This window comes from Agrobacterium larrymoorei, assembly GCF_013322225.1.
Lineage (GTDB): Bacteria > Pseudomonadota > Alphaproteobacteria > Rhizobiales > Rhizobiaceae > Agrobacterium > Agrobacterium larrymoorei_A.
Window position 1 is genome coordinate 171877 of record NZ_JAAMFB010000031.1, and the last position, 56832, is coordinate 228708.

Annotated in this window: 54 protein-coding genes and 1 pseudogene (1 of these 55 only partly in view); 32 read left to right on the forward strand and 23 right to left on the reverse strand. The window is 56.2% G+C overall.

All coding sequences use genetic code 11. The annotated features are described in order from the left end of the window. Position 1: 1 nt before the first annotated feature. The 4 genes from G6L28_RS19540 to mmsB are packed head-to-tail and all read left to right on the forward strand — an operon-like array spanning position 2 to position 4572. Entirely contained in the window at positions 2 to 1015 is a 1014-nt protein-coding gene (locus tag G6L28_RS19540; RefSeq protein ID WP_174065686.1) for an alpha-ketoacid dehydrogenase subunit beta, read from the forward strand. A 3-nt stretch (positions 1016 to 1018) separates the two neighbouring features. After that, positions 1019 to 2272, forward strand: a complete 1254-nt coding sequence (locus G6L28_RS19545) for a dihydrolipoamide acetyltransferase family protein (protein WP_174065687.1) — start codon at positions 1019 to 1021, stop codon at positions 2270 to 2272. A gap of 7 nt (positions 2273 to 2279) precedes the next feature. After that, complete coding sequence (gene lpdA / locus G6L28_RS19550; protein WP_174065690.1) at positions 2280 to 3674, forward strand: dihydrolipoyl dehydrogenase; 1395 nt, start codon at positions 2280 to 2282, stop codon at positions 3672 to 3674. Positions 3675 to 3690: 16 nt separating this feature from the next. Continuing rightward, positions 3691 to 4572 carry a 3-hydroxyisobutyrate dehydrogenase gene (gene mmsB, locus G6L28_RS19555; RefSeq protein WP_174065692.1) on the forward strand — a complete coding sequence of 294 codons (882 nt, stop codon included), beginning with the start codon at positions 3691 to 3693 and terminating at the stop codon, positions 4570 to 4572. Between the two features lie 3 nt (positions 4573 to 4575). Here mmsB and G6L28_RS19560 read toward each other — a convergent pair whose 3' ends face one another. From G6L28_RS19560 to secA, 6 genes are all read right to left on the reverse strand, one after another. Then, the gene (locus G6L28_RS19560) at positions 4576 to 5616 is read right to left on the reverse strand and encodes a sn-glycerol-3-phosphate import ATP-binding protein UgpC (RefSeq protein ID WP_174065694.1); all 1041 of its coding nucleotides are present in this window, start codon (positions 5614 to 5616) and stop codon (positions 4576 to 4578) included. Continuing rightward, entirely contained in the window at positions 5616 to 6464 is an 849-nt protein-coding gene (gene ugpE, locus G6L28_RS19565) for a sn-glycerol-3-phosphate ABC transporter permease UgpE (RefSeq protein WP_174065696.1), read from the reverse strand. The genes G6L28_RS19560 and ugpE overlap by 1 nt, the downstream gene beginning before the upstream one ends. An 11-nt stretch (positions 6465 to 6475) precedes the next feature. Further along, the gene (gene ugpA, locus G6L28_RS19570; protein WP_174065842.1) at positions 6476 to 7357 is read right to left on the reverse strand and encodes a sn-glycerol-3-phosphate ABC transporter permease UgpA; all 882 of its coding nucleotides are present in this window, start codon (positions 7355 to 7357) and stop codon (positions 6476 to 6478) included. Between the two features lie 65 nt (positions 7358 to 7422). Continuing rightward, positions 7423 to 8727 (reverse strand): sn-glycerol-3-phosphate ABC transporter substrate-binding protein UgpB, encoded by a 1305-nt coding sequence (gene ugpB, locus G6L28_RS19575; RefSeq protein WP_174065698.1) that lies wholly within the window; start codon positions 8725 to 8727, stop codon positions 7423 to 7425. A gap of 193 nt (positions 8728 to 8920) precedes the next feature. Then, positions 8921 to 9808, reverse strand: coding sequence for a glycosyltransferase family 8 protein (locus G6L28_RS19580; RefSeq protein ID WP_174065700.1), 888 nt, complete (start codon positions 9806 to 9808; stop codon positions 8921 to 8923). A gap of 46 nt (positions 9809 to 9854) precedes the next feature. Then, positions 9855 to 12572, reverse strand: coding sequence for a preprotein translocase subunit SecA (gene secA, locus G6L28_RS19585; RefSeq protein WP_174065708.1), 2718 nt, complete (start codon positions 12570 to 12572; stop codon positions 9855 to 9857). Between the two features lie 241 nt (positions 12573 to 12813). Between secA and G6L28_RS19590 the strand changes: the two genes are divergently transcribed. The 5 genes from G6L28_RS19590 (at position 12814) to G6L28_RS19610 (ending at position 16661) form a co-directional block, all read left to right on the forward strand. Further along, entirely contained in the window at positions 12814 to 13683 is an 870-nt protein-coding gene (locus tag G6L28_RS19590) for a peptidylprolyl isomerase (protein WP_174065710.1), read from the forward strand. Positions 13684 to 13760: 77 nt separating this feature from the next. Next, positions 13761 to 15002: a bifunctional glutamate N-acetyltransferase/amino-acid acetyltransferase ArgJ gene (argJ, locus tag G6L28_RS19595; protein WP_174065712.1), complete on the forward strand. Its 1242-nt coding sequence runs from the start codon at positions 13761 to 13763 to the stop codon at positions 15000 to 15002. A gap of 18 nt (positions 15003 to 15020) precedes the next feature. Beyond that, positions 15021 to 15791, forward strand: a complete 771-nt coding sequence (locus tag G6L28_RS19600) for a GNAT family N-acetyltransferase (protein WP_174065714.1) — start codon at positions 15021 to 15023, stop codon at positions 15789 to 15791. Next, on the forward strand, positions 15791 to 16204 hold the full coding sequence (mutT, locus tag G6L28_RS19605) for an 8-oxo-dGTP diphosphatase MutT (RefSeq protein ID WP_174065717.1): 414 nt from the start codon (positions 15791 to 15793) through the stop codon (positions 16202 to 16204). The genes G6L28_RS19600 and mutT overlap by 1 nt, the downstream gene beginning before the upstream one ends. A gap of 142 nt (positions 16205 to 16346) precedes the next feature. Beyond that, entirely contained in the window at positions 16347 to 16661 is a 315-nt protein-coding gene (locus G6L28_RS19610; RefSeq protein ID WP_174065720.1) for a hypothetical protein, read from the forward strand. A gap of 99 nt (positions 16662 to 16760) precedes the next feature. Here the strand turns inward: G6L28_RS19610 and G6L28_RS19615 are convergent. Further along, positions 16761 to 16913 (reverse strand): annotated as a pseudogene (locus G6L28_RS19615) (TauD/TfdA family dioxygenase); the annotation flags it as partial. A 199-nt stretch (positions 16914 to 17112) separates the two neighbouring features. Here G6L28_RS19615 and G6L28_RS19620 point away from each other — a divergent pair. Continuing rightward, positions 17113 to 17310 (forward strand): Flp family type IVb pilin, encoded by a 198-nt coding sequence (locus G6L28_RS19620; protein ID WP_174065722.1) that lies wholly within the window; start codon positions 17113 to 17115, stop codon positions 17308 to 17310. A gap of 32 nt (positions 17311 to 17342) precedes the next feature. On the opposite strand, the gene G6L28_RS19625 is transcribed toward G6L28_RS19620, so the two are convergent. After that, positions 17343 to 18212 (reverse strand): methyltransferase domain-containing protein, encoded by an 870-nt coding sequence (locus tag G6L28_RS19625; RefSeq protein WP_174065724.1) that lies wholly within the window; start codon positions 18210 to 18212, stop codon positions 17343 to 17345. Between the two features lie 78 nt (positions 18213 to 18290). Here G6L28_RS19625 and G6L28_RS19630 point away from each other — a divergent pair, with 78 nt between their 5' ends. From G6L28_RS19630 to G6L28_RS19650, 5 genes are all read left to right on the forward strand, one after another. Then, entirely contained in the window at positions 18291 to 19049 is a 759-nt protein-coding gene (locus G6L28_RS19630) for a ComF family protein (RefSeq protein WP_174065726.1), read from the forward strand. Positions 19050 to 19094: 45 nt separating this feature from the next. Next, the gene (gene grxC / locus G6L28_RS19635; protein ID WP_174065728.1) at positions 19095 to 19349 is read left to right on the forward strand and encodes a glutaredoxin 3; all 255 of its coding nucleotides are present in this window, start codon (positions 19095 to 19097) and stop codon (positions 19347 to 19349) included. 37 nt (positions 19350 to 19386) lie between these two features. Then, positions 19387 to 20247, forward strand: coding sequence for a carbon-nitrogen hydrolase family protein (locus tag G6L28_RS19640; RefSeq protein WP_174065730.1), 861 nt, complete (start codon positions 19387 to 19389; stop codon positions 20245 to 20247). Continuing rightward, positions 20244 to 20672, forward strand: coding sequence for a DUF1178 family protein (locus tag G6L28_RS19645; protein ID WP_174065732.1), 429 nt, complete (start codon positions 20244 to 20246; stop codon positions 20670 to 20672). The genes G6L28_RS19640 and G6L28_RS19645 overlap by 4 nt, the downstream gene beginning before the upstream one ends. Positions 20673 to 20760: 88 nt before the next feature. Continuing rightward, on the forward strand, positions 20761 to 21204 hold the full coding sequence (locus G6L28_RS19650) for an SRPBCC family protein (protein WP_174065735.1): 444 nt from the start codon (positions 20761 to 20763) through the stop codon (positions 21202 to 21204). Positions 21205 to 21211: 7 nt separating this feature from the next. Here G6L28_RS19650 and ubiG read toward each other — a convergent pair whose 3' ends face one another. Continuing rightward, complete coding sequence (ubiG, locus tag G6L28_RS19655; RefSeq protein WP_174065737.1) at positions 21212 to 21958, reverse strand: bifunctional 2-polyprenyl-6-hydroxyphenol methylase/3-demethylubiquinol 3-O-methyltransferase UbiG; 747 nt, start codon at positions 21956 to 21958, stop codon at positions 21212 to 21214. Positions 21959 to 22179: 221 nt separating this feature from the next. Here ubiG and G6L28_RS19660 point away from each other — a divergent pair, with 221 nt between their 5' ends. Further along, positions 22180 to 22992, forward strand: a complete 813-nt coding sequence (locus tag G6L28_RS19660; RefSeq protein WP_174065739.1) for an SH3 domain-containing protein — start codon at positions 22180 to 22182, stop codon at positions 22990 to 22992. A gap of 56 nt (positions 22993 to 23048) precedes the next feature. Here the strand turns inward: G6L28_RS19660 and G6L28_RS19665 are convergent, their stop codons facing one another. Further along, the gene (locus G6L28_RS19665; protein WP_174065740.1) at positions 23049 to 24905 is read right to left on the reverse strand and encodes a DEAD/DEAH box helicase; all 1857 of its coding nucleotides are present in this window, start codon (positions 24903 to 24905) and stop codon (positions 23049 to 23051) included. 322 nt (positions 24906 to 25227) lie between these two features. On the opposite strand from G6L28_RS19665, the gene G6L28_RS19670 reads away from it, so the two are divergent. The 5 genes from G6L28_RS19670 (at position 25228) to G6L28_RS19690 (ending at position 32118) form a co-directional block, all read left to right on the forward strand. Next, positions 25228 to 26508 (forward strand): aspartate kinase, encoded by a 1281-nt coding sequence (locus G6L28_RS19670; RefSeq protein WP_174065741.1) that lies wholly within the window; start codon positions 25228 to 25230, stop codon positions 26506 to 26508. Between the two features lie 165 nt (positions 26509 to 26673). Continuing rightward, entirely contained in the window at positions 26674 to 28941 is a 2268-nt protein-coding gene (ptsP, locus tag G6L28_RS19675) for a phosphoenolpyruvate--protein phosphotransferase (RefSeq protein ID WP_174065742.1), read from the forward strand. Positions 28942 to 28976: 35 nt separating this feature from the next. Next, positions 28977 to 30056 (forward strand): peptide chain release factor 1, encoded by a 1080-nt coding sequence (prfA, locus tag G6L28_RS19680; protein ID WP_174065743.1) that lies wholly within the window; start codon positions 28977 to 28979, stop codon positions 30054 to 30056. Then, positions 30053 to 30928: a peptide chain release factor N(5)-glutamine methyltransferase gene (gene prmC, locus G6L28_RS19685; RefSeq protein ID WP_174065744.1), complete on the forward strand. Its 876-nt coding sequence runs from the start codon at positions 30053 to 30055 to the stop codon at positions 30926 to 30928. Before prfA ends, prmC begins: the two co-directional genes overlap by 4 nt. Positions 30929 to 31305: 377 nt before the next feature. Continuing rightward, on the forward strand, positions 31306 to 32118 hold the full coding sequence (locus G6L28_RS19690) for a DUF4167 domain-containing protein (protein WP_174065746.1): 813 nt from the start codon (positions 31306 to 31308) through the stop codon (positions 32116 to 32118). A 134-nt stretch (positions 32119 to 32252) separates the two neighbouring features. Here the strand turns inward: G6L28_RS19690 and G6L28_RS19695 are convergent, their stop codons facing one another. The 7 genes from G6L28_RS19695 to G6L28_RS19725 all read right to left on the reverse strand — a co-directional run bounded on the left by G6L28_RS19695 (position 32253) and on the right by G6L28_RS19725 (position 40122). Continuing rightward, positions 32253 to 33527, reverse strand: coding sequence for a GNAT family N-acetyltransferase (locus G6L28_RS19695; protein WP_174065748.1), 1275 nt, complete (start codon positions 33525 to 33527; stop codon positions 32253 to 32255). Between the two features lie 122 nt (positions 33528 to 33649). Further along, entirely contained in the window at positions 33650 to 34549 is a 900-nt protein-coding gene (locus tag G6L28_RS19700; protein ID WP_174065750.1) for a DMT family transporter, read from the reverse strand. Between the two features lie 196 nt (positions 34550 to 34745). Beyond that, positions 34746 to 35792 carry a glutathione synthase gene (locus G6L28_RS19705; RefSeq protein WP_174065752.1) on the reverse strand — a complete coding sequence of 349 codons (1047 nt, stop codon included), beginning with the start codon at positions 35790 to 35792 and terminating at the stop codon, positions 34746 to 34748. A 10-nt stretch (positions 35793 to 35802) separates the two neighbouring features. Continuing rightward, complete coding sequence (locus tag G6L28_RS19710) at positions 35803 to 37620, reverse strand: flavohemoglobin expression-modulating QEGLA motif protein (RefSeq protein ID WP_234902663.1); 1818 nt, start codon at positions 37618 to 37620, stop codon at positions 35803 to 35805. A gap of 53 nt (positions 37621 to 37673) precedes the next feature. Then, positions 37674 to 38492 (reverse strand): N-formylglutamate amidohydrolase, encoded by an 819-nt coding sequence (locus G6L28_RS19715; protein WP_174065756.1) that lies wholly within the window; start codon positions 38490 to 38492, stop codon positions 37674 to 37676. Between the two features lie 113 nt (positions 38493 to 38605). Further along, entirely contained in the window at positions 38606 to 38839 is a 234-nt protein-coding gene (locus G6L28_RS19720) for a sulfurtransferase TusA family protein (protein ID WP_174065758.1), read from the reverse strand. After that, positions 38836 to 40122 carry a L,D-transpeptidase family protein gene (locus G6L28_RS19725; protein WP_174065760.1) on the reverse strand — a complete coding sequence of 429 codons (1287 nt, stop codon included), beginning with the start codon at positions 40120 to 40122 and terminating at the stop codon, positions 38836 to 38838. Before G6L28_RS19725 ends, G6L28_RS19720 begins: the two co-directional genes overlap by 4 nt. A 125-nt stretch (positions 40123 to 40247) precedes the next feature. On the opposite strand from G6L28_RS19725, the gene cls reads away from it, so the two are divergent. From cls to G6L28_RS19745, 4 genes are all read left to right on the forward strand, one after another. Beyond that, positions 40248 to 41708 (forward strand): cardiolipin synthase, encoded by a 1461-nt coding sequence (gene cls, locus G6L28_RS19730; RefSeq protein WP_174065761.1) that lies wholly within the window; start codon positions 40248 to 40250, stop codon positions 41706 to 41708. Positions 41709 to 41756: 48 nt separating this feature from the next. Continuing rightward, positions 41757 to 42569: an endonuclease/exonuclease/phosphatase family protein gene (locus tag G6L28_RS19735; RefSeq protein ID WP_174065762.1), complete on the forward strand. Its 813-nt coding sequence runs from the start codon at positions 41757 to 41759 to the stop codon at positions 42567 to 42569. Positions 42570 to 42786: 217 nt separating this feature from the next. Then, positions 42787 to 43320 (forward strand): DUF992 domain-containing protein, encoded by a 534-nt coding sequence (locus G6L28_RS19740; RefSeq protein WP_174065763.1) that lies wholly within the window; start codon positions 42787 to 42789, stop codon positions 43318 to 43320. A gap of 132 nt (positions 43321 to 43452) precedes the next feature. Next, positions 43453 to 43836, forward strand: coding sequence for a c-type cytochrome (locus tag G6L28_RS19745; protein ID WP_234902654.1), 384 nt, complete (start codon positions 43453 to 43455; stop codon positions 43834 to 43836). Between the two features lie 15 nt (positions 43837 to 43851). Here G6L28_RS19745 and recX read toward each other — a convergent pair whose 3' ends face one another. The 4 genes from recX to G6L28_RS19765 all read right to left on the reverse strand — a co-directional run bounded on the left by recX (position 43852) and on the right by G6L28_RS19765 (position 46812). Further along, on the reverse strand, positions 43852 to 44400 hold the full coding sequence (gene recX, locus G6L28_RS19750) for a recombination regulator RecX (RefSeq protein ID WP_337795782.1): 549 nt from the start codon (positions 44398 to 44400) through the stop codon (positions 43852 to 43854). Beyond that, positions 44397 to 45020, reverse strand: a complete 624-nt coding sequence (locus G6L28_RS19755) for a TetR/AcrR family transcriptional regulator (RefSeq protein WP_234902655.1) — start codon at positions 45018 to 45020, stop codon at positions 44397 to 44399. Before G6L28_RS19755 ends, recX begins: the two co-directional genes overlap by 4 nt. A gap of 147 nt (positions 45021 to 45167) precedes the next feature. After that, positions 45168 to 46403, reverse strand: a complete 1236-nt coding sequence (locus tag G6L28_RS19760) for an adenylate/guanylate cyclase domain-containing protein (RefSeq protein WP_174065765.1) — start codon at positions 46401 to 46403, stop codon at positions 45168 to 45170. A 178-nt stretch (positions 46404 to 46581) separates the two neighbouring features. Then, a complete protein-coding gene (locus tag G6L28_RS19765; protein ID WP_174065767.1) occupies positions 46582 to 46812 on the reverse strand; it encodes a helix-turn-helix domain-containing protein in 231 nt (76 codons plus the stop codon). 454 nt (positions 46813 to 47266) lie between these two features. Here G6L28_RS19765 and minC point away from each other — a divergent pair, with 454 nt between their 5' ends. The 5 genes from minC to G6L28_RS19790 all read left to right on the forward strand — a co-directional run bounded on the left by minC (position 47267) and on the right by G6L28_RS19790 (position 51017). Then, complete coding sequence (gene minC / locus G6L28_RS19770) at positions 47267 to 47998, forward strand: septum site-determining protein MinC (protein ID WP_174065769.1); 732 nt, start codon at positions 47267 to 47269, stop codon at positions 47996 to 47998. A gap of 33 nt (positions 47999 to 48031) precedes the next feature. Then, positions 48032 to 48844 (forward strand): septum site-determining protein MinD, encoded by an 813-nt coding sequence (gene minD, locus G6L28_RS19775; protein ID WP_027674137.1) that lies wholly within the window; start codon positions 48032 to 48034, stop codon positions 48842 to 48844. Continuing rightward, entirely contained in the window at positions 48841 to 49101 is a 261-nt protein-coding gene (minE, locus tag G6L28_RS19780) for a cell division topological specificity factor MinE (RefSeq protein ID WP_174065771.1), read from the forward strand. Before minD ends, minE begins: the two co-directional genes overlap by 4 nt. A 115-nt stretch (positions 49102 to 49216) precedes the next feature. Further along, entirely contained in the window at positions 49217 to 49936 is a 720-nt protein-coding gene (locus G6L28_RS19785; protein ID WP_174065773.1) for a GntR family transcriptional regulator, read from the forward strand. Between the two features lie 145 nt (positions 49937 to 50081). After that, positions 50082 to 51017, forward strand: coding sequence for a dihydrodipicolinate synthase family protein (locus G6L28_RS19790; RefSeq protein ID WP_174065775.1), 936 nt, complete (start codon positions 50082 to 50084; stop codon positions 51015 to 51017). Positions 51018 to 51088: 71 nt separating this feature from the next. Here G6L28_RS19790 and G6L28_RS19795 read toward each other — a convergent pair whose 3' ends face one another. Both G6L28_RS19795 and G6L28_RS19800 read right to left on the reverse strand, forming a co-directional pair. After that, positions 51089 to 51925, reverse strand: coding sequence for an alpha/beta fold hydrolase (locus tag G6L28_RS19795; protein WP_234902664.1), 837 nt, complete (start codon positions 51923 to 51925; stop codon positions 51089 to 51091). 353 nt (positions 51926 to 52278) lie between these two features. Further along, entirely contained in the window at positions 52279 to 53448 is a 1170-nt protein-coding gene (locus G6L28_RS19800; RefSeq protein WP_174065845.1) for an AGE family epimerase/isomerase, read from the reverse strand. A gap of 189 nt (positions 53449 to 53637) precedes the next feature. Between G6L28_RS19800 and bcsN the strand changes: the two genes are divergently transcribed. Beyond that, positions 53638 to 54675, forward strand: a complete 1038-nt coding sequence (bcsN, locus tag G6L28_RS19805; RefSeq protein ID WP_425292695.1) for a cellulose biosynthesis protein BcsN — start codon at positions 53638 to 53640, stop codon at positions 54673 to 54675. Between the two features lie 112 nt (positions 54676 to 54787). Beyond that, on the forward strand, positions 54788 to 56832 hold the 5' portion of the coding sequence (gene bcsA, locus G6L28_RS19810; RefSeq protein ID WP_174065779.1) for a UDP-forming cellulose synthase catalytic subunit. It continues 151 nt past the right edge of the window; the window shows 2045 of its 2196 coding nt (coding positions 1-2045); its start codon is at positions 54788 to 54790; the stop codon falls past the right edge of the window.

The following is a 56832-nucleotide window of genomic DNA, read 5'->3' on the forward strand; positions in this document are numbered from 1 at the left end:
TATGACCAGAATGACGATGATCGAAGCCGTTCGTAGCGCCATGGATGTTTCCATGGGCAAAAACGAGGATGTGGTCGTATTCGGGGAGGATGTGGGGTACTTCGGCGGCGTGTTCCGTGCAACGCAGGGCTTGCAGGCCAAGTATGGCAAGACACGGTGTTTCGACGCGCCCATCAGCGAATCCGGCATCGTCGGAACAGCCATCGGCATGGCAGCCTATGGCCTGCGCCCCTGCATAGAAATTCAGTTTGCGGATTATATGTATCCCGCCTACGACCAGATCACGCAGGAAGCGGCCCGCATTCGCTATCGCTCGAATGGCGATTTCACCTGCCCCATCGTCATCCGCATGCCGACGGGTGGCGGCATCTTCGGCGGCCAGACGCACAGTCAGAGCCCGGAGGCGTTATTCACCCATGTCTGCGGGCTGAAGGTCGTCGTTCCCTCCAATCCTTACGATGCTAAGGGCCTTTTGATCTCAGCCATCGAGGACCCGGACCCCGTGATGTTTCTGGAGCCGAAGCGGCTTTATAACGGCCCCTTCGATGGTCATCACGATATGCCGGTCATTCCGTGGTCGAAGCATGATCTGGGCGAGGTGCCGGAGGACCACTACACAATCCCGCTCGGCAAGGCGCAAATCCGCCGGGCAGGAGCGCAAGTGACTGTCATCGCCTACGGTACCATGGTGCATGTGGCGCTGGCTGCTGCTGCTGAAACCGGCATCGATGCGGAGGTTATCGATCTGCGCAGTCTGCTGCCGCTCGATCTCGATACCATCGTACAATCCGTTACCAAGACCGGGCGCTGCCTGATGGTACATGAGGCCACGCTCACTTCCGGCTTCGGCGCAGAGGTTGTGTCTCTGGTGCAGGAGCATTGCTTTTATCATCTTGAGGCTCCCATCGTTCGCGTCGCAGGCTGGGATACGCCTTATCCGCATGCGCAGGAGTGGGATTACTTTCCCGGCCCTGCGCGCGTGGGGCGCGCACTGACCGAAGTGATGGAGGCGTAAACCATGGCTGAATTCACCCTAAAAATGCCGGATGTCGGGGAAGGTGTTGCCGAAGCCGAGCTTGTGGAATGGCATGTGAAACCGGGCGATCCCGTGCGCGAAGACATGGTTCTCGCAGCCGTCATGACGGACAAGGCGACGGTGGAAATTCCGTCGCCGGTAGCGGGCGTCGTAATATGGGTCGCAGCAAATGTTGGAGATACGGTTGCCGTGAAATCTCCTCTGGTGAAAATCGAAACGGATATCGACGCGATACAGGCGGCAGTATTGCCGGAACCCTCAAACTCCGCTGAGGAAAAGCCGCAACCTACGTCCGCGGTACCGAAAACGCAGCCAGCAAAGGCCGAAAGCCATTCAGCACCGTCCTACAATACGGAGCCGCCACAAAAGCCGCTCGCTTCTCCCGCCGTGAGGCGGCAGGCGCAGGATGCAGGTATAGATCTGCGGCAGGTCAAGCCAAGCGGACCAGCGGGCAGAATTACGCACGATGATCTGGACGCGTTCAAGCCATCAGACGCTCAAAAGATCGCCTATCACTCTTCACTTGCAAAGAACACGTCGATTGAGGAGGTCAAGATGACTGGCCTTCGACGCAAAATTGCGGAGAGGATGGCGCTTTCCGTGTCTCGCATTCCCCACATCACCTATGTCGAGGAAGTGGACGTGAGCGATCTGGAAGATTTGCGGGCGACGATGAATGCCGGGCGAAAGCCGGATCAGCCGAAGCTAACCCTCCTGCCGTTTCTGATGCGTGCGCTCGTCAGGACGATTGCCGAGCAGCCTGCGATGAATGCCACTTTTGATGATGAGGCGAGCGTCATAAAACGCTATGGGGCGGTCCATATCGGCATTGCCGTGCAGGCCGCGGCAGGGCTGATGGTACCGGTGGTGCGCCATGCGGAAGCGCGTGGCATATGGGATTGCGCGACGGAGCTTGGCCGCGTGTCCGATGCGGCAAGAAATGGCAGTGCGCAAAGGGAAGAGCTATCGGGTTCCACCATCACCATCAGTTCGCTGGGCGCTCTGGGCGGCGTCGCTTCCACGCCGGTCATCAACCATCCGGAAGTCGCGATTATTGGCGTCAACAAAATCGCCACTCGTCCGGTGTGGGATGGCAGCCAGTTCATTCCGCGCAAGATGATGAACCTGTCATCGAGTTTCGATCATCGCGTGGTCGACGGTTTCGATGCTGCGACATTTATCCAGCGCATCAGGACGCTGCTTGAAACGCCAGCACTGATTTTCATCGAAGGCTGAGGCACCCATGAAAGAGATCGCTTGCAAACTTCTCGTCATCGGCGCTGGACCAGGCGGCTATGTCTGCGCCATTCGTGCAGGCCAACTGGGCATCGATACGGTGGTTGTCGATCAAGGCAAGCCCGGTGGCACCTGTCTGAATGTCGGCTGTATTCCCTCCAAAGCACTTATCCACGCAGCGGATGAGTTTCACAAGGTTCGGCAGATGAGCGAGCGTCGCTCGCCGCTGGGAATATCTGTCCAGAGTCCTTCAATCGATCTCGGTTCCACCGTCGATTGGAAAGACGGAATCGTCAGCCGTCTGGCCGGCGGCGTGACTAGCCTATTGCAGAAGGCGCACGTGAAAATCGTGCCTGGAACGGCGCGGTTTCGCGATGGCAAGACGGTGGAGGTCGAGACCGAAACCGGATTGCAGGTGATCCGCGCCGAGAACATTGTGATCGCCACTGGCTCCCGGCCTGTTGAACTGCTCATACTTCCTTTCGGTGGAAATGTCATTTCATCGACCGAAGCGCTGGCATTGCGAAAGGTTCCTCAAACAGTCGCCATCGTCGGCGGGGGCTATATTGGCATAGAGCTTGGCACTGCATTTGCGAAGATGGGAGCAAAGGTTTCGATTATCGAAGCAACGGACAAAATTCTGCCTCAGTACGACAGGGAACTTGTAAAGCCGGTAATGAGACGACTGTCCGAACTCGGCGTGCGTGTTTTGACAGATGCGAAGGCAGAAGGTGTCGACGGAGCGGGCGCATTGGCCATCCGCCTGGTGGGCGGCGAGCTTGAGACCTTAGCGGTCGACAAAATTCTAATCACCGTTGGGCGTAGGCCGAATACGGACTCGGTCGGCCTGGAAGAGCTCGATCTTGATATGGCCGGTCAGTTCATACGCATCGATGAGCGGTGCCGCACCTCCATGCGCGGCGTGTACGCCATTGGTGATCTCACAGGAGAGCCGATGCTTGCACATCGTGCCATGGCGCAGGGAGAGATGGTGGCAGAGGTGATCGCCGGAAAGAAGCGGATATGGGACAGGCGCTGCATTCCCGCCATCTGTTTCACCGATCCCGAAATCGTCAGCGCCGGGCTGTCCGCTGATGAGGCGAGAGCGCAGGGTATCGAGACGAAGATCGGCCAGTTTCCCTTCAGCGCCAATGGACGGGCTATGACAGTTGAGGATGAAAGCGGTTTCGTGCGGGTCGTTGCGCGGGCGGATAACCATCTCGTTTTAGGCATTCAGGCGGTTGGCGCGGGTATTTCCGAACTAGCGGCAAGTTTTGCATTGGCTATCGAGATGGGTGCGCGTCTGGAAGACGTTGCGGGTACGATCCACGCACATCCAACTCGTAGCGAAGCGTTTCAGGAAGCGGCGTTCAAAGTTCTGGGCTACGCGATCCATATGTAGAAAGCGGAGGAAAGACATGGCGACGATTGGGTTTATGGGCCTCGGGCACATGGGCGGACCTATGGCGGCAAATTTGGTCAAGGCGGGACATGCGGTCCAAGGCTTTGATCTCGTCGCGGAACTGCGGGAACGAGCGGCGCAAACCGGCGTCGATGTGCGCGCGTCGATAGAGGATGCAATAGGCGAGGCATCCATCGTCATCACCATGCTTCCCGCAGGCCAGCACGTCGTGACTGTATGGGAACAGCTCGTTTCGCTAGTGTCAGCGAACACGCTGCTCATCGATTGCTCTACTATCGATATCGAAAGCGCACAGCGTGCACATGACATGGCGCTGGCAAAGGGTTGCCCTTCTCTTGATGCGCCCGTGTCCGGTGGAACATCGGGCGCGGAAGCTGCCACTCTCACCTTCATGGTCGGTGGAGATGCTCAGGCTTTCACTGTTGCTGAACCAATCCTGCAAGTCATGGGCAAAAAGGTCATCCATTGCGGTGCAGCGTCGATGGGGCAAGCGGCCAAAATCTGCAACAACATGATCCTCGGCATTTCGATGATCGCTGTCTCTGAGGCCTTCGTTCTGGCGGAAAAGCTCGGTCTGTCCCAGCAGGCGTTATTCGATGTCGCATCCGTCTCTTCCGGCCAATGCTGGTCACTCACAACCTATTGTCCAGTTGCTGGCCCAGTACCAGCCTCTCCGGCGAACAAGGATTATCAGCCCGGCTTCGCCACTGCTTTGATGCTGAAGGATTTGGTGCTGTCGCAAGCCGCTGCGGATTACAGCGGTGCCGATACGCCGCTCGGCAAGGAGGCCGCTAAACTCTATCAACAATTCAACGATACGGGTGCATCGGGGAAGGATTTCTCAGCAATCATCGAAATGCTGAGAAATCCAGCCTGAAACTCAAATCCGTTTTCCATGCTTGTCGAACAGGTGGAAGCGGGAAGGGTCGGCGGTGATCGACACGGTTTCCGTGATCTCGATAGCTGAGCGTCCGGGAACGCGGAAAACGATGGTTTCGCCATTCGACATTTCGCCGTGAACATAGCTTTCCGCGCCGACAAGTTCTACGGCTGCAACATTGACCGCAAGCTTGAAAGGGCTCTGGATCGCGCCATTGTGGATGACGATATCCTCGGGCCGAATACCGATGGTCGCCGCATGTGCGGGAATAGTGCCATTCGCTGGCGCAGTCCAAACGGAATCGTTGAGCGGCAGCAGGTTCATCGATGGTGAGCCGATGAAGGTCGCGACGAAGCTGGTCGCGGGCTTTTCATATAGCTCGATAGGCGTGCCGACCTGTTCGATGCGCCCGGCATTCAGTACCACCAGCCGGTCGGCGAGCGTCATCGCTTCCATTTGATCATGCGTTACATAAATGCTGGTCGTAGCGAGCGAGCGTTGCAGGCGGCGGATTTCCACCCGCATCTGGACGCGAAGTTTTGCATCGAGATTGGAGAGCGGTTCATCGAAGAGGAACGCGGCAGGTTTGCGCACGATAGCGCGACCCATGGCAACACGCTGACGCTGACCGCCAGAAAGCTGGCGCGGCTTGCGCTCCAGAAACTGCTCTATTTCCAGCGCCCGCGCGGCTTCCGTAATACGGCGGTCTATTTCTTCTTTCGGTGTATTTCGGTTCTTCAGGCCATAGGCCAGATTTTGGCGTACCGTCATATGCGGGTAAAGTGCATAGTTCTGAAACACCATGGCGATGTCGCGCTCGGCAGGCTCCAGATCGTTCACACGTTTGCCTGCGATGTTCACGTCGCCGGAGGTGATACTTTCGAGACCAGCCACCATGCGAAGCAGGGTGGATTTGCCGCAGCCCGAAGGGCCGACGAGCACGATCATCTCTCCGTCCTTGATATCCAGAGACACGCCCTTGATCGCCTCGACATTGCCGCCATAGACCTTGCGGACGTCCTTGAGTTCGATAGTTGCCATTACTTTTCAGTCTCCACCAAGCCTTTGACGAACCAGCGCTGCATCAGGACAACGACGATGACGGGAGGAATGATCGCCAGGATCGCTGTGACCATGACGTAATTCCAGGGTGTCGAGGCGTCGGTAAAATCCACCATGCGGCGCAGGCCGATAATGATCGTGTTCATGTCGGCGCGATCCGTCACCAGCAGCGGCCACAGATATTGCGTCCAGCCGTAGATGAAGAGGATCACGAAAAGCGCCGCGATATTCGTGGTCGATAGCGGCAGAAGGATATCCTTCATGAAGCGGAACGGCCCGGCATTGTCTATGCGCGCCGCCTCCACCATCTCGCCCGGTATCGTCAGGAAGAATTGCCGAAACAGGAAGGTCGCCGTGGCGGATGCCATCAGCGGCAGCGTCAGTCCCGCATAGGTGTTCAGCAGGCCGAGATCGACGATGACCTTATATGTCGGCAGAATGCGGACCTCCACCGGCAGCATCAGCGTGACGAAGATCATCCAGAAAAAGCCCATGCGGAATGGAAAGCGGAAGAACACGATGGCGAAGGCCGACAGAAAGGAGATGATGATCTTTCCAACCGCGATCAGCAATGCCACGACAAAGCTGTTGAACAGCAATCGTTCGAGACTGACACCGACCACGCGCTCTACGCCGCCGGAGATGGCCTCGCTGTAATTTTCGGTGAAATGACCGCCGGGCAACAGCGAAATCGGTGGACGCAGGATGGCGTTCGATGTCGCGGTCGATGCAATGAACGTGTAGTAGATCGGGAAGGCGACGATTATGATGCCGATAACCAGCATCAGATGTGCCATGAGGGTCGCCAACGGGCGATTCTGAATCATTTTTCGCCCCTTTAACCGTAATGAACACGCCGCTCAACGAAGCGGAACTGGAAAGCGGTCAAGGCGATGACGATGACCATGAGAACGACGGATTGCGCTGCCGAAGAGCCAAGGTTCAGATTGACGAAGCCGTCATTATAAACCTTATAGACCAGCGTCTCAGTCGCTTTGGCAGGACCGCCGCCCGTGACGGCGTGAATGATGCCGAAGGTGTCAAAGAAGGCATAGACGGTGTTGACGACGAGAAGGAAGAAAGTCGTCGGCGCAAGCAATGGAAAGATGATAGTCCAGAACCGGCGTGCACCGCGCGCGCCATCGATGGCGGCGGCTTCCAGCAGCGACTTCGGGATCGCCTGTAATCCGGCAACGAAGAACAGAAAGTTGTAGCTGATCTGTTTCCATGCTGCTGCCGCTACAACAAGCGTCATCGCCTGATTTCCGTCGAGCAGTGGATCCCAGGCGATACCGTTGCGGCGCAGAATGTAGGAAAGCGTACCCATTGCCGGGTTGAACATGAAGAGCCACAGCATGCCCGCCACCGCTGGCGCAACGGCATAGGGAATGATCATCATCGTGCGGTAGAAGCCCTTGCCACGGACTACCAGATCGGCGGCCGTGGCAAGAAGCAGCGCGACGGCCATGGAAAGCAGCGCTGTTGCTATGCTGAATACCACCGTCACTTGGAGGGAATGCAGATAGCTTGAGTCAGACAGGATCGCTGAGAAGTTGGCGAAACCGACAAATGTGCTTTGCAGCCCAAATGGGTCTTCGCGCATAGCGGACTGATAGAGAGCCTGACTGGCTGGCCAGAAAAAGAAAATCACCGTGAGGATGATTTGCGGCGCAACCAGAAAATAGGGGAGAATCTTGTTTGGAAAGACGACGCTTTGCACCGCGTACTCCTCAGACATTGCGACTGCCCGCGACTCTTCTCGAGGCGCGGGCAGCGAATACTGTGTTAATTGCCGATTGCGGTTTGAATGGCCGTGTTGCCGCGTTCCACGGCTTTATCGAGAGCGGCCTTGGCATCCTGCTTGCCAGCCAGCATAGCTTCGAACTCTTCATTCATGATGTCGCGAACCTGGGGCAGGTTCGGAAGGCGAACACCCTTGGAATTTTCCGTCGGGGCCTTGCCCATCATTTGTAGCAGCGGCGTCTCACGAGCCGGGTTCTTCTCGTAGAAACCGGACTTCTTGGTTTCCTCATAAGCAGCCAAAGTTACAGGCATATAGCCCGATACCTGATGCAGGCGTGCCTGAATTTTCGTCTGCGAAAGGAAATGGAAGAACTCGGCCGTTCCCTTGTACTCGTCATCCGACTTGCCGCCGAAGACCCAGAGGCTGGCGCCGCCCGGAATAGTATTCTGTGGCCGACCTTCACCTTCATAGTAAGGCAGCTGGCCGATACCATAATTCATGCCGCTCTTGACGATATCGCCAAGACCACCAGACGATTCCGTCAGAATTCCGCACTCGCCTGATGTGAACAACTGCTTCGCCTCGGAGGTCCGACCGCCGTAACGGAACGTGCCATCTTTTGCCAGATCAGCAATCGACTGGAAATGCTTGACGAAAGGCTCTGCATTAAAGGCAAGCTTCACATCCGTGCCGCCAAGACCGTTTTCGTGGCTGCCATAGGAAAGGTTGTTCCAGGCCGCGAAATTCTCCGTCTGGATCCAGGTCAGCCAGGTCGAGGTAAAGCCGCAGGACGAAGCGCCGCTGGACTTGATCTTCTTGGCGGCTTCGAACACTTCTGGCCATGTCTTTGGCGGGTTTTCCGCATCCAGACCGGCCTTCTTGAACGTGTCCTTGTTGTAATAAAGGATTGGAGACGAAGAATTATAAGGGAAGGACAGCATCGTGCCGTCAGGCTTGGAATAGTAAGCAACAATACCCGGAAGATAGTCCGCTTTGTTGAAGCTGAAGCCACCCTTTTCAAGCACGTCTGCCACAGGGACGATTGCGCCCTGCGCGCCCATCATCACGCCGCTGCCCGCATCGAATACCTGAATGATGGCAGGTGGCTGCTTTGCGCGAAAGGCGGCGATACCGGCGTTCAGCGTTTCGGGGTAGGTTCCTTTGAAAACCGGAACGACTTTGTAGTTTGACTGGCTTTCATTGAATTCCTTGGAAAGCTGTTCCACAACCTCGTTGTTCGCGCCAGTCATGGCATGCCACCATTGAATCTCGGTCGCGGCCATTGCACTCGAAGCAAAAAGCACGGCAGTCGTCGTGGCTATCGCAGAAGCGAGAACGGTTTTCATGGGTCTTCCTCCCTTTCCATGAACTATGTCAGCTGATCTCCCGGAATCGGCTCAGGCGATCCTCTAGATATCGGCACAGTTGTTCAAGCGAAATCTAACGCACGAACGAAATTGTTGTTTCGTAACGTTCTTTCGCACCATCAAGTGAATGCTGAGGGCTCACCGGTCTTCTGAAAAGCCAGTGCTTTCAAACTTACGCGTCGAAGCCAAGCCTTGCCTTGAATCTCTTCAGCAGGTTTTCGACGTAGACGTCCAGCTTCTTCCATTCCCGCCGGATACGACGCCGTGTGTTTGACACCAGCGGTTTATTCTTCCAGGGCGTATTCTGTCTCTGCGTCAGATAGAGGTCGCGGGCAGGGTGTTCGCAATGGGCGAGGTTCGGCTTGCGCCAAGTGTAGTGGAGAATACCTGCCTGAAGGAAGTATTCGCGCGGGAAATTGGTAGAGGTGCGCTCAGTAAAATTCCATTTCTTGCCGATATCGAGCCACTTATCTCCTAGCGTCATATTGAGCGCGTCCTGGTCGGGATATCCACCCGTATTGGCGTCGAGATAGGCAAGACATTTTTCGCCAATCCCATCAGCGCGCCAGCGGTCCAGATCTATGAGAAGTGTACCTGAATTGAGATAGCGCGCATCAGGTAGTCGCCCAAGACGGACATTTCTGCTCTGAATATGACTTGGGTAGTCCGCATCTTGAACAGCGCCAACTACACAATCGCCCATAGGAAGATCAAATAGCGGACGCAGGCTTTCCAACACCAGCATATCGCTATCCAGATAAAGCATACGGCCACTGTCTTCGATAAGGTCGGGAAGAAGCAGACGGCAATACATTGCTCGAGACCACGAGACGGTACGCATATATGAAGCCAGCTTCTGCTTCACCACGTCTTCGATGCGAACGAAGTGGACAGGCCGCCCCATTGCGCAGGCTCGAATATTATCGCGATCCTTTTCTCTGAGATCGTAGTCGCAAATGACGATTTTAGCATCGGGCACATCGCCTTTCATGACGACTGAATTGATCAATACGCCTGCCAGTTCAGCATAATGGCGGTCAGTCGCGCAGGCTATAATCATCGTGTGCTCTTAAATGGAAAACCGAAGAATGGAGGTTCAAGCAGGCTTACGCCTGCTCGAAAATGCCGTGGCAGTGCTTGTACTTCTTGCCGGAGCCGCATGGGCAGGCTTCGTTGCGGCTGATCTTGCCCCATGTCGCTGGGTTGCTCGGGTCGCGCTGTTCCGGTGGAACGTAAATTGCCGAAGCACCGCCTGCCGCTTGGGAGAAATCATCCTCGCCAGTGATGGGATCGAGATGATGCGCGGTCATCTCCGGCAGTTCCGCTGGTGGCGGCGCGTCGCGCACGAGTTCCACACGCATCAATTGCGCCGTAACGGCTTCACGCAGGTTCGCGAGAAGAGCTTGGAACAGTTCGAAGGCTTCTGCCTTGTATTCCTGCAATGGATCGCGCTGGGCGTAGCCACGGAAACCAACGACAGAACGGAGATGATCGAGGTTGACGATGTGCTCGCGCCACAGGTGATCAATGGTCTGGAGGATAACCGAGCGCTCGACATAGGTCATCACTTCAGGGCCGAAACGTTCCGCCTTCTCCGCCATGACCTTGTCGGCGGCTTCGGTGACGCGCTGCTGAATATCGTCCTCGGCGATACCTTCTTCCTTCGCCCATTCGTCGACAGGCAGATCGAGGTTCAGTGACTGTTGCAGGGCGGCCTTGAGGCCTGCCGTGTCCCACTGTTCCGCATAGGCGTTTTCGGGAATGTGCTTGGCGACGAGGACTTCGATCACTTCATTGCGCATGTCCGCTGCGGTTTCGCCGATGTTCTCGGCTTCCATCAGTTCCAGACGCTGATCGAAAATGACCTTACGCTGATCGTTCAGCACGTCGTCATATTTGAGAAGGTTCTTACGTGTTTCGAAGTTGCGAGCTTCGACCTTTTTCTGCGCACGCTCTAGTGCCTTATTGATCCAAGGATGAACGATGGCTTCGCCTTCCTTCAGGCCGAGCTTCTGCAGCATCGAATCCATACGGTCCGAACCGAAGATGCGCATCAGGTCGTCCTGTAGGGACAGGTAGAATTTAGAGCGGCCCGGATCGCCCTGACGACCGGAACGTCCGCGCAGCTGGTTGTCGATACGGCGGCTTTCATGGCGTTCCGTTGCTATGACGAAAAGGCCACCGGCGGCGAGCGCCTTTTCCTTGAGAACCTTGATCTCGTCGCGCACGGCCTTTTCCTTGGCGGCGCGCTCTTCTTCGGACTCGATACCCTCAAGTTCGCGCTCGAGACGCATGTCGATATTACCACCGAGCTGAATATCGGTACCGCGACCGGCCATGTTGGTGGCGATCGTTACCGCACCCGGAACACCGGCCTGCGAGACGATATAGGCTTCCTGCTCGTGATAGCGAGCATTCAGAACCTGGAAGTTCTCAAAGCCCGTCTGGCGCAACATCGTTGCGAGAAGCTCGGATTTTTCGATGGAGGTCGTACCCACGAGAACCGGCTGACTACGCTCATGCGCGGAGCGGATCTCCTCGATGATGGCTTTGAACTTCTCTTCGCCCGTACGATAGACTTCGTCGTCTTCATCGATACGCTGGATCGGCAGGTTGGTCGGCACTTCAACGACGTCAAGGCCGTAGATGTTGCCGAATTCTTCCGCTTCGGTCGACGCCGTGCCGGTCATGCCGGAGAGCTTCTTGTACATACGGAAGTAGTTCTGGAAAGTAACGGAAGACAGCGTCTGGTTCTCAGGCTGAATCTGCACCTTTTCCTTGGCTTCAAGTGCCTGATGCTGACCTTCCGAATAACGGCGGCCCGGCATCATGCGGCCGGTGAATTCGTCGATGATAACGATTTCGCCGTTGCGGACGATGTAGTCCTTGTCGCGCTGGAACAGCTTGTGAGCCTTCAGCGCATTGTTGATGTGGTGAACGATGGCGACGTTTTCCACGTCATACATCGACTCACCCTTGAGAAGCCCTGCCTGACGCAGCAGGTTTTCGAGCTTCTCGGTGCCTTCTTCGGAGAAGTTGGCCGAACGCTGCTTCTCATCGATTTCATAGTCATCAGGCGTCAGCATAGGGATGAAAGCATCGATCGTGTTGTAAAGATCGGAGCGATCGTCCAGAGGGCCGGAGATGATGAGCGGCGTGCGCGCCTCATCCACGAGAATGGAGTCGACTTCGTCGACGATGGCGTAGTGATGGCTACGCTGAACCATCTGCGCCTTGTCGTACTTCATGTTGTCACGAAGATAATCGAAACCGAGCTCGTTGTTCGTCGCGTAGGTGATGTCGCAGGCGTAGGCTGCACGGCGCTGGTCATCGTCCAGGCCATGAACGATAACGCCCGTCGTCAAACCGAGGAAGCCATAGAGACGAGCCATCGTACCGGCGTCGCGCTGGGCCAGATAGTCGTTGACGGTAACGACGTGGACGCCTTTGCCTTCCAGCGCGTTGAGATAGACGGCCAGCGTCGCCACGAGCGTCTTGCCTTCGCCCGTCTTCATTTCGGCGATGTCGCCCGAATGAAGAATCATGCCGCCTGTCAGCTGCACGTCGAAGGGGCGCATGCCGAGAACGCGGAGCGAGGCTTCACGCGCAACGGCGAACGCAGGAACGAGAAGACTGTCCAGCGACTTTCCTTCAGCAAGTTGCTGGCGAAACTCTACGGTCTTTGCCGCAAGCGCCTCGTCGGAGAGCCCCTTCATCTGCTCTTCAAGAGCACCTATGGCGGCGATATTGCTACGATATGAGCGCACGCGGCGATCGTTTGACGAGCCAAACAACTTGCGGGCTATTCCGCCGAGACTGACCATCCAACTGGCCCTTTCTGAAATTTCGTTTCCCTTGGGCTTGAAGCTCGTTATTTGGAATAACACACAAATGACGAACGACACCCTGAAACGCATCTGGACGCGAGGTTGCGTGACAGATAAGAGGGGGGGCAAATGATGTCAACGGTTCTGCCCGTTACAGAATGGCCACATTCCGATGTTTGGAAGTTTTTTCAGCCGGAAAACCACGTCTGGAGCCGGCTTTGTCTCCGAAAGGTTCAATATGTTGCGCTACAATAGAATTGCCGCTGCTGTGATCGTGGCTGGTCTTGGTCTTCACTTTCCAGCATTTGCGCAAGAAGATGCCGTTGTTGCCAAGGTCGGCGATCTAGAGATTCGTCAGTCCGAACTCGATCTGGCCATGAGCAATCTCGATCCCCAACTGGCACAGCTGCCAGATGAGCAGAAGAAAGTTGCGGCACTTTCCGGCGCCATCGACGTCAAGTTGATGGTCAAGAACGCGACTGAAGAAGGTCTCGAGAAGACCGATGACTTCAAGAAGCGTCTCGAGTTCATTTCCGACCGGGAGCTCCATAACGCCTACTTCCGCAAGCACGTTGTCGACGCCGTGACCGACGATGAAGTCAAGGCACGCTACGACAAGGAAGTCGCCGGTCTGCCTCAGGAAGAAGAGGTGAAGGCGGCTCACATTCTGGTGGCGACCGAAGAGGAAGCCAAGGACGTGATCAAGCAGCTGGACGGTGGCAAGGATTTTGCGGCGCTTGCAAAGGAAAAGTCGACCGACTCCAATAAGGATGATGGCGGCGATCTCGGCTGGTTCGGCAAGGGCCGTATGGTTCCCGAGTTCGAAGAGGCCGCGTTCAAGCTGGAGAAGGGCGCCTACACAAAGGAGCCCGTCAAGTCGCAGTTCGGCTTCCACGTCATCAAGCTGGAAGATAAGCGCATTGCTCCGCCGCCAGCATATGAGCAGGTCGAGGCGCAGGTTCGTCAGCTCGTCATGCGCGACAAGTATGTTGCGCTGATCGAAAAGGCCAAGGCCGAGCAGAAAGTTGAAATCACCGATGAGGCGCTGCGCAAGGGTTACGAAGAAGCCAGCAAGCAGCAGGACGCTGTTCCTCAGCCGCAGCAGTAATATTTCGTGAGTTGCGGGGCGGCGATAAGCCGCCCTGTTTTCGTTCTATCTTTCATGTCTTGACCGCAGGTTTGCCCATGTCCGCTGCCGTTTCCCCGCTTGCTCCAAAATCCTATCCAGACATGCCTGCGATACGCGGCGTGCGCATGGCAACGGCTGCCGCTGGCATCAAGTACAAGAACCGCACGGACGTCCTGCTGATGGTGTTTGATGCGCCGGCCTCGGTTGCTGGCGTGTTCACGAAATCGCGCTGCCCCTCGGCGCCGGTTGATTACTGCCGCGCCAACCTGCCAGGCGGCGTTGCGCGTGCCGTGGTGGTGAACTCCGGCAATGCCAACGCCTTTACGGGACAGAAGGGCAAAGCCGCTACGGAGCTGACCGGCAAGTCCGCTGCAGAGGCAGTGGGCTGTTCTGAAAGCGAAGTCTTCCTTTCGTCGACGGGCGTCATCGGTGAGCCGCTGGACGCGACTAAATTCGCAGGCGTTCTGGGACAGATGAACACGGATGCGACTGGCGATTTCTGGCATGAAGCCGCAAAGGCCATCATGACGACGGATACCTATCCGAAGGTCGCAACCCGCATGAGCGAAATCGGCGGCGTAAAAGTAACGATCAACGGCATCGCCAAAGGTGCGGGCATGATTGCGCCCGACATGGCGACGATGCTGTCTTATGTGGTGACGGATGCGGATATCTCGCCGTCTGCCTTGCAGGTACTGCTTTCCGCCGGCGTCGGCCCTACATTCAATTCGGTCACGGTCGACAGCGATACATCCACCTCCGATACGCTAATGCTTTTTGCTACCGGTGCTGCCAAAGCTGATGGTCAGGCTCGCATTGAAAACGCTGACGATCCGAGGCTGGAAGGATTTCGTGCCGAACTGAACGATCTTCTCAAAGATCTCGCGCTTCAGGTCGTGCGGGACGGTGAGGGTGCCCGCAAGATGGTCGAAGTCACGGTGACGGGTGCTGAAAGCGATGCCGCTGCGAAGAAAATCGCGCTCTCCATTGCCAATTCGCCTTTGGTGAAGACTGCCGTTGCCGGTGAGGATGCCAACTGGGGCCGTGTTGTCATGGCCGTGGGCAAGTCCGGCGAACTGGCTGACCGTGATCGTCTGGCGATCTGGTTCGGCCATGTGCGCGTTGCCGTGAATGGCGAACGGGACCCAGCCTACTCCGAAGCCGAAGCGTCTGCGGTGATGAAAGAGCAGGACATTCCCGTCAAAGTCGATATCGGGCTTGGCAATGGTACGGCCACCGTCTGGACTTGCGATCTGACGAAGGAATACGTCGAAATCAACGGCGACTACCGGAGCTGATCGGTGGAGGCCAACGACATGCACAGCAGCGCCATAAACCTTCCGCTTGTTCGCCGTCTTGAAGCTGTGGGTTTTCGCGCATGGCCAGCCTCATCGGTCATCTACGACGGCAGCTGGCAGTTACGCCTGACGGGTTCCCATCCATCGAAGCGGATCAACTGCGTTGTCCCGCTGGACCCCTCCGATTATGGAAATTGCGGTTTGCGGCTGGAGAAGGCGCGTAAACGTTTCGAAGATTTCGGTCGCCCGCTGATCATTCGCGAGACGACGTTAATGCCTGCAGAACTGCGGGCTCATCTTTACGATAACGGCTGGACCGTGTTCGAGGAAGTCAAGGTGATGACCTCCGATCTCATTCGCGCCGAACTGCCGGAAACAATTGCTCATCTGCCCAGTCACGATATCGGACGCTTTGTTGAAGCCAGCCTTAAGGTGAGCGGTGACGATCCGGCATTGCGCCCTGCTATTGCTGAAATCGTCAGCTCCATCAAGCCGACGCTAGGGCTCTTCATCAAGGAAGAGATAGAGGGCGATCCGCAGGCGACCGTAATCTGCGTACAGGATAATGACCTTGCGGGAATTCTATCGCTCGATGTGGCCGAGACTGCGCGCCGACGCGGAACGGGCAGTGAGATTCTGACTTCGGCGCTGCGCTGGGCTCGTATCAGCGGGGCGAAGACTGCCTGGCTGCAAGTCGTTTCCACAAACCTGCCTGCCCTGGCGCTTTATGAAAAATTCGGTTTTTCTGAAGCATACACCTACCGCTACTGGGGCAAGGACAATAGCTGATGGAGGAGGCTGGCAAAAAAATCTTGCTCGTCGCGGCCTGTGCGCTGATCGATCAAGACGGGCGAATTTTGCTTGCGCAGAGGCCGGAAGGCAAGTCGCTTGCCGGCTTGTGGGAATTTCCCGGCGGAAAGGTCGAGGCCGGGGAAACTCCGGAAGAGACCCTTGTTCGTGAACTCGAAGAAGAACTCGGAATTAAAACGAAGGTCGCGTGCCTTGCTCCATTGACCTTTGCAAGCCACACTTACGAGACCTTTCATCTCCTGATGCCGCTCTACGTCTGCCGACGCTATGAAGGTATTCCGCACGGAAGGGAAGGGCAGGCCATCAGGTGGGTGAAACCGAAGGCATTGCGGGATTACCCCATGCCACCCGCAGACGAGCCGCTTATTCCTTACTTGCAGGATCTTTTATAAACAGTTTGTGAAAAAGCCCGAAAATCTGGTTTTTCCATAGCCTTGTCTGCCTCAAAACGGGTCGCCATTAACTGATCGTTTAGTAAGCTCTGGCAAATTCTAGGGCTGAAGATTTGGTAAATGGCGCGTAGCGAGGCCGAGCATGAATGAGGATTTCTGGAAAACTGTCGAGGATCGCCAGTCTTATTCTGCCAAGTCGCGAAGGATCGGCGTTCTCAATGTCGCGCTGCTATTTGGTATGGTGGCAGTCGCTCTTTCGCTGATCGTTACGCCGATGCTTGCGGGCAAAACATCTCCCACACGCTTCGCTCAAAATCCCGAAACCTTTGACATGATCAGCACCGGTTCGATCAATCGTGGTGAACAGCCGAAGAGCTACAGCATTCGCCGTAGCATAACGCAGCCGATGCCTGGTTCGGTGTGCATAGTCGACGGGTATTCTAGCCGCGATTGCTAGGTCGCGTTACCATTCGCCGCGGAACTTTGGATGAAGCGCATGCCGCTAGAAACGGTGCCGGTCGCTGACCAGCACCCTACCAGTTGATATCAGGTCACGTCAGGGTTTCACGAGTGCAACACTCCGGCGTCCGTCCACGCCGACAGGTATATCGCCATCCAGCGTCACGCGCCTTACGACGCGATGAGCGTTGCCATAGTCATTTACTGCGTAATGCTGGGTCGCTCTATTGTCCCAAATGATCACGTTGCCCTGCTGCTATTGCCACCGCAAACCGAGCAGTTAGAGAAAGACTATCCGCGGGTCATTGGCGTTGTGACGTCGGCGCTGATTGCTTGGCTTCCATAAAGTTATGGGGTTTCCGTAACGAATTGAACATTTTATTGCCGTACAGTTAGAGAGTGTATCCACTGTGGCAGGCCTGCGCGTGCCTCCCGTCCAGAAGGTTTCCATGTTGCGCAACAAAACCGGAATTCAGCAACGGCTGTGGGCCCTCTTGGGCGACAATAGGGGCGCTACCGCTATCGAGTACGGACTGATCATTGCTCTTATTTCCGGCGCGATGATACTGGGTCTCGAGAGCGTGAGAGACAATCTACTGGCGATCTTCCAGGTTATAGCCGACACGCTTGCTGGCGCTATTGCGTAATACAGCCCGAAACTTTTCCAGCCGATTGAAGGTTACGTCAGCCCTTTGAGGGCGTCCGCCAGCCTCACTTTTGCAGATCCGGGCTTTAGCGGCTTTTGCTGGCTTTGATGTGGAGCCCAACCGGAAACATAGATGATCGAGAACGTTGCGCGAATACGTCCATCAGGGTCGCTATAACGCTCGGCATAGAGCTCGGCCGCACGCATGAAGAACCGCCTCGTCAAGGGTGTTCTGCTGCGCCCGATCAGTGGATTTGCCATTCCCATGGCGCGTAGATCTCGCATCAGCGGAAAGATGGAATCGTATCGAACCGTGTAGGTTTCGGTGTCCGTTACGGGCAGGGCGAAGCCAGCTCTCTGTAAAAGCGCGCCAACATCGCGAACATCCGCGAATGGAATGATGCGCGGGCTGGCGCCGCCCAGCAGTTCTGCCTCCGCCATCAGGAGAACGTCCCGAAGCTCTTGCAATGTACCGCTGCCGGGAATTGCCGCCAGGAATAGGCCATCCGGCTTCAGGGTTTTCCTGATCTGGATCAGGGTGCCGGGTGTATCATTCGTCAGATGCAGGGAAAGCGGTGAAACGACGAGATTCATGGAGGCGGGCTCCAGAGGCAGGTCTTCTATAGGGGCGACCAAAGGAGCGACGCCATCCAGAGTGAAGTCAGCGCGCGTTTCCACACGGATCATGGAACCGACCTTGCCGGTTGCCAGGATACGTTGCGCGGTGATACCGGTCGCGCCGTGCAGTTCTACGGCTGTCTCAAACTGGCGCTCGACGATTGCGATCCGGTCCGCCAGCTCTTCCGCCGCCAGGTCGAGCAGGAAAAGCGCCTTGCGATCTCCCATCTGCCATGCGCGTTTACGATTTTGCTCTACGAGCGCCCGGTCGAAAAGAATGTCCATGCCGTGACCTACCAAAACTTTGCAGTCGCAAAGGCACCTCTTTGCCTTTAAAGTCAATGCGATGCGTGAGGAGAAGTCATGTTTTCAAGGCAGAGCGTTGCGCAACCCATCGGCTGGTTTCTTCGCCATGCACGTGACTTCGTCTATCCGCCCTCCTGTGCCGGATGCGGACGCGCTACAGGTGGCGCCGGTGGTTTCTGCATTCAATGCTGGTCGGGTATCAAATTCATCGAACGGCCCTATTGCGAGATACTTGGTATTCCCTTTGCCTATCACCACGGCGATGGTTCCATTAGCGCCGAAGCTATCGCAAATCCGCCGCCCTTTGACCGTCTGAGGTCGGCCACCTTGCACGATGGCCCGGCTCGAAAGCTCGTCCATCAACTGAAATATCTGGACCGAACCGATCTCGCCCGGCAGATGGCATCGTGGATGCTAAGAGCAAGCGACGATACGGTGGCGAATTGCGACTTTATCATGCCGGTGCCACTGCACCGCCGCCGCTTTTTAAGTCGCCGCTTCAACCAATCCGCAGAACTGGCACGGCATCTATCTGCTATGTCCGGGAAAGCTTTTCTTCCTTCCACGCTGGTGCGCGTGAAGCCGACCAGCCGACAGGTGGGGCTTTCCGCGCGCGCAAGAAAGGACAACGTTCGCGGGGCATTTGCCATTTCACCTGGACGGGAAACCGATGTCATGGGCAAACGGATTGTGCTTGTCGATGATGTTTATACGACTGGCGCGACGGTCGCCGCAGCCGCCAAACGGCTGAAGAAATCCGGTGCCGCAGATGTCACCGTTTTGACCTTTGCAATGGCGATTTCCGGGCCTATATGACAGTTAGAAGCTGGACGTTTCCAAGCATTTGCGAGGTTTATACATATGGCATCCGTAACAATCTACACGCGTGATTTTTGTGGCTACTGCGCTCGCGCCAAAGCATTGCTGGAAGGCAAAAGCGTAGACTTCAAGGAATACAATGCGACCGAAAATCCAGATTATCGTCAGGAAATGATGGAAAAATCTGGTCGAAACACATTCCCGCAAATCTTTATTGGCGCACAGCATGTCGGCGGTTGTGACGACCTCCATGCGCTTGACCGCGACGGAAAGCTGGACGCGCTTCTGGCCGGGTAATGTGCAGTAACTGACTATGAACATTGGAAACAGAGACATGAGCTTCAAGGCCGCAGCAATTCAGATGTGCTCCGGGGTTGACCCAAGGAAGAACGCCGCCGACATGGAGCGTCTTGTTCGGCAGGCGGCCGCTGAGGGCGCTGTTTATGTTCAGACACCGGAAATGACCGGTGCCCTGCAACGGGATCGTTCTGCTCTTCGTGCTGTGTTGAAAGATGAAAAGGGCGATGTGATTGTCTCAACCGCCGCCAAGCTTGCGCGGGAACTCGGCATCTATATCCATGTCGGCTCTACTGCGATTGCGCGCGCAGACGGAAAAATTGCGAATCGTGGTTTTCTGTTTGCACCGGATGGCGATCGAATCTGTACCTACGACAAAATCCATATGTTCGACGTCGATTTGGACAACGGTGAAAGTTGGCGCGAGAGTGCAGCCTACGAGCCGGGCAACGAAGCGCGTATCGTTGAATTGCCACTCGCTACCTTCGGCTTTGCCATCTGCTATGATGTCCGTTTCCCGTCACTTTTCCGCACGGAGGCGGTGGCTGGCGCTCAGGTGCTGACGGTCCCTGCGGCCTTCACGAAACAGACTGGAGAAGCCCATTGGGAAATCCTCCTTCGCGCCCGTGCGATTGAAAACGGTGCATTTCTCATCGCTGCCGCACAAGGCGGCACGCATGAAGACGGTCGTGTGACCTATGGTCACTCCATGATGATCGACCCGTGGGGAAAAATTATTGCTGCTGCTGGAGGGGATGGCGAGGAGATTATCTATGCGGATATCGATCCCTCGCTCGTCGCTTCCGTTCGGGGCAAAATCCCTAATCTCAAGAATGCTCGTGAGTTTCAGCTCGATTCCGTCACCGCTGCCACGATTAAGGGGAGTGCCGTGGCGTGATCCGTTATTCGCTCAGTTGCGAACGTACGCATGAGTTCGAAGGTTGGTTTTCAGGCAGTGCGGATTATGACAGCCAGCTTGCGCGCGGGTTGATCGGCTGCCCCGTCTGTGGATCGCAAAATGTGTCCAAGACGCTGATGGCACCGTCGCTTTCAACGTCGAGAACGAAAGAAGCCATGCGTACCTTGGCGATGGACACTGCGCAGAAAGAGGCCTTCGCCAAAATCAAGGAAACGTTGGCCAATATTCGTGCCAATGCCGAGGACGTTGGCGACAAATTTGCCGAGGAAGCCCGTAAGATTCATTATGGCGAGACGGAAGAACGCGGTATCATCGGCCAAGCTTCTATTGAAGAAGCCAAAGCGCTGCTGGATGAGGGCATAGAGGTCGCAGCATTGCCAGTGCTCCCGGATGACGTAAATTGAGGTACTGGGAGTAGCACTGGAATCGGCAGGCTCCGCCTTGGTTATGTTACCTCATCAGTCGTGAATTTCCGGCCAGAGGAGGACCAACATGCCAAGCACCGTTACGTTTCACCGGGTTCTATCCACCAAGCCGGAGAAAGTTTATCGAGCATTTCTCGAACCGGATGCGATGGCGAAATGGTTGCCACCAAACGGCTTTCTGTGCACCGTTCATCTGTTCGAACCGAAAGTAGGCGGCATTTTCAAGATGTCGTTTCGTAATTTCACGACAAACGAAATTCACAGCTTTGGCGGTGAATATGTCGAGCTCATTCCGAATGAGTTGATCCGCTACACCGATAAGTTCGATGATCCGGATCTGCCCGGCGAAATGAGCGTAACGGTCCGCTTAAGGCAGGTATCGGTCGGGACGGAACTGACGATAGAGCAAGCTGGAATTCCAGACGTTATCCCCGCCGAAGCCTGTTATCTCGGCTGGCAGGAATCGTTGCGAAACCTTGCCCGTGTCGTGGAGCCCGATATTCAAGGATGATGGTTCGTTACGCCGGGCGCTTGGCGAGAACCATATAGTTGACATCCATGTCCGGAGAAAGGTTCCAGCGATCCTGAACCAGGTTGTAGAACACACCGGTACGGTGAATGACATCCATACCGCTGGCTACGATCGGTTTCTCCAACTCATCCGGTCGCACCAGCTTTTCGTACTGGTGCGTTCCGCGCGGCAACCATTTGAGTACGTTTTCAGCCGCAAAGATCGCAAGCGCACGCGCCTTCAGTGTTCGATTGATTGTTGCTGCAAACATCAGCCCGCCCGGCCGCACCATTTGCGCACAAGTGCGGACGAACAAATCGACATCGGCGACGTGTTCCACCACTTCCATGTTAAGTATGACGTCGAAGGTTTCGCCGGCTTCCTGCAATTGTTCGGCAGTCACTGCGCGGTAATCCACTGTTACGCCGCTTTCACGAGCATGGGTGGTGGCGATTCCGATATTCTTTTCGGAAGGATCGGCGCCCACGACATCGGCGCCCATGCGTGCCACAGGTTCGGAAAGTAGTCCGCCGCCGCAGCCGATATCAAGAACGCGCAAGCCCTCTAGCGGGCGATGCGCTTTAGGGTCGCGGACGAAATTTTCGCACACGCGATTACGGATATATTCGAGCCTGACAGGATTGAACTTGTGAAGCGGGCGGAACTTCCCGGTCGGGCTCCACCACTCTGCCGCCATCGCGGAGAAACGGTCTACCTCGCTCTGGTCGACGGTCGTTTTCGCGGTCTCGCTCATCATCCTGCTCCATCTTCGCTATAGGTCTGAAGTCGGATGATTGACCTTCGAAGTCAAGGGCAGGGCTTAATATCCTTTACGGAAACGGCCATGCACTGGGGACGGCAGGGAACTGATATGAGCCAATTTCCGTTTCATGCTGCGTTCATGAAGGCAGGCGTATTTTCCAAATCAGACGCCGAAAATAATCGGCGCGCGAGCCTTTGCTTGAGGAGAATGAAGTGAAGAATAAACTGTTTGGTGCAATTGCGCTGCTCGCGCTTGTTGCTGCTCCGGCCTTGGCCGAAGCCGCGACGAGAGGCTTTGCCACCGCTAATGTGAATATGCGTTCGGGACCAAGCACGGCATATCCAGCCGTCGTCGTTATCCCCAACGGTGCGCCGCTGACTATCCATGGATGCCTGTCCGATACGCCGTGGTGCGACGTGTCCTTCAGCTACGGTCGTGGTTGGGTCGCCGGTCGTTATGTTCAGGCGATGTATCGCCAGAACCGCGTTTACGTGGAACCACGTTACTATCGCGATCTCGGCGTTCCAATCGTCACATTTGAAGTCGGCCGTTACTGGGATCAGAATTACCGTGACCGCGATTTCTACCGCGAGCGTGATCGCTGGCGTCGCCCCCCTCCCTCTGGTGGTTACTGGAATGCGCCTCCGCCGTGGGCCGACAGGGATCGTCCGCGTCCTCGCGAAGAGTGGCGCGATCCCCGTGGTCGCGGCCCGAATGACGGTCGCTGGGAGCGGCAGTACGGTAATTGGGACCAAAATGATCGTGACCGTCGAGACGGCGACCGCGATCGTGCGGACAGAGACCGCCGCGATGGCGACCGGGAGCGTTGGGAACGCGACCGCGACCGTAATAGAGATCAGGATCGCGCATGGCGTGAACAGCGCTCCAATGATGACCGCCGTCAATGGGATGTTGACCGTCGGGATGGCGACCGCAATCGTGACGGCGAACGCGCTCCGCGCCCACCACGTGATGGACAGCAGTTTGGCTGCATCGTGGGTTCACCGGGTTGCCCTAACCCGTAACCCTGTGAGTAAGCGAATAAAAAAACCGGCGGATTGCTCCCGCCGGTTTTTCAATTTTAGTGGTCTTTTTTCTTAGGAGTGCGCTTTTCGAAGGGCTTGTCTTTCTTTCCTTCGAATTTCGCAGGCCGATCTCCACGAGGCGCATCGTTGCCCGGCTTCGACTTTTTCTTCCAGGGCTTTTCGTCGGTGCGGCGCTCGCCGCCGAAATCTGCCTTGGCGCCGAATTTCTTCTGGGCTTTCGGCGGGCGGGTGTCTTCGCGTGGCTTGCCGGTCATATCCGGCTTGCCTTCCATGGCCTTGACGCGAATGCCCTTTTCCAGAGCCATATCCTTGCCAAGCGCCGATTCAAAACGGTCGACCGCATCAGCCGCCAATTCGACGTAGGTCTCGGTCTGCTGCATACGGATCGCGCCAATGTCCTGGCGGGTCAGCTTACCGAAGCGGCATAGCATGGGGATGAGCCAGCGCGGCTCGGCATTCTGCTTGCGGCCCACGGAAAGCGTGAACCAAGCGCTATCGGCAAAGTCGGAGCGTTCGCGGCGCGGTGCATTGTTTTCCACATGCTCGAAGCTGTCGCGGCGTGGCTTGCGGCCATCGAGAGAGACTTCGGAAATGTCTTCCGGCGCAGAGCGACCGGCGTGGAACAGGCGCACGAATGCAGCTGCAACTTTCTCGGCACCATGCTGCTCCAGCAGCTTGGCCACGAAATCGCGCTCATCATCACTGACATCTTCGTTAAGCGAAGGATCGGCCAGCAGTCGTACGCCATCGCGCTCGACGATTTCTTCGACGGTTGGTGGGCGAACCCATGCCGGGCTAACCTTTGCACCGTCAAGCAGGCGTTCTGCCTTGCGGCGCTGGCTGACCGGAACCACGATGGCACTTACGCCCTTCTGACCGGCGCGGCCAGTACGGCCCGAACGGTGCAGAAGCGTTTCGGAATTGGTCGGCAGATCGGCGTGGATGACGAGCTCAAGACCGGGAAGGTCTATACCACGAGCGGCAACGTCTGTTGCCACGCAAACGCGGGCGCGACCGTCACGCATCGCCTGGAGCGCGTGTGTCCGCTCATTCTGGCTGAGTTCGCCGGACAGCGCCACGACGGAGAAGCCGCGATTGTTCAAGCGGGCTGTCAGATGGTTTACCGCTGCACGGGTGGAGCAGAACACGATGGCGTTGCGTGCTTCGTAATAACGCAGGGCATTTATGATCGCGTTTTCGCGGTCCGATGGCGTGACGAGCAAGGCACGATATTCAATATCGACGTGCTGCTTCTGCTCGGATGCGGTAGCGACGCGAACGGCGTTCTTCTGATAGCTCTCGGCGAGCTTTGCAATGCTGCGCGAAACGGTGGCCGAGAACATCAGCGTGCGACGATCTTCCGGCGATTCTTCGAGAATGAATTCGAGGTCTTCGCGGAAGCCGAGATCAAGCATCTCGTCGGCTTCATCCAGCACCACGGCGCGAATGGCGGAGAGGTCCAGCGCGTTGCGCTTGATGTGATCGCAAAGACGGCCGGGTGTGCCGACGATGATATGCGCGCCACGTTCCAGCGCACGGCGCTCGGTGCGGATATCCATGCCACCAACGCAGGAAGCGATGGAAACGCCGGTAAATTCATAAAGCCATTCCAGCTCGCGCTTCACCTGCATGGCAAGCTCGCGGGTAGGGGCAATTGCAATGGCGAGCGGGGCCCCAGCGGAGCCGAAACGGCCGCTTTCCGGGAGAACCGTTGGAGCAATGGCAATACCGAAAGCCACGGTTTTGCCGGAGCCGGTCTGGGCGGAAACGAGTGCGTCCTTCCCTTCCAGTTCGGGCGCAAGCATCGCCTTCTGAACCGGAGTCAAATCTTTATAGCCGCGTTTTTCCAACGCCTGTGCAATCGCCGGGGCGATACCCTGGGTGTCTGTCATCTACCGTCTTTCGGATATGGGGCTGCCTGCATCCGCCCAAAACCCAATAAAACCCGAGGTCATAGAGCAGCCGATACCGGCCTTTTCGGCCATCTGGCCGGTTGAATTGCCGCGCTCTTACTGCGAATGGCGCGGTTTGTACAGGCCACTGCGGTACGGTCGCGCTTGAAAGACGTACCGCATGGTTCAGAATCGGCATTGCGTGGCTGATACCTTTTCGCTAAGAGACCCGCAACTTGAGGCCTTCATAACTAGGCCGACTGGTTTGTGCTCTTGCTCTGCCGCATAAGCGCGGCAAAATGGGATGGTACTGGTCAAAACTATGGCTCGCATTGTCATGAAATTCGGCGGCACGTCCGTCGCCAATCTGGAACGCATTCACAATGTCGCTCGGCATGTGAAACGTGAAGTGGATGCAGGCCATGAAGTGGCCGTCGTCGTTTCGGCCATGTCCGGAAAAACCAATGAGCTGGTCGATTGGGTTCAAAACACGCCTAAAGTTGCCGGTGCCGCGGGCGCTGCTTCCTTTTATGATGCGCGCGAATATGACGCCATCGTCGCGTCCGGCGAGCAGGTGACCTCGGGTCTTCTGGCTGTTGCGTTGCAGTCCCTGGGTGTCAATGCCCGTTCGTGGCAGGGTTGGCAGATCCCCATCCGTACCGATAACGCACATGGTGCTGCCCGCATTCTCGATATCGACGGCTCCGATATTATTCGCCGCATGGGCGAAGGCCAGGTCGCCGTGGTAGCAGGTTTCCAGGGCCTCGGCCCGGATAACCGTATTGCTACGCTCGGTCGTGGCGGCTCGGACACCTCTGCTGTCGCCATCGCTGCTGCCGTCAAGGCGGATCGCTGCGATATTTATACAGACGTCGATGGCGTCTACACCACAGACCCGCGCATCGTACCCAAGGCACGCCGCTTGAAGAAGGTCGCCTTCGAGGAAATGCTCGAAATGGCGTCGCTCGGCGCAAAGGTCTTGCAGGTTCGCTCGGTCGAACTTGCCATGGTGCACAAGGTTCGTACCTTCGTGCGCTCTAGCTTTGAGGATCCCGATGCACCGGGCATGGGCGACCTCATCAACCCGCCCGGTACTTTGATTTGTGACGAGGAAGAAATCGTGGAACAGGAAGTCGTAACCGGCATTGCCTATGCCAAGGATGAAGCACAAATCTCACTGCGCCGCCTGTCGGATCGCCCGGGTGTTTCGGCTGCCATCTTCGGACCGCTGGCCGAGGCGCACATCAATGTCGACATGATCGTGCAGAATATCTCGGAAGATGGTTCGCGCACCGATATGACCTTCACTGTCCCTTCGGGCGATGCTCCCAAGGCGCTGAAGGTCTTGGAAGACAACAAGGCACAGATCGGCTTCGACGTCGTTCAGAACGAAACAGGCCTTGCCAAGGTTTCGGTCATCGGTATCGGCATGCGCAGCCATGCGGGCGTTGCCGCAAGCGCGTTCAAGGCGCTGGCTGAAAAGAATATCAACATCAAGGCCATTACCACCTCGGAAATCAAGATTTCGATACTTATCGACGGTGCCTATGCGGAACTTGCAGTTCGCACTTTGCATTCTGCCTATGGTCTGGATAAGAGTTGATTTGTTGAACCTCGGCACATGTCATCCGATTCTTCAAAACGGTGTAATGTCTCGATAAGACGTCGTTAATACGCTTGTTAGTTGTGTTGTCGACGCTATAGTTTTGATTGAGCCTTCCGTGCGGGCCATGTCGGCTCGCACGTTCGGTATTCGGGAGCATACGCGATGAGAGACCTTTCCGCAGGTCCGCGCGTCCTCCTCAGGCGGCTTCGCGAAATGATGGCGGAGCATCTTGAGCCGCAGGAGCGCCTCGACCAGATTGTCCGGCAAATTGCCAGCAACATGGTGGCAGAGGTGTGTTCCGTCTATGTGTTGCGTTCTGACAGTATACTCGAGCTTTATGCCACTGAAGGCCTGAACAAGGATGCCGTTCACCTCGCCCAGCTGAAAATGGGGCAAGGTCTTGTCGGTACTATTGCCGCGTCTGCCCAACCACTCAATCTTTCCGATGCGCAGGCGCATCCTGCCTTCCGCTATCTCCCTGAAACGGGAGAGGAAATTTATCATTCCTTCCTCGGTGTGCCGATTTTAAGATCCGGTCGCACTCTTGGCGTTCTTGTCGTTCAGAACAAGACCAGCCGAACATACCGGGAGGATGAAGTTGAAGCGCTTGAAACAACCGCGATGCTTATTGCGGAAATAGTGGCGAGCGGCGAATTGAAGAAAATCACCCGTCCCGGCGTGGAACTGGATTTGACAAGGGCTGTCTCCATCGATGGCGACGCCTATGGTGAAGGCATCGGCCTTGGCCATGTCGTTCTGCACGATCCACGCATCGTCGTCACCAACCTGCTGAACGAAGACGCAGACACCGAAATTCGGCGGCTCGCCGAAGCGATCGGCTCGTTGCGCCTGTCCATCGACGACATGCTGCAACGGCGCGATGTCGCAACGGAAGGTGAGCATCGCGAGGTGCTAGAAACCTATCGCATGTTCGCGCACGACCAGGGCTGGGTTCGCCGCATGGAAGAGGCGATCCGCAATGGTTTGACGGCGGAAGCGGCGGTCGAGAAGGTTCAGAGCGATACCAAGGCGCGCATGATGCGCCTGACCGATCCCTATCTTCGGGAGCGGATGCATGATTTCGACGATCTTGCAAACCGGCTTCTGCGCCAGTTGATCGGTTTCGGCGGACGCGGGCCGGAAGAGGATTTTCCCGCAGACGCTATCGTTCTCGCACGTGCCATGGGCGCTGCCGAGCTTTTGGACTACCCCCGTGAGAAGCTGCGCGGTCTGGTACTGGAAGACGGTGCGGTAACGAGCCACGTCGTCATCGTTGCGCGTGCAATGGGCATACCTGTTATCGGTCAGGCAACCGGCATTGTTGCGCTGGCCGAAAACAATGATGCGATCATCATCGATGGCGATGACGGCCAAGTGCATCTTCGTCCAATGACGGATTTGCAGCGCGCTTATGAAGAAAAAGTTCGCCTGCGCGCCCGGCGTCAGGAGCAGTTCCGTGCGCTGAAGAACGTCGAATCTCTGACCCGGGACGGTCAGAAGGTCAGCCTTAACATGAATGCTGGTCTCTTGGTCGATCTGCCGCAGCTGGAAGAATCCGGTGCGGAGGGCATCGGCCTGTTCCGTACCGAGCTTCAGTTCATGATTGCTTCCAACATGCCTAAGGGTGAGGAGCAGGAAGCGTTTTACCGAAGCGTGCTTCGCAATGCGAAGGGCAAGCCTGTTACTTTCCGCACGCTGGATATCGGCGGCGATAAAGTCGTGTCTTACATGCGGGGACAGGAAGAGGAAAATCCGGCACTCGGCTGGAGAGCGATCCGCTTGTCGCTGGATCGTCCAGGGCTGATGCGTACGCAGATGCGCGCGTTGCTGCGTGCTGCATCCGGTGCCGAATTGCGCATCATGCTGCCGATGATTACCGAGGTGGCGGAAATCCGTGCTGCTCGAGATCTGCTACAAAAGGAAGTCCAGCACCTTTCGAAGTTCGGCCATTCCTTGCCAAGGAAACTGCAATTCGGCGCGATGCTGGAGGTTCCTGCCCTTCTTTGGCAGTTAGACGAGTTGATGGCAGAGGCCGACTTCGTCTCGGTCGGTTCAAACGATCTGTTCCAGTTCACGATGGCAGTGGACAGGGGCAATGCGCGCGTGTCGGATCGTTTCGACAATCTTGGCAAGCCGTTCCTGCGCATTCTTCGTGATGTTGTGCGGGCTGGCGAGCGCAATAATACGTCCGTTACATTATGCGGCGAAATGGCGAGCAAGCCTCTGTCGGCCATGGCATTGATAGGGCTTGGTTTCCGCTCGGTTTCCATGTCCCCGACTGCAATCGGTCCGGTCAAGGCAATGCTGCTGGGGCTGGACGCGGGTTTGCTTGCAGAAGAATTGAATGCAGCGCTGGACGATCGAAAATCGACCGAAAGTCCGCGGGATTTGCTCTTACGTTTTGCCGCGGCCCATTCGATCCCTATCTAAAGCACAAAACAGTATGGAAATGGAGTACGTGACAGGTGGCGAAGCTTCCCGTCGAGAAAATGCGTGAGCTTGAACGTCGTTTCGGAGAGATAGAAGCGCGCATGTCTGCCGGTCCCGCTGCGGACGTCTATGTAAAGCTGGCATCCGAATATTCCGAGTTGCAGCCGGTCGTGACGACAATTCGCGAATTCGAAAAGGCGCAGGCAGAGGCTGCCGATCTGGAAGCTCTGCTCTCGGACAAGTCCACCGACCGCGACATGCGAGAACTGGCGGAAGCCGAGTTACCAGAGATATCCGAGCGTATCGAAGCGCTCGAGAAGGAAATGCAGATCCTTTTGCTGCCAAAGGATGCGGCGGACGAGAAGAGCGCGATCCTTGAAATTCGTGCAGGCACCGGCGGCTCTGAAGCGGCGCTTTTCGCAGGCGATTTGTTTCGCATGTACGAGCGGTTTTCCAGTACGAAGGGCTGGAAAGTCGAGGTGTTGTCAGCAAGCGAAGGTGAAGCGGGCGGTTTCAAGGAAATTATTGCCACCATCACCGGACGCGGCGTGTTTTCCAAGCTCAAGTTCGAGTCTGGTGTGCACCGCGTACAGCGCGTGCCGGAAACGGAAGCAGGCGGTCGTATCCATACATCCGCCGCCACCGTGGCGGTGCTGCCGGAAGCGGAAGATATCGATATCGAAATCCGCGCCGAAGATATCCGTGTCGATACGATGCGCGCATCGGGTGCGGGTGGTCAGCACGTTAATACGACTGACTCTGCCGTTCGCATCACGCATCTACCGACCGGTCTTATCGTAACCTCCTCCGAAAAGTCGCAGCACCAGAACCGTGCCAAGGCCATGCAGGTACTGCGCTCACGGCTTTACGATATCGAGCGCCAGAAGGTGGATAGCGAGCGTTCCGCTGATCGCAAAAGCCAAGTGGGCTCCGGTGATCGTTCAGAGCGTATCCGCACCTACAACTTCCCGCAGGGCCGCGTTACGGATCATCGCATCAACCTCACGCTTTACAAGCTGGACCGGATGATTGAGGGCGATATCGATGAAATCGTCGATGCATTGATCGCCGATTATCAGGCCGGTCAGCTCGCGCAACTCGGCGAACAGCAGTGACGGTCGGCCAGAAGACCGTTCAGACATATTTACTTGAGGCGCGTAAGCGCCTTGACGCTGCAGGTGTTTCCGATCCGACGACCGATGCGCGGTTGCTGATTGGAGAGGTGATCGGTTTTTCGCTAACGGACTTTATGTTGAAGGGCGAGCGGCCTTTGAGCAATGACGAGCTGGCCGGGATCGTTCCGATGATCGCCCGTCGGGAACGAGGAGAGCCGGTTCATCGCATCCTCGGACATCGCGAGTTTTACGGTCTCGATCTGCTGCTGTCTTCCGGGACGCTGGAGCCGCGCCCGGATACCGAGGTGCTGGTGGATGCTGTGTTGCCATATCTCCGCGGGTTCACCGAACGAAACGACACGGCACGCATCCTTGATATGGGCATCGGCACTGGTGCCATCTGTCTTGCGTTGCTGCACAGCGTTCCAGAAGCTACTGGTGTCGGCAGCGATATTTCGCTCGACGCACTGGCGACCGCAGCGCGAAATGCTGAGCGACATGGCCTGCGAGACAGGTTCGAAACTGTTGAAAGCAACTGGTTCGACAATATTTCCGGTAGCTTCGACATAATCTTGTCGAATCCGCCCTATATCAGGACGGAAGTCATCGATAGCCTTGATCGCGAAGTTCGTGATTTCGATCCTTTAGCCGCACTTGACGGCGGCGAAGATGGCCTTCTTCCCTACAGAGCCATTGCCGAAAAAGCTGTTGATTTTCTGAATGATGGTGGAGTGATCGGCGTTGAAATCGGCTATGATCAAAAGGTTGATGTCGCTGCCATATTCGCTTCGAACGGATATGATTGCGTCAAGAGCGTGAAAGATTATGGCGGTAATGATCGCGCATTGATCTTTTGCAGACAAATGAGATGACGCGCACATGCGTTTTGTTCAAGGATATTTTGCAAAGCAAAAGAAAAGGCTTGGATTTCCGCATGAAGCGGGCTAGTTTGCGGCCACATGCCGGGTGGCTGAGGGCGAAAGAAGATTCGCCAGAGTTTGGATCAGTCCCGAAGCGGGTTCCCTTTAAGAGCCCTGAAAGGCTGGGCATTTCCGGCATGTGATTCAGGAAACTTCGTTCGCAGGCGGCTTGATGCAGCATTTGCGCATCCGGTCCGTTAAACGCGAGGTCTTGTCTTTAAATCAAGGCGCGTGATGGGCGCAGTTCAGAAAAGTCCCCTTGGGTTCTTGTCCGGACTGCTTCGAAATAATGAGAATTGTCAGCACAACAGAATTCAGGTGAGCAATTGATGAGGCCAGGACAGCAAAACAAGCGCGGCCGGGGGCGTGGTACTAACAACAACAATAACAATGGCGGCGGCAACAACAACAATTTCAACCGCAAGGGTGGAAATCCGCTAACCAGAACCTACGACAGTTCCGGCCCCGATGTTAAAATTCGCGGTACTGCCCAGCACATAGCGGAAAAATACGCAACACTGGCGCGGGATGCTCAAAGCTCCGGCGACCGTGTTATCGCTGAAAACTATCTCCAGCACGCCGAGCACTACAACCGCATCATAGCGTCGGCACAGGCGCAGATGCAGGAACGCTTCCAGCAGGCCGATCGTGATTATGGTAGCGACCGCGATGCTGACGATATGGATGGAAACGAAAATGACGATAATGTCGTCGTGATGCCTGTTGCTCATGAGCAGCACGAGCAGCGCGCGCCTCGTCAGGATCAGCCAGAGCGCCAGGATAGACAGGAACGGCAGGACAGAAACGAGCGTCGCGACCGTCGTGAGCGCCCGAACCGTCCAGAGCGTCAGCCGCGTGAAGCTCAGGCCGAAGATGGTTCCGCACCAGTCCCCGTAGCGCCACCTGCCGCACCTGTTTACGATGCAAGCTCTGCTCCGCAGCCCGTCATCGAAGGTACGCCGAAGGAAGTTGCGGTTGAAGAAGAGGCCCAGGCCGAATCCGCTACGACAGAACGCGCGCCCCGCCGTGCCCGAAGCGCAACGCCACGCCCACGTCGCCCGCGCCGTTCGACATCTGCGGAAGAGGGTGAAGGCGCTGCCGAAGGTGGCGAACCAGTAACTCTGGAAAATGCCGCAGAATAAGTTCGCGGTACAGTTCAGCTTGAATCAAAAACGGCGGCCGGCAACGGCCGCCGTTTTTATTTATCTTGAGCGGAAACAGGTTATCAGCAGGTGGTCGCTATCTGGCTGAGTCCGAGCGAGCGCTTTTTGAGAGGTCAAGCAGTACCCTTACGCCCTATAGACCTTATCCGTTCACGCAGCATTTTGGCTAGATTTCTGGTGTTGCGGTACATGTGAGCTTGTGCGGCAACCTGGCGAACGTCGCGGTCGCTGTTCTGTGACAGGCCGACGACCAAGGTGCCCATTTCGCTCGATTGATTCCAGAATTCATGCAGTGGGAGGTCTTCCTCCGCGGCACAGCTGTCCGTCTTCAACGTGTTGGCATCGTCCAGTTGCCACTCGGTCAAACGGTGCGCCAGCAGGCGATCGGTCATGTAGCTGGCAAAGCTTTCATTAAAGGCGGCTTTCCAGATATAGGCTTCGCCCATTGCCATGAAAATTACCATCGAGGCGATGGCTTCGCCGTTGAAGTCGATGGTGTGAATGCGCACCGCATCGATTTCCGCAAGATTGGTGATAGCCTCCCGGGCAAAGGCTGCGCGGTAGCGGTCGTTGACGAGTGCAGCGCGTCTGCGGCCCTTCACACCATTCGCTTCCAGCGCAAGAAACTCCTCCATCCGCAAGCGCACGTCCTGCGGCTGACGGGCGATCTCGTAAGTCAGCGAGCCGGTTTGTTCAAGCTCGCGCCACTTTTTCTGCAGAATTTGCAAATCACCGGCTGGCACTTTTTCCTTTAGATAGGCATCGGCGTCCGTGCCGCTTTCCAGCATCACGCGACGGTGCGGTTCCGAAGTCGTCAACGGAAGGTTCCGGCTGAGTGCGATGGCCTTGATCATCCGCACGAAAGGCCCGTCGAGCCGGAGGAATGGAAGCACCAGAACATTGGGAAGGCGCAATTCCGGCTGGGCCAGAGCATCGAGAAGATTGTCGATGGTTTCGGCAGCACCCTCATTATCGACCAAGGGCGTGCCCAGTGGGCCAAAGGGGTTTGCCCAGGCGCGAAGAATAGATGGGCCGACGGAAAACCCAGGTTTTTCAACCGTGAAGGGCATAAGGAAGCGCATGCGACTACGCTTTCCATTTTCATCGCGCATCAGAGCAAAGCGAACAGACCGATCATCGATGCGCGGCATGGCGGGCGCAAGCAGGCGACCGGTGAAGAAAATATTCGGCTCCATGACCCGGTTTGAAAGAAAATCCAGTTCTTCCTGAAGGTCATAACCCAACTGTGCGGGATAAATGCAGAATTCACGGCCTTCCCGGCCCACGCGAATGCTGCTGTCGGCGGCTGGCCGTTCCAGTTCGGCAGATGCCAGAAGCATCGCAAAGCGGTTGTCGCGCAAATCTGGATCGTTGGGATCGCTAGCCATGCTCGCCTATACAATTTTCCGCTGCATTTTATTCTCAACTGCCACGCGATGGATCATATACTGTTAAAACGTGAATGTTGAGAGCAATTAAATAGAGAAAAGCTAAAATGCTGCCTATCATTCTATCCGTGAACATCCGGCAGGGTGCCTGCGCTTTTTCGCTTCGGCACAAGCCCAAGCACCAGGGCACAGCCAATGATGATAATCGCCGCGCCCGTGAACTGAGCTGATGACAGAGGCTCATCAAGCACGATCGCACCGATGAAAACGGCGATCACGGTGACGACGAATTCGACGCTGATGGTTTTTGTTGCTCCAATTGTCGCGATGAGCCGGAAGTAGGTAATGTATGTCAACGCGCTCATGACAACGGCGAGGGCGAAAAGATAACCGATATCGGCAAGGCTTGGCGTGCCGGGGATAGGCACGACGAAGAGGAAGGGCAACGTCATAATGCCGCCTGCAAGGAATGAGCCGATGGTGATTTCCCAGGAGCCGGTCCCCTTGAGGCTGCGACTGGCATAATTGCTGCCGAATGCCGCGCATATGCAGCCGAACAGGCAGGCGAGACAGCCGAGAACGAAGGATTGCGTCACCGGAACAGCGGGGAAACCGACAAGTATGACGATGCCGCTGAAACCGAAGGCCAGTCCCAGCAGACTTTGTGCCGAAATCTTCTCCAGTCCCCAGAACTGACCGATCAGCATGGAAAAAAGAGGAATGCTGGCGACAAGAATTGCCGCCATGGCCGTGCCGATCAATGGCGTGGCATAGGACAAGCCGATCAACTGACCTGCCACTGTCGTCGCGCCAACGACCGCAAAGGCCCTCCAGCCCGCCGAGAAATCCAGCTTGCGCTTCGTGGCCCTTGCGATGAGGTAAAGCGTGATGCTGGCCATGAAACACCGCAGTGACACGGCACCGACCCAGCCAAACGCCTCAACAGCGTGAAGCACGAGAAGAAACGAAAGCCCCCAGGCTACGGCGAGGAACATATAGGCGGCGAGTTCACCCGGTTTCATGATGGTGGTTATCCCGGCAAGAGCGAAGTATTGCCTGTACGCACAACTCTACTGCGGTTCAGAGGCGACGACATGTGCAATGTGAACTGGAGCACCTGCCTAGGCTCGAAAAAGGGCATGTACTTCAGTTCACAGTTATGAAAGGCCGGGCTTGCCGTCAATGGAATTTTCAATGGTGTCTGAGCGACCGAGTATCTTACAGTGTTGCGAGCAGCCTGTTGCTTAATGTCCCTGCGGAAGCGAGCTGCATGGCGACTTTCTTTTCTATCGCTTCGATAACCGTATCCGTGAAATCGACATTGGTGAGTTCACGGATGTGCCCGAGGCCGCCGGGTGAAAAAACGTTGACTTCCAGTATCTTGTCGCCGACGATGTCGAGCCCGACGAGGAACATGCCATCTTCCACCAGCTTCGGGCGCATCATTTCCGCAAGCGCGATCACTTCGTCGGTTACAGTCACCGCCTCGGCAGTACCAGACGCGTGGATGTTGGAGCGCAGATCGCCCTTTGCGGGTACACGCCTAAGGGCGGCGTAAGCACCGTCACGCATCAGCGGCTCGCCATTCATCATGAAGAAACGGATATCTCCGTTCTTTGCGGCGGGCAGATAAGCTTGGGCGATGAGGTAGCCCTCTATGCTGATAGCCTCGAAAATCTGATTGAGATTGGTCTCTTTCGAAGAGCCAATCTTGAAAACGTTCTTGCCGCCCGAGCCTTGCAATGGTTTGACGATGACGCCTTTTGGATGTGCGTCTGCAAAGGCGCGGATTTCTTCAACATTGCGGGAAATCAGGGTCGTCGGCCGCACGATTTCCGGAAAGCTCTGGAAGTAGAGCTTGTTTTGCGCCAGCGCCAGTCCCTCGGGGTCGTTCAGCACCAGCACGCCGCGCTGTTCCGCCAAACGGCCGAACAGGATGCCGGAATGGACCGCCCAAGGCCTCGCGGTTTGATCCAGCGAGGGGTCGTTGCGCAGCATCAGAGCGTCGATGTCCTCAATGTTGATGGTCTCGCGCTGGAGCGCGCGCTCCTGCAATGCTGCGTGGAAAGCTTCCATCTTTTTGTATTTCTGCCGAGGCATGACGAGGCCGTGCACGACCAGCGTATCATCGCGGCGAAGCGTGAAATCGCCGGGTGTGAGATAGACGACCTCGTGGCCCCGGTTCAGCGCAGCCATTGCCAGCAGTCCGGTGGCGAAGCTTGGAAGTTCGCCTTCGATGGAATTGACGAAGAATGCCAAACGCATGGTCCGCTCCTTATAGTGTTGCCATTTCGGCGATTGATAGTCCGGCTTTGATCTTTTCCAGCCGCTCGCTGGATTTTGCCGGTGAAAGAAAAGCGGGGCGAATACCCGGCGGACGCAGTAACCCACGAAGTGCGAGTTCCTGCATAACCGGAAAATGTGCAGCTGAAATCTTACCCATCCAGAACGGATCGAGCGCGCCACCCTTTTGCAGGTGCTCGACAATTTCGCCGAGGCCGCGCAGATAAATCGCGTCTTTCGAAAGCCCGCCGCCTCGATAGATACGCAATACCATGTTGAAGGCACTCGCGTCGTCGAAGCCATGCTCTTCCGTCACGATACGGAAAGTTTCGACAAAGTCCGCGCCATCGAGCATTGCATCGCAACCGACCACACGACCAGCGATCAGGCGCAGGCGTTCCCGTGTCATACCGCCCGCCAGATGTTCGGCAAGAACGGCTAGACCCTCCTGTACGCCTTCGTACCCGGAAAGCCCACTGCGGAAGAGACGTAAACCTTGGGCAGAGCCGTTGAAATAGGTCAGTAGATGAACACCGATCTCGTGGTGCAACAGAGCGTCGACACGACGTCGTTCCATGATGGTGTGGCGGGAGATCAGGAGTTTCTCGCTGGTCACCATCAGTCCGGGGGGAAGGTCGTCGCGGATTTCGATGCGGGCCTTGAATTCCGGGTTCTCCAAGCGGTAGGCGTCCACCATCGCACGCGCCCTTTCGGCCACTTCGTAGCATGTGACCATTGGGATGTCGTCTTCACCCTCCGGGCGTTTGCAGCGTGCCAGCACATCCAGCGCCTGTCCGAGCAGATGGCTTTCAACTGAACCATAAAGCGCGCGGCTGAAATCTGTAAATTGGCGGCGATGCAGGTGAGCAAGCATCGTCAGTTGGAGATCTATTTCCTGCTGCTTTTCGCGATAGAGATGGTAAAGGACAGGATCTTCAAGCCGGTCGAAGGCGACGGAGTAAAGTTTGCGCTTCTGCTCCTCCACGTCGACACCCAGGGGCCGATAAAGGAAATGAGGCGCATATTGAAAGCCGCTCTCCTTGAATTCCTCGAATGCCTGCCGAGCGTTGATAGGCGTCACGGAAAGCAGGAAGTCAAAGGATAAGGATATGTCGTCGATGGAGCGATCCGCGCGCCGTACCGCATCGACAAACGCCTTTCGACCGAGAGCACGGTGGGTACTGACCTGCAGCGCATTTTTATCCGTGGCAAAGGCTGCAAAGGCACGCAATCCGGCATCCAAAAGGTCGGCGATCATCGTCTCCCGTAAACCGGGGTAATCACTGCCGGATTCCGGCTGACGGTAAATAGGTGCAAATCGCACGCTGATGCAGGGGAATGAAAGGCCTGCTGCCCGCAGCTTCGCTACCGGATCTGCATCCAGTTCGGGCTTGGTTATCCTGGGCGTTCGAAAGCGGATATCCGCATCGCAAACGGCTTTTATGAAAACCCGTTTAGCGTTCTGCGTCTCAGGTTCCGGCGTAGCCGAAACGGAGACCTCGTAATGCGGCAGGAACGGGGAGTCGTCGGCAAGCAGGATATCGTGCTCGAGTTCGCCAACGTCCAGCACGATAAATGAGCCGAAGCGCGCCTGCATCTCATGCCCCACGGCCTCGATCAGTGGGGCGGCTTCAGAGAGATTCGAGGCGATAAGATAGGAAGCATGGGCCGATGCAATGTCTCGCGCAGCCAGGTTTTTGGTGCCGCCTGTCAGGTGAACACATAGGAATGGCAGTGGCCGGTCTATGTGAAGGCGACCGTCCTTGCCTATATCCTGCCGTATCGCTTTGCCAGCGGTTAGAGCCGCCATAATATCCGTGTATTGACTGGCTGTAGCCTCGGCTTTTGTCGCTACCGTGTGCGTCATGGTCGGCTCTCGAGCATTCTCTCGAGTACGACCTCCAGCGACGCCAGCGTCTCGGATATGTCGCTTAGCATGTCGGTGTCTGGTTCACCGGTCCACTCGTCCATGAATATCTTCTTGAATTCGACCGCGATTGCGCACCCGTTCTGGCGAAACTTTTCGTGGATGAACTTCGTCTGCTCGCCTCGTCCCTGAAACGCAATATTTTCACGAACGTCGAGATGGCGTCCACCGATTTTGGCTTGGGCGAAGTGGTCGATTACGCCATCTACAATATATGCCCAGCGGTCACGGTCCATCGAGGAGGTGCCGATATTGATATCCGGTGCATCGCTCGCCGTGGTTGGTGCTGCATCTGGGCCGCTTCTGCGGTGATTATAGGTATGGATATCCAGCACGACGAATTGACCGAAGCGAATTTCGATACCAGCCAGATAATTTTCCAGCATGGAATAGTACTGTTGATGCGAGGTTAGCGAACGCCTCAGTGCCTCGTCATCTGGACGATCTTTCCAGACCTCCAATCCCCAGGACTGCTCGGGTGTCAGATAAATCGCCTGTTCCCGAGCGCGGTTGAGGTCAATTTCGAAGCGGGAACGGTGGAATGCGATCTTGTTCGTCAATCCCGAAATCATCTGCGCGGTGAACGGATCTTCTTCGTAAAGACGCTGCTGGTCTGAAAGGTTCATCAGCGGCAACAGTTCATCGCGAACGTGATGACCGTCATGGATCGCGGTACCGATCACTGGCGAATGCCCGTAAGTCAGTGACCAGAGTTGCCTTGGCCTCGTAATAGTGCGTCTCGTGAAATCGTCCATTTGCCCTCGCATTTTCACGGGGCAAACAGAAACGGCGGAGACTTGGTTCCAGCTGCTTGTGGCACTCTGGTACGAAAGTTTTACCTGCAAGTTCGTGGAGGCGGGGAGATCAATCAGCCTTTGCGTATGCGGAAGCGGTGTCCGTCCTGCGTCGCGATCTTTTCGATCAGCGTGTGGCCTTCTTCATTGCACATATGCGGAATGTCGATGACGGCCAGCGGATCGGTGGTGTCAACGAGCAGTTCGTCACCCACGGTCATGGCGGATAGTTTTTTGCGGCTTCTCATGGCGGGAAGAGGGCATTTGAGCCCTCTTAGATCGTAAAGAACCGCCGACCGTACGGTCATTCCTTCGCCCAGAACTTCCAGAAAGGCTTCTTTGCTGCCTGTTCGTCTGAAGGTGCGGAGGCGCTGAAGGCGAGCGGATTGACCGCAGGAACCGGAATGCCCTGAGATGCATTCGCCTGTGGGGTTTGGGTGGCAGATGCCACCATAACCGAGGCTGGACGTGCCTGCGCCGCCGGTTGCCCTACAGTTGGCTGTGGTGCAACGATCCTCGGGGTAGAAGCAGACGCGATTGCTGTTGCAGCCGGTGCGGAAAGGCCTTTTGCTGCCTTCTTTTCAAGCAGCGCAGCAAACTCGGTTTCCTTCATCAGCTTTCCAGCCTTCAGGGCGGAGCCGGTCGGCGCATATGCCGGTTCGCGACCCTTTCGCTTGTCGGCAACCAGCACCTTGCGCTCTGCCTCACTCGGGTCATACCAAACCATGCCGTCAAACTTCTTCATCGCCTTGTCATAGGCAACGTCATAGGTCTTGTCATAGCTGGAGAGCGCACTGACGAGCGCAGGCGGCGTACTCATCGCGGGGCAAGCGGCAGCGGCGTTGAACTGTCCGCCCTGTGTTTGCTGATTGAACGTGTACTTCTTTTCACAGACGTTGACTTCCGGCGGACGCTTCGTGACTTCGAAATGGTCGTAGCCGACCTTCAGCATTTTCCAGAATTCGTAATTCTCGCTCTTGTGATGGCGTGCCATGTTTTCCGCCGTCATGCGGAAAGGTAAAGCCTGAAGCTGGATTGCCTTTTGCCCGCCCTTGAAGGCGTCGCGCGCAAAGCCGTAAATTTCCAGCATCTGCGCATCGGTCATGGAGTAGCAGCCGGAGGAAGAGCAGGCACCGTGGATCATCAGGTTGGTGCCGTTACGCCCATTGGCCTGATCGTAGCGGTTGGGAAAGCCGGTATTGATGGAAAGGTAGTAGCTGGAATAGGGGTTCATATGGCCGGGCGAAAGGTTATAGAAACCTTCCGGCGCCTGCCTGTCACCTTCTTTGACCTTGGGGCCGAGTTTACCCGACCATGCGCAAATATCATAGGAAGCGATGACCTCGAAGCGGTTGTCTCGCTTAGCTTTCCAGACTTCGAGCTTTCCCTCTTCCTTCAGAATACGGATCATGATCGGCGCATTGCGATCCATATTCTTCTTGTCCATCTCCGCAAGGATGGCAGGAGAAAGAGGATAATCGACCTTGTTCTTGACGTGAGAAACATCGCGCTCGACGGTTTCGAGCGTTTCGTTGCAGCCCACGAGCACGAACGCCGTGCAGGCAAGAAGAGCAATTTGTCTCAAACGCATGGCTGGCGCACCAATTTGCAGGATGTCGAATGGTGGTATGATAAATCGAAATTGATTACAAGAGTGTTGTTTTTTCACCTTATTCGTAAAGTTGCAGGTAACCATGGGATGATTATATTTCGAATATGATAGATCTGTTTCATGCCTACTGGCCGCATGTGCTGGCGCTCCTCTCCGTAATCATGGGGACAGGCGCTGCGGTTCACGCCACCATGACGAAACAGGAAGTGCGCTCGGCACTCGGTTGGGTGGGTGTCATCGTGCTTTCTCCCATCATCGGCGCAGTCATTTATGCCATCGCTGGCATCAACCGCATCAGGCGCAGTACCGTTGGTCAGCAGCGGTCATTGATGCACGGCACTATCATGGATCGGGTTGCCCGTTTCGATGCGGAAAATTCGATCGTGATCGAGCGGTTTGGACGGCGTTTCGTCTCGATGAAGACGGTCGGCGACCGTGTGACCCGCACGGCGCTGACGACCGGCAATAACATTCAAACACTTTCCGATGGAGATCAGGCCTACGCCGCAATGCTGGAAGCGATTGGGCAGGCGAGGCGCTCCATCATTCTCGAAACCTACATTTTCGACCATGACCGTATCGGTCTGCGTTTCGTGGAAGCATTGTGCGAAGCCAAGGAACCCGGCGTGGAGGTGCGTGTGCTGGTAGATGCGGTGGGCGCGCGATATTCGGTTCCGAGTATCCTGAGTAGCCTGCAAAAGCGAGGCATCACCTCCGCAGTCTTCAATGGCAACGTCATCATGGGGTTGCGTCTGCCCTATGCAAACCTGCGCACGCACCGGAAAATTCTTGTCGTTGACGGGAAGATCGCGTTCACCGGCGGAATGAATATTCGAGAAGGCTTCACGCGCGAGTTCAACGGCGACAAACAGTCCCATGACACGCACTTTCGCGTGCTGGGGCCGGTCGTGGCGGATCTTTTTACCGTGGCCGCAGAGGACTGGAGGTTCACAACGCGCGAACGGCTGGATGGGCCGGTCTGGGACATTACCCTGCCTGAAGGAACACCCGGTTCGCCAATCCTGTCGCGCGCGGTCGCTTCAGGCCCCGACAATGCCGTCGAAACCAGCCACAAGATGTTGATGGGAGCGTTTTCAGTGGCGCGGTCCTCTATCCGCATCATGTCTCCCTACTTCCTTCCGGACAGGGAACTTATTTCCGCCCTGGCGACCGCGGCACGAAGGGGTGTCAGCGTCGATATCATCGTGCCTGCCACGAACAATCTCATGCTGGTGGACCGCGCCATGACCGCGCAGTTCGATCAAATCCTGAAAAGCTACTGCCGGATATGGCGGGCGACCGGGCCGTTCAATCACTCGAAGCTCCTCGTGATCGACGATCGATGGTCCTACGTGGGATCATCCAATATGGACCCGCGTTCATTGCGATTGAACTTTGAGGTGGATCTGGAAGTTCTGGACGAAGGATTTGCACGATCCGTTTCAAAGCGCATTGCCGCCGCCATGGAAAATGCAACGCCGGTGAAGCTGGATGAATTAAGGGCGAGGCCGTTCTTGGTGCGCCTGACGGAGCGTGTGCTGTGGCTGGCTTCGCCTTATCTTTGACCTGAGGCTGGGGTGATGAAAACGTGGATGCTAAGGGACAGGAAATTGATGCGAGCCAAAAACAACAGCCTTCCCGCCGCACTTATGAGATCACTCCGAAACCGGAAAAATCGCGGGGATCTGACTGCTGATACCGAAAAGCAGGGCAGTCCCATCATCGCATCCTACAATGTCCACAAATGCGTCGGTCGTGACCGTAAGTTCGACCCGGAGCGTACCAGCCGTGTCATTCAGGAGATCGGTGCGGACATCATCGCTTTACAGGAAGCGGACAGCCGTTTCGGTGAACGCACAGGTCTGCTCGATCTTGCGCGGCTGGAGCGGGAGTGTGGGCTGGTGCCGGTTCCTATCGTTCCAGGTGCGAAGGCGCACGGATGGCACGGTAATGTCGTCCTCTTCAAGGAGGGGGCTGTGCGTGACGTTCACCCTTTGAAGCTTCCTGGTCTTGAGCCCCGCGGCGCGCTTGTGGTTGAGCTTGATCTGAAAAACGGCGGGACGCTTCGCGTCATCGCCGCTCACTTCGGACTTTTGCGTCATTCCCGGGCTCAGCAGGCGAGGGCGCTTGTCGAACTGCTCAATACGCGCGATCAGCAACCGACAGTGCTGATGGGGGATCTCAATGAATGGCGGTTGGGCAACGGTTCATCCCTGAACACCTTCAGGGATGCGTTCGGTCCCCTTCCTCCTGCCGTACCGAGCTTTCCCTCCGGGCTTCCGGTGCTTGCGTTGGATCGCATTATTGCCAATCGCGAAGGGCTGGTGGTAGGCGTGGAGGTGCATGACAGCGTGCTCGCCCGCATCGCTTCAGATCACCTTCCGCTCAAGGCTTCGATTTGCACCGAAATTCTGCAGTCATCGTAAACGAAGATCGGTACACGCCTCGCGACAGATCAACTGCCCTTATCCCGCCAAAATGGCTGAATATCTCCATGAGGTATTCTTTAACCACGCGCGGAATTTCAAACGTGATCGTCATTTTCGGATCAATTCGAGGGAACAAACGTTAGTCGTGCGCAATTGAATGCCCAAGAAGAAAAATGGGTGCTGCCGGTTAAAAGTTAAAACAGGAGAAGACAAAATGAAAAAGACGATTGCCGTAACCTTTGCAGCAGTGACGCTCGGTTTGGCTGGAACGGCCAGCGCCATTGCAGCCGACATGGCGACATATCAGGAAACCTATCAGGCGCCTGAGGACGACCGTAATGGCGTCAAGATTGGTTATTTGACATGTGATGTCGGCGGCGGCGTAGGTTACGTGATCGGTTCTGCAAAGGAGCTCGACTGCGTATTCCAATCAACACTCGGCGCGCGCCGTACGGATCACTACACCGGCGCGATTCGCAAAATGGGTGTCGACCTGGGCTTCACGACCCAAGGCAAGTTGGTCTGGGCAGTATTTGCTCCGACCGCAGGCTACCATTCCGGTTCGCTCGGTGGTCTCTACCAGGGCGCAACTGCTGAGGCGACTGTCGGTGTTGGCGTAGGTGCCAATGTTCTCGTGGGCGGTACCTCTGGCTCCATCCAGCTTCAAACCGTGAGCGTTACCGGTCAGGTCGGCTTGAACCTCGCAGCAACGGGTACATCCGTTACGCTGACGCCTAATCGCGGCTGATCGGTTCTATCGGTGTAGGCCGAACCTTCGCATTATATTGCACCCTTTCCGTTTTGAACGACGGGGAGGGTGCTTTATTATGGAAGTGAAACAGATCGTTTCGAATGGGTCGTGTCACACGTTATGAAAACAATGCTTTTCGTTCTGTTGCTCTGGGTGCTCGCATTAGCCGCTCCGGCCATGGCGGAGGGCGATGCGGTGCGAGGGGAGCGCTCCTTTGCGAAATGCTCGGTTTGTCATGACGTCGATCATCCCCGCACACGCATGGGCCCCCATCTGATGGGCGTGGTCGGACGACCTGCCGGGATCGTTGTGGACTTTGCGAGCTACTCGGATGCAATGAAGGCTGCCCAGGCGAACGGCGTCGTCTGGAACGAGAATGAATTGAGCCAGTTCCTCGCCAGCCCGCGAAAGTTCTTGCCCGGAACTTCAATGCGTTTTTTTGGGTTGTGGAGCCAGTCTGAAATAGACGACATCATCGCCTATCTGAAAACCATTCCAGCTACCCAAAAATAACAACGATGTTGCTTTTTACAGCCGTGCAAGGATTTCTTCGGCCTCCTCAAGCTCCATGGCGAGGACCCGGTTGGCAATGTCAAAGCTATAGCCATTACGCGCCAATGCAGCCATTTCCTTGGACAGGCTCTTTGCATCGCTGCTTTCATCTCGCCTGAAAGGCCCAAGTCGCCTTTTGCGTGCCAGAACCACTGCGGAAGAGAGATCATCCGCCTCCTCGAGGGCTGCGGCAGTCACCTCCCTGTCGACGCCTTTCATGCTTAGCTTTTGCGCGATTGCTCTTTTGGACTTGCCGTTACGAAGTGCGGTGCGTGTCGCGCTTTCAGCGAAGGCTACGTCATCCAGTGCCTTGATCTCATAGGCGAAATTTACTGCCGCCTCTGCAAGACTCTTGATCTGGGTGGGAGAGATGTCATCGAATTTGGATTTCGCTTTTTTCGTTATTGCGTCGAAAAGCTGCTTTTCCGTCATCATCCGTCTCTCCAACCGATAGATGGTGGAGTTTCGAGCCCAACTCAACATGCGTTTCGATGGTTCGTCCTGCTCAGCATTCTTGGATGTCACGGCTTGGGCGCTTCTATCGTTTCTATCAAACGGTGGATATAGTCGGAAAAGACCGAGAGCATATCGAATTGTTGTGGTTTGCGCAGCCAAAGCATTTGCAGGCCATCCATGATCGCGATGAGTTCGGCGGCGATGTGATCTGGCTCGATTTCCGATCGAAGCTCACCGGATTTGATTCCCGCCTTCAGGACAGTGGAAATATAACCGGTTGTCTTTGCTACCCTATCGGCAAACCAGTTTTCTGCCGGATGATCTTTGGTGATGCTTTCAGCATTGAGGATAGCGAAGGTGCGAATGACGCCCGGTATCGTCTGATTATGCTCCACAATGGAGATCAGACCAAGGAGGCACAGCCGCCAGCCATCGCTCTCTTTCGTCAGATCTTTTACGATTTCCTCGTCCCTCTTGCTCAAAACAGCGAGAAGGAGGTCAACTTTGGTCGGAAAATAATGCAGCAGTCCAGGTAATGTCAGACCGACGTCTTCCGCTATCGCTGCAAAGGATGAGCTTTGATATCCATCATTGGCAAAGTGGCGCATGGCGGCGTTCAGGATTTCTTCTCGCCGCCGCTCCCCTTTGGGAGATTTGCGGCGCCGTATCCCGTCTTCGGCCTTCTTCAATACTCTCTCCGTTTCTCTTGATCTTCCACAACTAAGCGTTCCGCTTACGTTCTAACCGAGAACGAAGGCTTTGTCATCTTTAGCGCCGTCTAAATCGTGCAGGCGCGGCATCGATCGACATTAGCGGGGACTGTCCGATCCCACGCTCTATTGCGACGATGGCTCGCGCATCGAGAAGACATGGATTGGCTGCTCAAGTCCACGTAGATGTTGCATTCCCTCAGATTGAAATGCCGCTTGGTCTTTGGCCAGATGGACAAACGCCTCGGAGAACAGCACCTGCTTTCCAAGCGATTTCGTCAGCGTTTCCAGTCTGGATGCGATGTTTACGGCGGGGCCGATAACGGTGAAGTCCAGGCGACTCTTGGAGCCGATGTTACCGTACATCACATCGCCCACATGGACGCCGATACCGTAGCCTAGTGGCTCATGACCGTTTTGTATGTTTCGCTGATTGAGGCGCTCCAACTCAACCTGTGCTTCCCGGATGGCAGACATGAGGTTGGAACTCGCTCCCTCATCGCTTGTTGGGAAAATCGCCAGTAACCCGTCTCCCATGAATTTCAGTATCTCGCCACCATATCGCTCGATGGGTTCTGACATGGCATCGAAATAGTCGTTCAGAAGCTCGATGACATCGTCCCTCGGCCAAAGGTCGGATATGCGCGTGAAGTCCCTGAGGTCGCAGATCAGGATGGCTGCGCCGACGCTTGCCCCGCTGCCGCGCCTTGTCGCCCCGTCCAGAATTTCCTGGCTCGCGTGGGGTCCGACATAGGTTTCGAGAAGCGTCCTCGCCATGCGGTTCTTGAGCCGGATTTCCGATACCAGTGAAATCGCAGGAATGAGACTGCGGAGAACCGCGATCTCATCGGAAGAGAACCCGCCGGAACGGTCGCTTGCAAAAGAAATGACATGACGCTTGCCAAACGTATGCTGAAGCGGCCAAGCGGCATATTCAGTCAATCCCTCGGCTGCCAGATCATCGTAGATCTCATACTGCTGGTCCCGTGACGGAGGTACATCCAGCCTGTGCCTTATCTCGTTCATCCCCGTCAGAATATCGTGGACGGGACTGTTGAGGTATTCCGTGGAGGTCTCCGTTCCATAGGCATAAGTCGTGAACTCGGCTTCAGTCTGCCCCACCCGCCACAAAATACGTGCACCCCTCCATTGCGGGTGTTGCACCAGAAAACTGAGAGAACCTCGTGCGACGGAAATGTTCTGGCTGTGCAGTCGCATGCACATTTCGACAAAGATATTGTCGATGTAGCGGTTGTTGCTGGTATCCGTGACAAGCCATTCCAGCACATCACTTCGTTCCGAAGGCCACAATTCCTCTTCGATAGGAATGTGCGATGCTGTTTCGCGATCGGTAGCGGCCATTGCTTTGCCCCATGAACAAACGCCGCTGTGCTCGTATTGGCAGCGGTACAGAGCCGTAAGTGGGTATTGCCCGCTCGTTTTTAAGGGGTGAGAAAATGCCTGATAAATATTGGCCGGTGGCCGTTAGCTGTCAGAGCCCACGCCATGGTAATTTCCGGCCAATATTTTCGCGTTAGCGTCAGATGACGCTTGCCAGCGGAATTTGCAGCGCTGCCGCGACGCGTTTGACGCGCAACGGATCGCTGTCGTCACCGTTTTCCAGTGCAGTAATTTCCTGGCTTGTCAGGCCGCATGTCAATGCGAGCTGTTCGATCGTGTAACCTGCCGCCTGACGCGCAGCCGTAATGTTGCGCGCGAATGGAGCGCTTGTCGCGTTACCGGAGGTCGGTGTGGAGACGGATATCGTCATAAGAATCTCCCTGAAATATGGACACTGAATATGCCGGCATTGGAGACTTAGCCGGAAATGAATGCGACCGCGCCGCAGAGGAGATGTGCATGTTGCAGCGCAGCGGAGAAAATAGTCATCTTTGGCCTGCAAGCAACAGTTAATTCTTGGTAACAATTGCAGATCGCCCGGCGCGAGGCATTAACGGCCTTGTTTGCGGTAGGTTCCGTGACTTCAAAGCGGATGATTTTGCTGCCCAGCCGAGCAACTTAATCGCTGTACCCAACGTAGACCTGCCCATCGGTGAGTCGCTGTTGTCACGGGTTGAATGCGCCGTTTGACTGCTCGAACCAGTAAAAGACGGCTTGCCGTCAAGGGTGGCGATGAAGTTAATTTTGAGGGTTCGCGACCTGGTGCGTTAACCATTTGTTAACCAAATCAGCAGTACCTCTTTATCAACGATTTGTTTACCTAGATGACCAAAGTGCTAACAGATTCCCGCTCGATCCGTATCAAAGGCCGCTCCTTTCTGGCGGTCGTTCTCTCCCCCGAGTCGCCGCTGGATGTCTGGCTAGAGCGACTTGACGATCTGGCAGCGCGATCTGCCGGGTTCTTTCTGTCACGTCCCGTTGTGTTGGACGTGGCGGATCTGAAGCTCGACAAGGCTGGGCTGAAGACCCTTTTAGCCGAGCTTTACAAACGCAATGTCGCGATCATGGGCATCGAGGGCGCACGTCCGTCCATGATCGAGACTGGAATGCCACCTGCATTGAAGGGCGGTAAGCCAGCGTCTGATGTGGAGGTGGAGCCTGTTTCGCTCGCTCAGGCCGAAACACCGGAAGAGCCTGAAAAGGCTTCGGTGACAGAAATACGAAGCGTCGTTCAGTCCCTGATGATCAGTGAACCTGTTCGCTCCGGCCAATCCATCGTCTTTCCGGAAGGGGATGTAACGATCGTTGGTTCAGTTGCGTCTGGTGCGGAAGTGATCGCTGGTGGATCGATCCACATTTACGGTGCGTTGCGCGGTCGCGCCATGGCGGGTGCGCTCGGCAATGCCTCGGCGCGCATCTTTTGCAAGAAGCTTGAGGCAGAGCTTCTGGCTATCGACGGTGTTTACAAGGTTGCGGAAGATATCGACCCGAAGCTTCGGGGGCAGGCCGTCCAGCTGTGGCTGGAAGACGATACGATCAGAGCGGATAAACTTTAATTAGGCCGTAGGTGGCAGGAACAGGAGATCAGGATGGGGAAGGTAGTTGTCGTTACCTCCGGCAAGGGAGGCGTTGGCAAGACGACGTCCACCGCAGCCCTCGGCGCAGCGCTGGCGCAGAGAAAAGAAAAAGTCGTCGTCGTGGATTTCGATGTCGGCCTGCGTAACCTCGATCTCGTCATGGGCGCGGAACGCCGCGTTGTTTACGATCTGGTCAATGTCATTCAGGGCGATGCCAAGCTGACGCAGGCGCTGATCCGCGACAAGCGTCTTGACACGCTCTTCCTGCTTCCCGCGTCGCAGACGCGCGACAAGGACAATTTGACGCCGGAAGGTGTCGAGTGGGTCATCGGCGAACTCAAGAAGCATTTCGACTGGGTCATCTGCGATAGTCCTGCCGGTATCGAGCGCGGCGCGACGCTTGCCATGCGCCATGCGGATGTTGCCGTTGTCGTTACAAATCCGGAAGTTTCCTCCGTTCGCGATTCCGACCGTATCATCGGCCTGCTCGACTCCAAGACGCTGAAGGCAGAGCGCGGCGAGCGTATGGAAAAGCACCTGCTGCTGACCCGTTACGACAGCGCACGGGCTGAACGCGGCGATATGCTGAAGGTGGATGACGTTCTGGAAATCCTGTCCATTCCGCTGATCGGCATCATTCCCGAAAGCATGGATGTTCTGCGCGCGTCCAACGTTGGTGCGCCAGTTACGCTTGCCGATGCCAAGTCTGCTCCGGCCATGGCTTATTTCGATGCGGCACGCCGTCTTTGCGGTGAAGACATTCCTGTTGCCGTACCGGGCGAAAAGCGCGGCATCTTCGCCAAGATTTTCGGGAGGGCTGCATGAGCATCTTCAGCCTTTTCCGCAAACAGAAGTCGGCACCCGTCGCGCGCGAACGGCTGCAGGTTCTGCTTGCGCACGAGCGGACGAACATGGGATCGGATCTCGTCGCGGTTCTGCGCGAGGAAATTCTGGCTGTCATCGCCAAGCATGTGCAGATCGACAACGACAAGGTTCATGTCAAGATGGACAGCGACGAACATGTTTCGCTGCTGGAAATCGATGTGGAAATTCCGCTCAGCGCTTCGCTGCGCGCGGCATAATCAGTTTACGACAAACGCCGGGCATCATCCCGGCGTTTTTCTTTGCGCCGTTTGAACTTCGCTCGCAGGTTGGTTATGCAATGTCTTCTTACAGCCAGTCGCGAAGGATGGTTTCATGGCGAATGCGGAGAAAGTGGACGAGAAAGAAAAACAGACCCATCGCAGAGGGTTTGGCGTCTCCACCGTCTATGAAACGCTTCGCAACGAAATCATCGAGCTGAAGCTCGAACCCGGCAGCCCAATCGATGAGCTGCAACTCTCTGAACGCTTCTCCCTATCGCGTACGCCCATTCGCGAAGCGCTGGTCCGGCTCTCGGCGGAGGGGCTGATCACGACGTTGACGAACCGCGCGACCATCGTTTCGCAGATCGATTTTCTGGGCCTGCCGGAATTCTTCGACGCGCTGACGCTGATGTATCGCGTCACGACAAGGCTTGCCGCCGCCAGGCACACGGACGCAGATATCGCACAGATTCGCGCGCTCCAGCGAGAGTTCGAAGAGGCCGTCGAAAAGCGCGATGCGCTGGCGATGATCGCGACCAACCGCGATTTCCATGTGGCTATCGCTCAGGCCGGTGGCAACCAGCACTATGTGGAACTCTTCACCCGGCTCTTGGATGAGGGGCGGCGTATTCTGCGGCTCTACTATTCGTCCTTCAACGATGTGCTGCCCAAGCAATATGTCGGTGAGCATGAGGAGATGATCCAGACGATCATCAGCCGTGATGTCGAAAAGGCGGATCGGATCGCCAAGGCTCATGCGGACCAGATCGTGACGCAGATCCGTTCCTATATCACTGCCGATGCGCGGCACTGCTCAAGCCTTGTTCTTTAGTCGATGGGCTGAATGAACGCCTCCAGCAAGCGGTGGCTCATCTGCAGATCGACTCTTTGTATTTTATTTGTCGACAAATTTGGACCGCGGTGCTAATTCTCATCCCATGACAAGCGGGTTGGATACCGCGAAAGGATTGGGAACCATGGCAAGTACGATTTTCACCGGCTGCATTCCGGCCCTCATGACACCCTGCAGTGCGGATCGGACACCTGATTTCGATGCTCTCGTGAAGAAGGGCAAGGAATTGATTGCAGCTGGAATGTCGGCTGTCGTCTATTGCGGTTCGATGGGCGACTGGCCTCTGTTGACGGATGAACAGCGGCAGGAAGGCGTGCGACGTCTTGCGGAAGCAGGTGTTCCGGTCATAGTAGGAACTGGCGCGATCAACACCAAATCTGCCGTCAGCCATGCAGCCCATGCTGCAAAGGTTGGAGCCAAGGGTCTGATGGTCATTCCGCGCGTGCTTTCGCGCGGGTCTTCGGTTTCTGCACAGAAGGCACATTTCTCCGCCATTCTGGAAGCGGCAAATGGCCTTCCGGCGGTTATCTACAACAGCCCTTATTACGGCTTTGCTACCCGCGCCGACCTGTTCTTCGATCTCCGCTCGCGCTACGCAAACCTGATCGGCTTCAAGGAATTCGGCGGCAAGCAGGACATGACCTATGCCGCAGAAAACATCACGGCGGGCGATGACGATCTGACCCTGATGGTCGGCGTCGACACCGGCGTTTATCATGGCTTCGTCAATTGCGGTGCTGGCGGTGCCATCACCGGCATCGGCAACGCCTTGCCGAAGGAAGTTCTGCATCTCGTTGCGCTATGTGAGAAGGCGGCAAAGGGCGACGCTTCTGCCCGTGCTGAAGCACGGGAGTTGGAAGAGGCGCTGACCGTGCTCTCAACCTACGACGAAGGCCCTGACCTCGTTTTGCACTACAAATATCTGATGGTGTTGAATGGTGATGCGGAATACACGCTGCACTTTAACGAAACGGATGAACTCAGCGCTTCCCAGCGTTGCCATCTGGAAAACCAGTACGCCCTGTTCCGCAACTGGTATGCGTCTCGCTACCCAGCTTGATTGTCGGGCATGTGAATTAAGGCAAGCCATGCGGCTGTCTCCAGCCGCATCGCTTTTTCGTTTGTTCAGGCTCAGCCCTTGATGAAGGCCAGCAGGTCTGCATTCAGCACATCGGCGTTGACGGTCAGCATGCCATGCGAGAAGCCCGGATAGGTCTTGAGCGTGCCGTTCTTCAACAGCTTGACCGACTTGTGAGCCGAGTCCGCGATTGGGACGATCTGGTCGTCTTCGCCGTGCAGAACCAGCGTCTGGACGCTGATGTTCTTCAGGTCTTCGGTCTGGTCGGTTTCGGAGAAAGCCTTGATACCATCATAGTGGGCCTTTGCGCCGCCCATCATGCCCTGACGCCACCAGTTCTGGATCACGCCTTCATGCACAGTCGCGCCATCGCGGTTGAAGCCGTAGAAGGGGCCAGCCGGAACATCGCGGAAGAACTGCGCGCGGTTGGCGGCAAGGGCCGAGCGGAAGCCGTCGAAGACTTCCATCGGCAGACCTTCCGGGTTGGCGTCTGTCTTGACCATGATCGGCGGAACGGCGGAGACGAGAACCGCCTTTGCAACACGACCGGCAGGTTCGCCATGCTTTGCCACGTAGCGGGCAACTTCGCCGCCGCCTGTGGAGTGACCGATATGGACGGCATTCTTCAGGTCCAGCGCTTCAACGACGGCGAAGGCGTCGGAAGCGTAATGATCCATATCGTGGCCTTCCGAAACCTGGGCGGAGCGACCATGACCACGACGGTCATGCGCGACCACACGGTAGCCCTTGGAAACGAAGAACAGCATCTGCGCGTCCCAATCATCGGAGGACAGCGGCCAGCCGTGGTGGAAAACGATCGGCTGTGCGTCCTTTGGACCCCAGTCCTTGTAAAAGATTTCAACGCCGTCTTTTGTCGTTACAAAACCCATGTCCTTGTCTCCTTTAGTGAGGTTAATGGAAGAAGTCTGTGTTGCTGCAAGCGTTGTGCGGGTTGGGAAGGCCGCCGAAGCTGCAAGTGCTGCGCCTGCCAACATGGCAGCGCGACGGCTGATTGGAAATATGCTATTCATCTAAAGCTCCATCAGTCATTCTTTGTAGTGTTGTTCGGTGTCTGATGAAGACATAATGCGCAGATTATCTGCGAACGATAATTGTAATAATAATTGTCAATTAATTTCTATTTTTGAAATAATGTCTCACTCAGTCCGCTGGCCGTTGGGAGGGGGGGGAGGCATCGCCTGCTCAACAAACAGCGCGATGCCCTCAAACCACCGGTGTGAGTTCAGGCAAGCGATTCCAACGCCTCCTCGGCTTCGTAGATCGCGCAAACAATGTGATAAAATGTGCTGGCGGGTGCCGGTTCGTTCAACATCGGCGCATCGTCAGGCCATTTGTCGAACCACAAGCCGCTAACTGGTGTATCCAAGAATGGTTGAAGTGCGCCGACTGCGCGCATGGCGGAGTTGAGATATTCGTGACGCTCTTCGCCAGTCGTTATGGCCGCAAGACGAACAGCAGCCTTTAGCCATTCTGTTTGAGGCCAAAGGCGAGCAAGCGGGTCCCGAACAGAAAAATCGTCATTGAGGCTCATCACTGCGACCTTGCGGCGGGCGCAGATGCCGTGCTTCACCCCGATGTCGAAAAGTCGTTTCGCCGCTGTAATCGCTTCCAGACTGTTGCGAAGAATGCCCCATCGTACGAGAAGCCAAGCCCATTCGAACTGGTGTCCGGGCTCCATGATGCGACCTTTATCGGAGGGATGTGTAGCCCAGTCACGGTCGAAAAATTCCCGCAGCCCCCCATTTTCGGCATCGATGAACTTTGTCATCGCAAGTTTCGCGATCTCATCCGCGACCGTTGTCCATGGACCTTGCGGATCTATCTCTTCCCAGGCGAGCATTGCTTCAAACAGGTGCATATGCGGGTTGGAGCAAAGTGGTTCTTTTGGAGGGCTATCCTCCTCGAAACCGGCGTATGGATGAGCATATTCACTTTTCAGAAGAGCAAGAATCTCAATCGCCCGGCTATTCAGTTTGTCCCGGTCGTCCGGGAAAACGCTTGCAGCCTGCGACAATGCAAACAGGGCAAATGCCTGATTGTAGAGATCGAAGGAGGGGTCGATCAATTTGCCGGAGGAGTTGGCAAGGTTGCCGTAAAGCTTCGTATCGAGCAGGTAAACCTTGTCGAACCAGTTCAGTCCGTGGTGGGCCGCCTTATTCCAGTCACCCGCCCAGCCGCGCCTGCCCGCCGCCGCATAACAATAGGCCTGACGCGGTTGCACACGCGCTCTGCGATCATCGCCAATCATCGGCTTGGCGTCCTGGTCGATCCGTTCGTAAAACCCGCCCTCTGGTTTTGCCGCTCCGACCTCCCACCATAACGGGAGTGCATGTTCGTGAAGCCATCGGCGCAAATTTGCGATTTCTTTGGAGAGAGGGCTCATTACACTCATCGATAGGTCTGCCACGCTGGTTCCTGCTTCTGTTGAATAATATGGTCGAGTTGAAGAATTCGCTCAATCCGAAATCCAACGGTTGCGGCAAAGTTCCCACTCCCACCTCAAATAGTCTTTCTCTCAATATCCGGGAGCAAGATTTTACATTGCTAATTCGCGATGCTCACGTATTCCATGGCCATGGTCATGTCGTACGTGATTCGCTATGGGCGCAAACCTCTTTGGGGGCGTAATGCGGTGGGTAGTATTTCCGCCGTTGCGTCACTGTGTGCCGTGGTTCTGGGCCTTGCAGGGTGCAATACGCCCGCAGGCGTGCAGCCCTCCGGCGCGCCCAAGATGCTTACTCCCGAACAGGCGCTGATTTTCCCCCCTCCGGGTGGGCCCGAAGTTCTGACCGTGATCGACCGAACTTTTTCCAATGCCGTGCAGCAGGAAGTCATCTTGCGCTCGGATGCCGCCACGCCCGGCCAAAACTATATCAAGGTTCAGCTCTACGGGCCTCAGAAAGCTGGCGATGAGGATAGAGGTGGGCTGTCGAATAGCAGTTTGCGCGTCTCATCCATAGCGCGTGAAATCCGCTCTGCATTTCCCGGTGTGGCGATGTCCACCACATCGGAATATCTGCAAAACAGCTATGGCTCCTTCTCCTATGCTTCCGGCAAGGGATATGGTCAGGACACCTGTCTTTACGGCTGGCAGCAAATCCGCTCCGCTGAAAGCATGCGGCAGGGCTTCAGAAATCTCGGGCGAATCAACGTGACACTGCGCTTGTGCCAATCGGGTGCGACTGTTCGAGACCTGCTTTCCGTCATGTATAATTATACGATTACGGGCAGCTACAAGTCTCCGAACTGGAACCCCTATGGCACGGCGCAGCCGCCGGATGCTGGTCTCGGGCGGGCCGGGAACCCGATGTACCCGCATGAAGCCTCCCAATTGCCGATGCAGCCTGGTCTCCAGACAGTGGTAAGGCCCGCGGTAGCGGCGAGGCCGAGGGTGGTCCGTGCTGCCGTGATCGACACGGCGCCCATGCAGGAACAACCGCCGGTTCCGCGCACGCCGAGCGGCGCGCCTGTCATTATCCCGCCGCCTTCGTCGAGTGCACCAACGGCGTCCCGCCCCGCTAGCGTGCCGCTTCCGTCACGCAGTGCCGAAAGAACACAGATTTCCATACCACCTCCAGGCTGTGCCGCAGGCGGCACGGCGAATGGTGGATGTGATTAACCGTTTCAGGACTATCTGCGCTTGCCTCTGGCGGATCACGGATAGTCTCATGCGTAGCAGCATCGATGCCAAGGGCGTCTAGCCCGCACTTAGACGAATTAAAGGTTAGCCAATGAGCAAGGCCGTCACATTCATTATCTGGTTGTTTGTGTCGGCCTGCGTATTGGTCATCATAACGCTTCCCGTCAGTCTGCAGACTCACCTCATCGCCACGGCGATTTCTCTGGTCCTTCTTGCCACTATCAAGTCATTGAACGGCAAGGGCGCATGGCGGCTGATAGGTCTTGGTTTCGGCACTGCCATCGTTCTCCGCTATGTCTATTGGCGCACCACCAGCACGCTTCCGCCCGTCAACCAGCTTGAGAACTTCATTCCCGGTTTCCTGCTTTATCTTGCGGAAATGTATAGCGTGTTGATGCTGGCGCTCAGCCTTGTCATTGTTTCCATGCCTCTGCCGTCGCGCACGAGCAGACCGGGCAGCCCCGGCTATGTTCCGACCGTCGATATTTTCGTGCCGACCTATAACGAGGATGCGGAGCTTCTTGCCAATACGCTCGCGGCGGCCAAGAACATGGACTATCCCGCGGACAGGTTCACGGTTTGGCTGCTGGACGATGGTGGCACCGTGCAGAAACGGAATGCCTCGAATGTGCCAGAGGCGCAGGCTGCCGCACGACGTCATCAGGACTTGAGGAAGCTTTGCGACGATCTTGGCGTCAACTACCTGACGCGCGAGAAAAACGCGCACGCCAAGGCAGGCAATCTGAATAACGGTCTGGAACACTCTACCGGTGAACTCGTCACCGTGTTCGATGCCGACCACGCGCCTGCACGTGATTTTCTTCTCGAAACTGTCGGCTATTTCGAAGAGGACGAGCGCCTGTTCCTCGTTCAGACACCGCATTTTTTCGTCAATCCCGACCCCATCGAGCGCAACCTGCGCACGTTCGAAACGATGCCGAGCGAGAACGAAATGTTCTACGGCATCATCCAGCGCGGTCTGGACAAGTGGAATGGTGCATTCTTCTGTGGCTCTGCAGCAGTGTTGCGCCGTAGCGCGCTGAAGGAAACCGATGGGTTCAGCGGCGTCAGCATTACCGAGGACTGTGAAACAGCCCTGGCGCTTCATTCGCGCGGCTGGAACAGTCTATACGTCGACAAGCCGCTGATTGCCGGTCTGCAACCCGCCACTTTCGCAAGCTTCATTGGACAGCGAAGCCGGTGGGCGCAGGGAATGATGCAGATCCTCATCTTCCGTCAACCGCTGTTCCGAAGAGGCCTCTCGTTCACACAGCGGCTCTGCTACATGTCGTCGACGCTGTTTTGGCTATTCCCCTTCCCACGTACAATTTTCTTGTTCGCGCCTCTCTTCTATCTGTTTTTCGATTTGCAGATATTCGTGGCATCCGGTGGAGAGTTTTTGGCCTACACCGCCGCATACATGCTGGTTAATCTCATGATGCAGAACTTTCTTTACGGAAACTTCCGCTGGCCGTGGATCTCGGAACTTTATGAATATGTGCAGACGGTCCACCTTCTGCCTGCCGTGGTGTCCGTGCTTTTCAATCCCAGCAAGCCGACTTTCAAGGTCACCGCCAAGGATGAATCAATCAGCGAGGCGAGACTTTCAGAGATCAGCCGCCCGTTTTTCGTGATTTTCGGCGTTCTCATTATCGCGATGATCTTCGCGATATATCGTATCTATGCTGAGCCCTACAAAGCAGATGTTACGCTCGTTGTAGGTGGTTGGAACCTGCTCAATATCATTTTCGCAGGCTGTGCGCTAGGCGTGGTGTCTGAGCGCGGAGAGAAATCCGCCTCTCGGCGTATTACCGTCAAGCGCCGATGCGAACTACAACTCGAAAATGACGGCCCGTGGTTGCCTGCTACCGTCGAAAACGTCTCGGTCCACGGAATGTTGATCAACATCTTCGACAAGGATATTCGTGCGGTCGCAAAGGGAAGTTCGGCTCTCATTCGCATCAAGCCGCACAGCGAAGGCGTGCCGGATACAATGACGATCAACGTCGTGCGCGACGTGCGGCACGATGGCTTCATGTCAGTCGGCTGTACCTTCTCTCCGAAGGAAGCGGTGGAACATCGCCTGATCGCGGATCTGATTTTTGCCAATTCGGAGCAATGGAGCGAGTTCCAACG

Bases quoted from the DNA above. Each gene is read 5' to 3' on its own strand.
- G6L28_RS19540 (WP_174065686.1), top strand. From the start codon at position 2: ATGACCAGAATGACGATGATCGAAGCCGTTCGTAGCGCCATGGATGTT.
- G6L28_RS19545 (WP_174065687.1), top strand. From the start codon at position 1,019: ATGGCTGAATTCACCCTAAAAATGCCGGATGTCGGGGAAGGTGTTGCC.
- lpdA (WP_174065690.1), top strand. From the start codon at position 2,280: ATGAAAGAGATCGCTTGCAAACTTCTCGTCATCGGCGCTGGACCAGGC.
- mmsB (WP_174065692.1), top strand. From the start codon at position 3,691: ATGGCGACGATTGGGTTTATGGGCCTCGGGCACATGGGCGGACCTATG.
- G6L28_RS19560 (WP_174065694.1), bottom strand. From the start codon at position 5,616: ATGGCAACTATCGAACTCAAGGACGTCCGCAAGGTCTATGGCGGCAAT.
- ugpE (WP_174065696.1), bottom strand. From the start codon at position 6,464: ATGATTCAGAATCGCCCGTTGGCGACCCTCATGGCACATCTGATGCTG.
- ugpB (WP_174065698.1), bottom strand. From the start codon at position 8,727: ATGAAAACCGTTCTCGCTTCTGCGATAGCCACGACGACTGCCGTGCTT.
- G6L28_RS19580 (WP_174065700.1), bottom strand. From the start codon at position 9,808: ATGATTATAGCCTGCGCGACTGACCGCCATTATGCTGAACTGGCAGGC.
- secA (WP_174065708.1), bottom strand. From the start codon at position 12,572: ATGGTCAGTCTCGGCGGAATAGCCCGCAAGTTGTTTGGCTCGTCAAAC.
- G6L28_RS19590 (WP_174065710.1), top strand. From the start codon at position 12,814: ATGTTGCGCTACAATAGAATTGCCGCTGCTGTGATCGTGGCTGGTCTT.
- argJ (WP_174065712.1), top strand. From the start codon at position 13,761: ATGTCCGCTGCCGTTTCCCCGCTTGCTCCAAAATCCTATCCAGACATG.
- G6L28_RS19600 (WP_174065714.1), top strand. From the start codon at position 15,021: ATGCACAGCAGCGCCATAAACCTTCCGCTTGTTCGCCGTCTTGAAGCT.
- mutT (WP_174065717.1), top strand. From the start codon at position 15,791: ATGGAGGAGGCTGGCAAAAAAATCTTGCTCGTCGCGGCCTGTGCGCTG.
- G6L28_RS19610 (WP_174065720.1), top strand. From the start codon at position 16,347: ATGAATGAGGATTTCTGGAAAACTGTCGAGGATCGCCAGTCTTATTCT.
- G6L28_RS19620 (WP_174065722.1), top strand. From the start codon at position 17,113: ATGTTGCGCAACAAAACCGGAATTCAGCAACGGCTGTGGGCCCTCTTG.
- G6L28_RS19625 (WP_174065724.1), bottom strand. From the start codon at position 18,212: ATGGACATTCTTTTCGACCGGGCGCTCGTAGAGCAAAATCGTAAACGC.
- G6L28_RS19630 (WP_174065726.1), top strand. From the start codon at position 18,291: ATGTTTTCAAGGCAGAGCGTTGCGCAACCCATCGGCTGGTTTCTTCGC.
- grxC (WP_174065728.1), top strand. From the start codon at position 19,095: ATGGCATCCGTAACAATCTACACGCGTGATTTTTGTGGCTACTGCGCT.
- G6L28_RS19640 (WP_174065730.1), top strand. From the start codon at position 19,387: ATGAGCTTCAAGGCCGCAGCAATTCAGATGTGCTCCGGGGTTGACCCA.
- G6L28_RS19650 (WP_174065735.1), top strand. From the start codon at position 20,761: ATGCCAAGCACCGTTACGTTTCACCGGGTTCTATCCACCAAGCCGGAG.
- ubiG (WP_174065737.1), bottom strand. From the start codon at position 21,958: ATGAGCGAGACCGCGAAAACGACCGTCGACCAGAGCGAGGTAGACCGT.
- G6L28_RS19665 (WP_174065740.1), bottom strand. From the start codon at position 24,905: ATGACAGACACCCAGGGTATCGCCCCGGCGATTGCACAGGCGTTGGAA.
- G6L28_RS19670 (WP_174065741.1), top strand. From the start codon at position 25,228: ATGGCTCGCATTGTCATGAAATTCGGCGGCACGTCCGTCGCCAATCTG.
- ptsP (WP_174065742.1), top strand. From the start codon at position 26,674: ATGAGAGACCTTTCCGCAGGTCCGCGCGTCCTCCTCAGGCGGCTTCGC.
- G6L28_RS19690 (WP_174065746.1), top strand. From the start codon at position 31,306: ATGAGGCCAGGACAGCAAAACAAGCGCGGCCGGGGGCGTGGTACTAAC.
- G6L28_RS19695 (WP_174065748.1), bottom strand. From the start codon at position 33,527: ATGGCTAGCGATCCCAACGATCCAGATTTGCGCGACAACCGCTTTGCG.
- G6L28_RS19700 (WP_174065750.1), bottom strand. From the start codon at position 34,549: ATGAAACCGGGTGAACTCGCCGCCTATATGTTCCTCGCCGTAGCCTGG.
- G6L28_RS19705 (WP_174065752.1), bottom strand. From the start codon at position 35,792: ATGCGTTTGGCATTCTTCGTCAATTCCATCGAAGGCGAACTTCCAAGC.
- G6L28_RS19710 (WP_234902663.1), bottom strand. From the start codon at position 37,620: ATGGCGGCTCTAACCGCTGGCAAAGCGATACGGCAGGATATAGGCAAG.
- G6L28_RS19715 (WP_174065756.1), bottom strand. From the start codon at position 38,492: ATGGACGATTTCACGAGACGCACTATTACGAGGCCAAGGCAACTCTGG.
- G6L28_RS19720 (WP_174065758.1), bottom strand. From the start codon at position 38,839: ATGACCGTACGGTCGGCGGTTCTTTACGATCTAAGAGGGCTCAAATGC.
- G6L28_RS19725 (WP_174065760.1), bottom strand. From the start codon at position 40,122: ATGCGTTTGAGACAAATTGCTCTTCTTGCCTGCACGGCGTTCGTGCTC.
- cls (WP_174065761.1), top strand. From the start codon at position 40,248: ATGATAGATCTGTTTCATGCCTACTGGCCGCATGTGCTGGCGCTCCTC.
- G6L28_RS19735 (WP_174065762.1), top strand. From the start codon at position 41,757: ATGCGAGCCAAAAACAACAGCCTTCCCGCCGCACTTATGAGATCACTC.
- G6L28_RS19740 (WP_174065763.1), top strand. From the start codon at position 42,787: ATGAAAAAGACGATTGCCGTAACCTTTGCAGCAGTGACGCTCGGTTTG.
- G6L28_RS19745 (WP_234902654.1), top strand. From the start codon at position 43,453: ATGCTTTTCGTTCTGTTGCTCTGGGTGCTCGCATTAGCCGCTCCGGCC.
- G6L28_RS19760 (WP_174065765.1), bottom strand. From the start codon at position 46,403: ATGGCCGCTACCGATCGCGAAACAGCATCGCACATTCCTATCGAAGAG.
- G6L28_RS19765 (WP_174065767.1), bottom strand. From the start codon at position 46,812: ATGACGATATCCGTCTCCACACCGACCTCCGGTAACGCGACAAGCGCT.
- minC (WP_174065769.1), top strand. From the start codon at position 47,267: ATGACCAAAGTGCTAACAGATTCCCGCTCGATCCGTATCAAAGGCCGC.
- minD (WP_027674137.1), top strand. From the start codon at position 48,032: ATGGGGAAGGTAGTTGTCGTTACCTCCGGCAAGGGAGGCGTTGGCAAG.
- minE (WP_174065771.1), top strand. From the start codon at position 48,841: ATGAGCATCTTCAGCCTTTTCCGCAAACAGAAGTCGGCACCCGTCGCG.
- G6L28_RS19785 (WP_174065773.1), top strand. From the start codon at position 49,217: ATGGCGAATGCGGAGAAAGTGGACGAGAAAGAAAAACAGACCCATCGC.
- G6L28_RS19790 (WP_174065775.1), top strand. From the start codon at position 50,082: ATGGCAAGTACGATTTTCACCGGCTGCATTCCGGCCCTCATGACACCC.
- G6L28_RS19795 (WP_234902664.1), bottom strand. From the start codon at position 51,925: ATGGGTTTTGTAACGACAAAAGACGGCGTTGAAATCTTTTACAAGGAC.
- G6L28_RS19800 (WP_174065845.1), bottom strand. From the start codon at position 53,448: ATGAGTGTAATGAGCCCTCTCTCCAAAGAAATCGCAAATTTGCGCCGA.
- bcsN (WP_425292695.1), top strand. From the start codon at position 53,638: ATGTCGTACGTGATTCGCTATGGGCGCAAACCTCTTTGGGGGCGTAAT.